This window comes from Paraburkholderia sp. UCT2, assembly GCF_014397665.1.
GTDB lineage: Bacteria > Pseudomonadota > Gammaproteobacteria > Burkholderiales > Burkholderiaceae > Paraburkholderia > Paraburkholderia tuberum.
In genome coordinates, this window is record NZ_VZQO01000023.1 from 57,449 (window position 1) to 113,192 (window position 55,744).

Here is a 55,744-nt window from a genome sequence, read left to right on the forward strand (position 1 = left end):
ATCCGGCGCGGGGTTTTCGGCCACGTTCGGAATCTTCGCGACGGCGGCTTTCAAACGCGCGATCGCATCGGTCGGATCGACGCCATTGGCGATCTTCGCGGTCAGCTCGACGCGCCGGAACGGCAGCACGCTGTAGTTCGAGATCGTGTCGGAGAAGATCTTGTTGTTGCCGATGATGGTCGTCACGTTGTCCGGCGTCACGATCGTGGTGCCGAACAGGCCCAACTCCGTGACGGTGCCGGTGACGCCCGCGGCCATGACGAAATCGCCGACCTTGAACGGCCGCAGCACCTGCATGAACACGCCGGCCGCGAAATGCGCGAGCAGGCCGCCCCACGCAGTACCGATCGCGAGGCCGAGGCCGGCGAGCAACGCGGCGAACGACGTCGTCTGCACACCGAAGATTTCCAGGATCGCGAGGACGAGCAGCAGGTTCAGCAACCCGGCGAGAATCGACGCGAGGTAGTGGGCGAGTGTCGGGTCGACCCGGCCGTTGCGTGCGAGCAGCTTGCGCGACAGGTTGGAGATCAGCCCGATGATCCAGCGGCCGACGATCCACAGCACGATTGCGCCGATGACCTTGGTGCCGATGTCGATGCCACGGGTCATGACGAATGCACGTACGGTTTCGATATCCAAGATGTTTCCTCGTTATAGGTTGCCATCAACGGATTGAACGACGGTGGTGCCATGACCCACAACGCGCGGTCTTCGGGAGTTATAGCCGACGGCGCCCGCATGCGCAAGGACCGTTCCTGCCCTGCTCGCGGCGGCAATACAGAGATGAAACATGGCGGGGCGTACGTGAAAAGTCGGTCGGGGCGTGCCGGGCTCACATGCGCAGCCGCGATTCGGAGTACGGTGACGTCTGGATGACAACCGCGTTGTCCGGGTCGCTTTTCACGGCGCGCCGGCGCCTCGATATCCGATGCCACGTGAACGCGATCACGATCGCGAGCGCATACGCGCAAGCACGCTGAAGAAACGACGTCGGCAGGGCGAATTGTCCATAGCGGTTCTGCGCGTCGGCGAACACGACAAACGTCAACAAGCCGTCGAGCACGCATGCGGCCAGCGCGATCACGATGAAAATCGCAGGGCCGCTCAGCGCGGCACCCGACCCGAACCGGTTATACAGTCGACAGGCCATCGATACGATGGCGAACAAGGCGAGGTTCGACAGCAGATCGAACAGAAAGGTGGTCATTATCGGTTCAATGAAAAAGCAATGGGCCGTGGAGTTGCCGGAACGTATGCTCGCGCAAGGTTCAGACATGCTCCGTTGATTCGGCGGCGATCATTGCATATCTTTTCATCTCGATAAATAACCAGAAAAAGCGAGAAAGTCGTATCGCTCTCTCTTTCGTTTGTTTTTTATGCAATCGGAATGTGAAAAGTCCCTCGCAAATTTATAGTACTGCGAGGGATTCCGTGCGCTGCGCCTCAGAAGCGATAAGAAATGCCGATCTGCAACGTCGGATACCATCGATAAGGCGAGACCTGATCGCGCAGTTGCTGCAATCCGGTGTTGATGATCTGCTGACTCATCTCCGGTCCCGCGGCCTGCGACAGCGCCGGCGACAGTGTGTACGAGGTCTTCGGAATGCCGTAGGCGACACCGAGATCCACCACGAGCCCCCAGCCTTTGGCTCCCGGGTGCAAGCCATAGCCGATGCCAAGGTAGGGCATCGCGGTCGGGTATCGGGCGGTCGCCGTCGCGTATTCGCCAGGAAAGGCCGGCGAGGCTTTGCCCTCGAATACGTACATGCCGTTGGTCGGAGCCGAGTTGCCGCTGACTTCGTTGTCGGTCAGACGCAGGCCCGCTGTCACGCGAAAGCCGGTGCCGGCCCACGGAAAGAAATCGCCGTAGAGACCGCCCTGACGCAGCCGTATGTCGTCTTCGTAGCGATTGCCGCCAACCTCGAAGTTGTGCGACAAATTGATCGCGTTGAAGTCCGCGTGCACGCCGAACCACGACGTGACGCTCCACGCCGCGCCAACCCCGATGCCCAGCGTGCCGCCTTGCAGATAGACCTCCTGCGCATGCGACGTTTCGATCAGACACGGCAAGGCCACTACCCAGATTACCTTTCCAGCTTTCATGGGTACCCCTGAGCGGCGGGCAGCCCGATCATTGCGGGACGCGCTCGCCGTTTTGTCGTTTCTTCTTTGTTGCTCTGTTTGTCGCGAACGCTCTAAGGCGTCGTGAAGCGATCATGCGAGCAGAGGGCGTAGACGGTCTGTGAGGTGGCGAACCATACAGTCAAATGAATGGGGTCGGAGTGCGCGAAGATGTCGCCGCGTCGCCATTCAGTTCGAGCGACGGCAGATGTCAATCGCGGGGCCTTGGCGAGGAGCGCCGCCTCGCTTTGGGTGTGGCCGGTCGGTAAGGAAGCTTAGGGAACTGCGCATCGCCGATGACGCTTGCCCACGCCTTCATCCAGCAGGTGGCGAGTGTCTTTTCAGCTTCTGACTCAGCGCGCATAAGGCGGTTCGTGGCAAGACGCAAACGAGCCAACGCATATTCCTTGCGTGTGGATTCCCGCCGCAAAAGCGAATGATTCTTCTGCATGGCCGGCCACCGGAAAGTCAGCGAGAAGCGTGGCAAGTTAAATCGGGCCGCATTGCATCGTACCCGACGAGCGACCGCGCGGCGCAAGCGACGGACTGCTGTCGAGTAAGGATTCGCTCCAGATTGGTGCGTCGTCGATCAATGGGGCGTTGCGTCGCAACACCTGCCACTGTGGTGAAAACGACAACTCAACCTTGTTTAATTTTGACAAGTCGCGCCGTGCGTTTATCCGTGCGACGATGAAATCGTCAATGTTCCTGACATGAAGATCCAGTTACGGGGGCTCCATGAGTAGCATTCCGCTTATCTGGGCAGCGGTGCCGCACAACAGCGACGGTGTTGTCTTTCAGATCCGGCTTGGCCGCGGAGTTCAGCGTTTTCATGTGTCGCGGCGCGTGCTCGAGGATGTGTTCGAGCTCCAACGAAAAGCGTCCGACGCGCGCCAACTCGAATTCTTCTATGTGCACGAGCAACGCATCCTCGCGCGCGCCAGCGCAAAGCGTGCGACGGCCTGCTCGGCCACCGTTTCACTGCGGGCCGCCGATTTCGGCGTGTCGAACGACAGCGAGCGCTGGGCGACGCCGAGCGGCGTCGCGCACGGCCTCATCTAGGCGAACCGATGTTTGACGCGCCGTCGCGATCAACGGGCGGCCGTGCGTCGATGCCACGCGTCAGCGTGCCTTGAGCTGCGCCTCGAGCACTTCGACCGTACCGGGGATGACCGTCGCGCGCGGATGAGAATTGGCAGCCGTGGCCGGGTCGGCCGCGCCGAACTTCGACGACACCAGATAGATCCGGTGCTGCTGTTCATCGAGCGCCATCGTTTTCGCGCCTTCCAGCGTTGGCATGTTCTGCGCGACCGTGTAATGGTCCGCATCGTCTTCATGCACGATCGTCAGCGTGCCGTCCGCGCCGTTCGAACTGAACGCGAGCTTCAAGGCCGGATCGAAAGCCGCCGCGTCGGGGTGACCCCCTATCAGCACCTCGGCCACGCGACGGCCCGACGTCGTATCGACGATCAGCATGCGGTGATTGGCGCAAACCGAAAACAGGCGCTCGCTCGCCGCATCGATCGCGAGCCCGGTCGGCGACTCGCACCGTGCGAGTGGCCAATGCGCCAGCACCGTCGCGGACCGACCGTCCATCTCGACGATCTCGGCGCGATCTTCCACATTGACGAACACGTGCCCGTGGCTGTCCGCCGCGAGCGCCTCCGGCTTGCCGCCCACGCTCATCGTGGCGACCACCTTGCGCGTCGCGACGTCGATTGCGCTGACGCTGCCGTCGTGGCCATTGCTCACGAAGATGCGCCGCAAGGCCGGCACGTAGAGGATGCCGTCCGGGTCGGGGCCCGCGGCCTTGATGTTGTCGACGACCTTGAGTGTGTCGAGATCGACGACGCTCACCGTATTGGCGCGGCCGTTGGTGACGAAGCCGAGCTTGAGGTCCTCCACGAACGCGAAGCCGTGCACGCCGTCGGTGTTGGCGATCTCGCCGACCGGTTTGCCGGTGCGCGTATCGATCACCTGCACGTGCGTGTCGCGGCTGATGAAGAGGTGCTGGCGAACAGCGTCGTACGCCACGTAATCCCAACGCTCGCCGCCTTCGAGGCCATAGCGTTTCGCGATTTCGAATTGATCGGCGTTGGCGCCCGTCGCCGCATGGACGTTCGATAGCGCGAGCAGGGAAGCGACGCCGCCGGCGATCAGTGTGGACAGGATTTATTTCGGTTTCACGTCGAGTGGATTCAGACAAGTACTGCGTATAGATTGGGAGCATAGACGTCATTCCGTTGAGCGAATGACGTCCCGGGTACGGTGGGGCGTTAGCGGATCATCATTCGTGGTCGTCGAGTTTGAAGTCGACCCACAACTGCTCAGACTGCGTTTCGGTCATGGGGGCTGCATTGGTGGTCGTGGGCGTCGCGCTATAAGGCCGCGTGCCGCTCACGACGTACGCCGGATCATAGGCTGTGCGCGAGACCAGCAGGTTGCCAGCCGCGTAGTTGCTGGCGGAAGTCGAGGGCGTCGTCGTCGTGGCCGGGGTGCTGCTCGTGGTGCCTTGCGACGCGCTCGTGCTCGACGGGTTTTGGGTGCTGCCGCCGCAGCCGTAGATGGCGGAGATCAGAACCGCGATCGGAAGCGCCTTCAGGGTGGTTTGCATTCTGTGTGTTTGAGTAGGGTGGGCGAAATTTTTTGAAGGTTGCAGCCGTATTGCAAGTCGCGAGGCTACAAACCACCCGTGGCACAAACATGAATCGAAAATTACTAAAAAGATAAGAATGCGCTGGCGCGTTGGCGCGATTTCGTTGCGAGATGCCTGGTTTTTTTGGGGCGGCGTTGGAGGGCGGAGGGCAGTGCCTGAACGGAAGGCTACGTTGAGGCGGGCGGGAAGAGGCGGCTCGTTTGCCGCGCGCGTACCTGTTTGCACACGCGGGCAAAGGAAAAAGAAAAGGGCCGACATGCTTTCGCATGTCAGCCCTCGAATCTTTTGGTAGGCCGTACGGGATTCGAACCTGTGACCAACGGATTAAAAGTCCGCTGCTCTACCAGCTGAGCTAACGACCCAAAAGAGAAGCGAAATTATATCGGCGCACCAATGCCCTGTCAACTCGGCAAGACCGTCGCCCAAAATGAAAAGCCCGGGCATCACTACCCGGGCTTTCCAGCGAGAGGCGCGCGTGGCTATCACTTCGGACACTGCGCGTTACTGCCAACTACATCAAAACGTGATCAATCCGACACCACGATCTACTTGATCTGCGACAGCTTGTTCTGCGCAGACTGCGCGACGTCCGAGCCGGCGTATTGCGCGACGATCTGCTCGAGCGTCTTTTTCGCCGCGGCCTTCTGGCCTTGTTCGAGCTGATTGTTCGCGATCGCGAGCAGCGCTTCCGGTGCACGCGGATGCTGCGGATAGTTCTTCACGACACCTTGCCAGACAGTCGTCGAACCCTTGTAGTCGCGCAGTGCATACAGCGCGTTGCCGAGCCAGTATTGCGCGGTCGGCTGATAGGGGCTGTTCGGATATTTGGAGATGAAGCTGCGGAACGATGCCGCCGCGTTCTTGAAGTCGCCGCTGCGGAATTGCTGTGAAGCCGCGTTGAACGCATCGGTTTCACCCGGCTGCACCTCGCCCTGGACGCCGTCCACCGTCTGTTGCTGCGGCTCGAATTTCTTCAGGCGCGTGTCGAGATCGGTGTAGTAGTCCTTCTGCTGCTTTTGCAGCGTCGTGAGCTGGTTCGCCATGTCCTCGTTCTGTCCGCGCAGCGTCGCGACCTGCTGGTTGAGCTGGTCGAGACGGTTGGACTGATCGAGGATCGTGCGTTGCGCCGCCGATAGCTGGCTCGACAGACTATCGGTCTTCGAGCGCAGATCGAGAATGGCCTGGCGGGCCTGATCGTCGTCGAACATGCCCGCATGGGCGGGCACGGCCGTGAGGGCCGTGCCCGCGACGCAGGCCGCTGCGGCAAACCGCAGCCAGGAGAAACGATGCGTCATTCGGCTCACCACCCGTTGACTTACTGTTGATACGCGAGGTCGGCGCGGCGGTTCTGTGCCCACGACGCTTCGTCATGACCCGTTGCCAGCGGCTTTTCCTTGCCGAGGCTCACGGCCTCCATTTGCGAATCCGACACGCCCATCAGCGACAGCGAACGACGCACGGCTTCAGCACGCTTCTGGCCGAGTGCGAGGTTGTATTCGCTGGTGCCGCGCTCGTCGGTGTTGCCCTGGATCAGCACGTGACGCTGCGGGTGGCTCTTCAGATATTGCGCGTGTTGTTGCAGCAGCGGTTGATAGTCATCCTTCACCGAGTAGCTGTCGAAGTCGAAGTAGATGCTGCGCTTCGCGAGCGGGCTGTTCGGATCGTTCAGCGGGTCGACGTTGACCGTCGCGACGTCGTTCGGGTTCGGTTGGGCCGAGCCTGCGCCCTTGTTGGCGTTTTCGTCGAGCTTGACGCCCGAGTGACATGCGGCCAGTGCACCGACCATCACGACGGCGAATGCGAAACGAAGTTTGGACATCATTTGATTACTCTCCTTGTGTTATTGCATCAACGTTATTGCATAAACGGGCCCCAGGACGGCTCGCGTACGCTGCCCCCCTGAACGGACAGGACCTGCCGAGTGCGACCGTCGGTCGATACTGCGGCCAACACGCCACGGCCGTTCACCTGAGTGGCGTAAAGAATGTACTGACCGTTCGCCGCGAAGCTCGGCGATTCGTCATGTGTCGTGTCCGTCAGGCCCGTGGCGGATCCGCCTTGCAGGTCCTGGATGTACAGCTTGAATGCACCGCCGACGCGCGAGATGTAGGCAAGCTCCTTGCCGTCAGGACTCACACGCGGGCTGGTGTTGTAGCTGCCCGTAAACGTGACGCGTTGCGCGCCGCCCGCGCTTTCACCTTGCGCCGGCATCTTGTAGATCTGCGGTGCGCCGCCGCGGTCGCTCGTGAAATAGATCCACTGACCGTCAGGAGAGTAGGTCGGCTCGGTGTCGATCGAGCTGCCTTGCGTCAGACGACGCAGACCGCTGCCGTCCGCGTTGACCGCGAAAATCTGCGTATTGCCGGTACGCGACAGCGCGACGGCGAGCGTGCGGCCATCCGGCGACCACGCCGGCGCACTGTTGTTGCCCTTCTGGTCCGATACGACGATGCGCCGGCCCGTGGGCAGGTCGTGGATATAGACGATCGGTTTCTTCTTCTCGAACGACACGTAAGCGACCTTGGTGCCGTCGGGCGACCAGGCCGGCGAGATGATCGGCTCGGGGCTCGACAGCGCGATGTGCGCGTCCTGACCGTCCGAATCCGAGATCTGCAGCTGGTAGCGGTTGCCCGACTTGATCACGTACGACAGGCGCGTGGCGAACACGCCGCGATTGCCCATCAGCTTGGCGTAAATGTAGTCCGCGACCTTGTGCGCGCTCATGCGCAGACCGCTTTCCGGGCTCACCAGCACGAGGCCGCCGAGGCTTTCGCCCTTGACCGTGTCGTACAGCTTGAAGCGCACTTCGTACTGGCCGTTCGGCAGGCGGTTCACGCTGCCCGCGACGAACGCGTTGGCGCCCTTCGCCTTCCATGCGCCGAGGTCGACGGAATCGGTCTCGGACACCGGCGTCGAGCCTGCGTCGATATTCGTGAATTTGCCGCTGCGTTGCAGATCCTGACGCACGATCGTGCTGACCTGCTGCGGGGAGTTCGCTTCATTGGCGAAATTCGCCGTTGCGATCGGAAACTGAGTGGATCCGACGCCCGTCACGAGGACGTTGAGTTGTGCGTTGGCGGCGCCGCCGACGGCGATCAGGCACGTTGCCACGAGGGTTCGCAGGCCTAGCTTGGTCATCAAACTCATGCTGTATGGGTTCCTCAAAACGGTTTTACTTAGTACTCGAAGACAGCAGACAGACCGGAAAACGGCTATTTCGTTCCCGCGCAACGCCGCGCCGGGTGGGGCGCGGCGTTGGCCGCCGGTCGGCTGTCAGCCTGCACATCAAGCCGCCGGACGCAGCGTGATAGTGAAGTAGTCCGGCGTCTTGCCATTGACGTCCCGAGGCATCGGATCGGAGGCTTTCACCGCCCGCAACGCGGCGGCGTCCCACGCGGCGTTGCCGCTGCTGTGGGTAATGTTTGCGCCCAGCTGATTGCCGTCCGGCGAACAACGCACGGCGATCACGGTCTCGAGACCTTCCGTTTCGCCGCCCCAGTTCACATGCTGAAGCACCAGCCGTCGTACCTTGTCCGCGTAACCCGGCGATGCCGCCGTGCCGCCCGAGCCGCTACCCGTTCCGCTCTTGCCCAGTCCGTTGCTGCTCGAACTGCTGCCGCCCACGCCGCCAGCCAGACCCTGCATCTGCGCAAGCCGCGCGCGACGTTCGTTGTCGAGCTGCTTTTTCGCCTGCGCGGCCGCATCGGCTTGCGCCTTGGCCTTCGCCGCTTTCTCCGCCGCAGCCTTCTTCTGCGCTTCTGCCTGAGCCTGCTTTTGCTGCTGCTCCTGCTGTTCTTTCAGTTGCTGTTGCTTCTGCTGCTCGGCGAGCTGCTGTTGCTTGAGCTTCTCGGCCTGCTGCTGTTGCTGCTGTTGCGCCTGCTGCTGCTTGAGCTTCGCGGCCTTCTGCGCCGCGAGCTGGGCCGCCTGTTCGGCCGCCAGCTGTTGCTGCCGCTTCGCTTCCGCTTCCTGCTGCTCTTTCAGCTTCAACTGGCGCTGCTGTTCGGCCAGTTGGGCCGCGCGAGCCGCTTCCTGCTGCTGGCGCTTCTTTTCCTGCAGCGCGATGTCGGCCTGTTCGTCGCGCACGGGCGGAGCAGGGGCGACCGGCGTGGGCGGCGGCGTGACGACGGGACGCGGAATCGCCGAATCCGGCACCTCTGTCCACAGTTCCGCCTGCTCGCCCTCGGGCGTGCTGTTCTGCCATTGGATGCCGCGATACAGGAAGAATCCGAGCAGCGCATGCATCACCAGCGCGAACAGAAAAGCTCGCCCGGTGCCGCGTTCACGCGGCGGCTGAAGCGGGTATTCGGAGTTCTTGCGGATCATTGCGATTTGACGAGCAATCCAACGCGCTTGACGCCCCGAGCCTTCAGATCGGACATCACGTTCATCACGACTTCGTATTTCACGGTTTTGTCGGCGGCGATCACGACGGGCTGATCGGGGTGCGATTGTGCCCGATCGGCGATGAAACCGTTGAGGCCGGCCTTCGTCATGTCTTCCTGCTGCTGCGTGCCGGAGTCGTCCTTGTACTTGACGCTCATATTGCCGTCCGCGCGGATGTTGACGATGACGGGCGGCGTCTGCTGTTGGGGCGCCGCGCCGCCGACGGTCGGCAGATTGACGATCGACGGCGCGACGAGCGGCGCCGTGACCATGAAGATCACTAGCAGCACGAGCATCACGTCGATGTACGGCACGACGTTGATGTCGGCCATTGCGCGACGCGAGCGCGAGCCGCGCATGCTGGAGGAACGGGAGCCTGCCATCATGGCCTCCTCAGTGTGCCTGGCGCTGCAGGATGTTCGAGAACTCTTCGATGAAGGTTTCGAAACGGATCGCCAGACGGTCGATGTCGTGCGCGTAGCGGTTGTAGGCGACCACGGCCGGAATTGCGGCGAACAGGCCGATCGCGGTGGCGGTCAGGGCCTCGGCGATGCCCGGCGCGACGTTCGCGAGCGTGGCCTGCTGCACGTTGGCGAGGCCGCGGAACGCATTCATGATCCCCCACACCGTGCCGAACAGACCGATATACGGGCTGACCGAACCGACCGACGCGAGGAACGCCAGATTCGCTTCGAGAACGTCCATTTCGCGTTGGAACGCCGCGCGCATCGCGCGCCGGGCGCCGTCGAGAATCGCGCCCGAATCGTTCAGGCGCTTCTCTTTGCCCTTCAGGAATTCCCGCATGCCGGACTCGAAAATCCGCTCGAGCGCGCCGATCCTGTGACGGTTGTTCGCGGCGCTCTGATACAGCGCCTGCAGGTCGCCGCCCGACCAGAAATCACGCTCGAAGCGTTCAGTTTGCGCGCGCGCCCGGCGAATCGCAAACCACTTGCGGAAGATGAAAGTCCAGGAGAGTAGCGACAGCAACAGCAGCAGAGCCATGACGGCCTGGGCCAGCAGGCTCGCGTTGAGTACGAGTGAAACGATCGACAGATCTTGTGTAGTGTTCATAAAGGTTCGTTTTAACGTCCCGGGAAGGGCGCGTCCGGCTGCAAGGCCGCTTCAAGCTTGCCGTTGGCAAAACGGAAGCTTCGGCGATATCGAAGCCGAACCATGCTTTGTGTTACCTGACCGGTATGAGTTCACTGGCCCCGTAACAACGAGGCTCAGGGATCGTCCGTTGACATGCCGCCGTCGTTCAGTCAGCGCTCTCGCTAGTGCCCGGCCCGTGCCGCAGCGCGGCGAGAACCGACGGCGGGATCGCGGCTGGCCGCAGCGTCGCGCGGTCCACACAGCCAATCCGGACCGAACCGGTGGCAAGCAGCGTGCCTTCGCGCCATGCTTCCTGCACGAAGTCTACCGAAGCTCGGCCAAGACGCTCGATCCGGCTGATAATTTTCACGATGTCGTCGAGTCGGGCCGGAGCCCGGTAATCGACCGCGGTACTGCGCACGATGAAAATCGCGTCGTTTTCTTCCGCAAGCCGGTGCTGGTCGACGCCGCACGCGCGCAGCCATTCGGTGCGAGCGCGTTCGAAAAACTTCAGGTAATTGGCGTAAAACACGATGCCGCCGGCGTCGGTATCTTCGTAGTACACGCGGATCGGCCACGTATAGCCGATTTCCGTGCCTGGCTGGCTGGTCGACATATTCATGCGGCGCATTCTACCGGAACGCACAACCCGGGGTCTGTTTCGAAGTGTGAGTTGCTTGCGGCGGGCGTCGGCGGCGATGGGAGCCGGCTTTGCCGGCCGGGCCGGGACTGGCGGAGCGGGCTATCGACGTGCAGCAGAAGAAAGCCAGCACGATGATGGGCGGCGGCGCGACCAATAGTAGCGGCGTCCGCGGCCGCCCGCCTTCAAACTCAGCCGCGATGCACTGACAGACCGGCGAACGACTGCGCGACCGGCATCAGCTCGATCGTGTTGATGTTGACGTGGGCTGGGCGCGTGGCGATCCAGTAGATGGAATCGGCGATGTCTTCGGCCGTCAGCGGCTGCACGTTTTCGTAGACCTTGGCGGCCTTGTCGTCGTCGCCGCGATATCGCACGTTCGAGAATTCGGTGCCGCCGCACAGACCCGGCTCGATGTCGGTCACGCGCAGCGCGGTGCCGGCGAGGTCGGCGCGCAGGTTCAGGCTGAACTGGCGCACGAACGCCTTGGTCGCGCCGTACACGTTGCCGCCCGCGTACGGCCAGCGGCCCGCCACCGAACCCAGATTGAAGATATGCCCGCGGTTGCGCTCGACCATGCCGGGCAACAGCGCATGCGTGACCTGCGCGAGGCCCGTGCAATTGGTCTCGATCATGGTGTTCCATTCATCGAGACTTGCCTTGTGAGCCGGCTCGGTGCCGAGCGCGAGGCCGGCGTTGTTGACGAGCACGTCGATCGCGGCGAAGTCCGCCGGCAGCGAGGCAGGCACGGCTTCGACGGCGGCGCGATCGCGCACGTCGAGCTCGTACGGCAGCAGCGCGTCGCCGAGTTCGTCGGCGAGTGCTTGCAGACGGTCCTTGCGGCGTGCAGTGGCGACGACACGATGGCCGCCCTTGACGAACGAGCGGGCGATGGCGGCGCCGAATCCGGCCGACGCTCCTGTGACAAACACGATCATTGCAGTTCCCTGGTCGGTAAGAGACAAAGGCCCAAAGCCTACTTCCAATGGCACGCTGCGGCAAGGATGCACGAGCCGGATCGGCGGCTGCCGCGGCGGCGCGCAACGGGTGCGCGGCGCGGCCGGCGCGCTTTCCTCAGATGGTTGCGCAGCGGGGCCGCCAAACCGTCCGGAGGCCCCGCCAGCGGCCGCCGGAGCACCCGCAAGTCGGTTGCCTATTCGGGCCTCTTCCAATACACTAACGCGCTCGACCCTGCGTGACTGGCGATAGAACCGAGTCGTCCGACTCAGCCGATTCAACCAATCGGGTTCAAGGTGGAACAACCCACCGTGAAGCGCAGGGTGCCGTTTTGCCGTTCGCCTGGGCAGCCGTGAACCGCGCGCATTAATCTGCGCTGACGGTGGCTGGCTCGCCTCGCGTGTGCGGCGACTCTCCACTCGCCACGTCAGGGCAAGCCTCGCCGCCCAAAGCGCTGCGTACCCCGCTGTGTACCCTCTACGCAGGATTCGGCGCACGATCCGGTCAACCTGAAAACACTCAACGGAACCCGTATGTTTGACAGAGCCCAAAGCACCATCGCCAACGTCGATCCTGAACTCTGGAAGGTCATCGAGCAGGAAAACCGCCGTCAGGAAGAGCACATCGAACTGATCGCGTCGGAAAACTACACGAGCCCGGCCGTGATGGCCGCGCAAGGCTCGCAACTCACGAACAAGTACGCCGAAGGGTATCCGGGCAAGCGCTATTACGGCGGCTGTGAATACGTCGACGTTGCCGAGCAGCTGGCGATCGACCGCGTGAAGCAGCTGTTCGGCGCCGAAGCCGCGAACGTGCAGCCGAACTCGGGCTCGCAGGCGAACCAGGGCGTGTTCTTCGCGATGCTCAAGCCGGGCGACACGATCATGGGCATGAGCCTCGCGCACGGCGGCCACCTCACGCACGGCTCGCCGGTCAACATGTCGGGCAAGTGGTTCAACGTGGTCAGCTACGGCTTGAACGAAGCCGAAGACATCGACTACGACGCCGCCGAGAAGCTCGCGCAAGAACACAAGCCGAAGCTGATCGTAGCGGGCGCGTCCGCGTTCGCGCTGCGCATCGATTTCGAACGCATGTCGAAGATCGCGAAGTCGGTCGGCGCGTACTTCATGGTCGACATGGCGCACTACGCTGGTCTCGTCGCCGCGGGCGTTTATCCGAACCCGGTGCCGCACGCCGATTTCGTCACCACCACCACGCACAAGAGCCTGCGCGGCCCGCGCGGCGGCGTGATCCTGATGAAGGCCGAGTTCGAGAAGCCGATCAACTCGGCGATTTTCCCGGGCATCCAGGGCGGTCCGTTGATGCACGTGATCGCCGCGAAGGCCGTCGCGTTCAAGGAAGCGCTTTCGCCGGAATTCAAGGCGTATCAGCAGCAGGTCGTCGAGAACGCGCGCGTGCTTGCTGAAACGCTGGTCAAGCGCGGTCTGCGCATCGTGTCGGGTCGCACCGAAAGCCACGTGATGCTGGTCGACCTGCGCGCGAAGAAGATCACCGGCAAGGCTGCGGAAGCGGCACTCGGCGCGGCACACATCACGGTCAACAAGAACGCGATCCCGAACGATCCGGAAAAGCCGTTCGTGACCTCGGGTATCCGCCTCGGTTCTCCGGCCATGACCACGCGCGGCTTCGGCGTGAAGGAAGCCGAGCAGGTCGGCAACCTGATCGCCGACGTGCTGGACAACCCGGAAGATGCCGCGACGATCGAGCGCGTGAAGGTTCAGGTCGCCGATCTGACCAAGCGCTTTCCGGTTTACGGCTAAACCATGCATTGCCCCTTCTGCCGCCATGCCGATACGCAAGTCGTCGACTCGCGCGTATCCGAAGACGGCGCGACGATCCGCCGGCGCCGCCGCTGCCCGGCCTGCGACAAGCGTTTCACGACGTATGAGCGGGTCGAGCTGGCGTTGCCGTCGGTCGTCAAGAAGGACGGTACGCGCACGGAATTCGATCGCCGCAAGATCGTCGCGAGCATGCAACTGGCGCTGCGCAAGCGCCCGGTTGCGGTGGACGCGATCGAAGCGGCTGTCGCCCGTATCGAGTATCAGTTGCTCGGCAGCGGCGAGCGCGAGGTGCGTAGCGAGCGCCTCGGCGAACTCGTGATGAACGAGTTGCGCGCGCTCGACACGATCGCTTACGTCCGTTTCGCTTCCGTGTACCGGCGCTTCGAGGACGTCTCCGAATTCGAGGACGTGATCGAGGAATTCCGCCGCGCCTCTTCCCCGCCCAAGCCTTCCCGCAAGCGCTGAGCGCACGCGTGTCGCAGCTGAGCTGCGGTCATTCGCATCCATCGCCTCGCGCATTTCGCGCTTTTTTTCACGCATCGCTTCTCCCGCCTCCGTGATCGATCGTCACGTGCATTGTTGCGCGCGCTAACGTCTGAATGCCACCTGGCCATTCGGACGATGGTCGGCGCGCTCGCAAATCGCTAGATTGGCTGCATCGGTTCGTAACGCTCAGGGATGCAGATGAAATTCAAGGGGATTTACCGGCCATCGCGCGCCGGTTTCACACTCGTCGAAACGCTGGCGGTGATAGCGCTCGTGATGCTGATGGCCGTGATGGCGGTGCCGTCGTTCGCCGCATGGCATATGCGCGATCAGGTCGACGCGCGCTCGAAGGCGCTGCTGTCCACGTTCGCCTACGCGCGCAGCGAGGCGCTGCGGCGCGGTGCGCGCATCACGGTGTGCCGCGTCGATGCAGCGCGCGTCTGTCTCGCGTCGGGCCAAGCCTGCGCCGGCGGCATCGCCGACTGGGCCTGCGGCTGGGCCGTATTCGCCGAACGTGGCGGCAAGCCGTCGTTGTTGCGCGCGCAGCCGGCGCTCGCGGCGGTGAGCATCACCGGCGTGCAGACGGATATGACGTTCACGCCGCCGGCTGGGCAACTGATCGGCGCGTTTCGAAGTTTTGATATCGCACCGCGAAGCCCATCGAAATCGATGCAGGGGAACTCGTGGCGGCGCTGCATCAGTGTCGCGGCAGGAGGTCGCGCGCGGATCTCGGAGGGCGCGTGCGGAGCGACGTCATGAGACAGCCCGCATTCAACACCGGTTTGCGTGTACACGCATCGACATGTAATGGCAGCTCGTTGATCGAGGTGATGCTGGCGGTCGCGTTGGTCGCGGTGAGCGCGCTGGGTTTGATCGCGGTTCAGGTGTGGACCGCACGCGAAGCGCGCGCGATGACGCTGCGCGAGAGCGCCGCGTGGATAGCCGACTCGATTGCCGAAACGACGCGCACGCCTTCCACGGGCGATGTCGCGCTCAATCAATGGCGCACCTGGGCGAGCGTTCTGCTGCCGCACGGCGACGCATCGATTGGCGAGAGCGGCGCGGTCGCGGCGGCGCGCGTGACGTGGGCGTCCGTGCGGGACCGGCCCGCTTTGGGCGATGCGAGCGCCCAGCCGGCGGAGCCTTGCGGCGGCGTCGATGCACCGGCTGGATCGTCGTGTGTCGCGTTGGCGTTCGCGAAATGAAGCGGCCGCATTGCCCACTCGGTCATACGCTCATCGAATTCCTGATCGCGATGGCGCTCGGGTTGCTCGTAATCGCGGGCGCCGTGTCCCTTTACACGGCGCAGCGCAATGCGTTCGTGCAGGCGAGCAACGCGACCCGAATCCGCGAAGCGGGCTTGACCGCGCTAATGCTGATCGGCCAGCAATTGCAGATGGCCGGCTTCGTCCCTGCCAATGTCATTGGCTACAACGCGGCGCCTGCGTTATTCGGCTGCTCGGGCGGTCGTCCGACCGGCGCCGACGACAGCCTCGCTTGCACCACCTTGAGCACCGGCTCGGATGGCGTCGCGATCCGTTACGTCGCAGACGTCGTATCGACATGGCCATCGTCGAGCGGTCAGGTCACCGACTGTGTCGGACAGGCCGTCAAAAGCAGCGACGCGGTCCTTGGCGATGAGGGCGCGCCGGTGGTGAATCGCTACTTCGCCAACGTCAGCGGCTCGACCGGCGAGCCGGAGCTTTACTGCGTGGGCAGCGGCAACGCGGGGTCCGCGCAGCCGCTGATCGAAGGCGTCGAGCGCGTGCGGTTGCGCTACTGGCTGGACGGCGCGGCGGATGCGGTGAATGCGTCGGCCGTGGCGGCGGATCAATGGGCGAACGTCGTTGCGGTCGATGTCTGCGTGCTGGTGCGCGGCGCGCCGCAAGGACAGCGTTCGAAGTACATCGACTGCGATGGCGTGAGTACACTCGGTACCGACCTGCGGCCTCGACAGGTGTTTTCCCGCCGCGTTGCGCTGCGGAATCGCGCGGAGGTGTCGTCGTGATGGATCGCGGCACAGCAACGCAACGCGGCCGTGCGTACGACATATGCGGCGGGCCAGGCGGAACAGCGAAACACTTAGGTAGGCGAAATTGTCAGGGCGGTGCCCGACGGGCACATCAACGCGGCGTCGTGCTAGCCATCGTGCTGTTGATCTCGGCCATGATGCTCGCCACGTCCGCGATATGGTTCGAAACATCGCTAGCGGCCGCTCGCGCGGCGACCAATGTGCGCGACTATCTGCAGGCTTTCCACGCGGCGGATTCGGCGCTGAGCTGGTGCGAGCGCAACGTGCTATCGGCAAGTGGCGACGCGCGCGATGCACCGCTCACATCCGGCGAGCCGACTCAATGGAGGCTTGAAACCGCGTTCGACGCAGGCGCCATCACGCCTGTGGCGCAATGGCCGGGATCATCGCGCGCGCCGCAATGCCTGATCGAGCCTTGGCGTCTCGCGAGTCGACCCAACGCCAGCGCTTATCTGCTGACCGCACGCGGCTTCGGGCGGAGCAGCGAGTCGCAGATCTGGTTGCAGATGGAGGTCGTGACAGAAGATGGCGCGATCGAACGTCATTGGCGGCGCGTTGCAGCAAGACCATTCTGAGGAACGCACCGACTGGACACGTATGAAAAGGCCGAACACATCCGCATTCACGCTGCTCGAACTCGTGATCGCGCTCGCGATTGCCGCCACGCTCGCCGCGTTTGCGATCCCTTCGTATCGCAGCCACATTGCGCGCACGCATCGCATCGATGCGGCGTCGGCGTTATATCGGGCTGCGCAATTCGTCGAGGCCGCGGCGAGCGATGGCGTGCCGGCCTTGCCAGCGGGTATCGATCAGGCGCCGCAGTTCGGCGCCCCGGTGTATCGAGTGCGCGTGCTGCCCGCGGACGACACGAACGGCGGCTATTCGATCGAAGCGGCGCCCGCGGAAGCGGGCCCGATGCGCGACGATCCGTGCGGCACGTTCACGCTAGATGCGACGGGTCAGCGAGGCAATAGAAACGATGCAAGCGGCGCGACGCCCACGAGCAGCGAATGCTGGAATACCAGTTAGCGGGTGAGTGAAGTCCGACACACGCAACCTTGCGAGCGGGAGGTCCGATTGATTGCTGCCACTCGCAGCGGCCACGACCTCAATAGCCGCTTCGCAACGAATCGTCCTGTGCAGCCGGCGACTGCGCCGTAGCGGAAGCCGCCGCGGCCGCCCGCGCCGCCGCCGACTCGTTCTTCATCTGTTGCCAGATCCGGAACGCTTCCCACGCGCCGAGCGCAAGGCTGCCCCACTTGAGCACGGGCTTCGCGCTCGCGACGACCCTCGCGCGCAGCGGTTTGGCGAGCAACAGCGAAGCGATCGAGCTGATGAACGGGTACTGCTTGAGCAACGCGCCGATCGTGCCCGCGTTGAGCACGCTCGCCTTTGGCCCTTTACCGACGCGCACGCCGCCAAAGCCGGGGATCACGAACCTGAGCCAGCTGAAATGCGCGACGGCCTGGCGCAGTTCGAAGGTGGCCTGTGCAAGCTCGACGCGCTCGACGTCCGCGCGCACGAGCAGCAATTCCTTGCGCAGCGCCCGCAGATGCGGCGCGCTCAGATCCTTCGACGGATGGCGCTTGTTACGAAAGGCGGTATCAGGACGGGAAGGGCTCATGGCGTGTCGGCGGCAGTGAGGGTGAGGCGATGGATCGGATGCAGACGAACTTTCCCATCAGTCGCGGCTGCGAAACGCTTCGCGATCCTTTTCAAACTCCGCGATGGTCGCTTCGAATACCATCGGCGCGTTGCGCAAACCGCTGCGCGCCTTCAGCGCACAGGCGAGCCCGGCAATCGCGTAGACCGCGGTGATGCCGGCAAGCGCCTGCCATCGGTAGGTGTCCCAGAAGGCAATGGCGACGAGTGCGGTCAACGCGATCAAGGCCATCGTGGCGAGCATCATCGCGGCAAGACCGAGAAACAGCACGCCGAGCAGGCGGTCTTTTTCCTCGGCGAGTTCGATGCCTACCAGTTCGAGCCGCGTCTGCAGGATCGCAAACACGGAACTGAGAATACGGCGCAACGGGCTGCGTTCTGCGCGCTGCGAGTGTGTTTCGGTCGTCATGGCTGTGGGCGCTGCGCGTGAGGGCCTGGCCGGCGCGCGCGCGCCAGCAGAAGGGGACCGGCGAGGCTCGAGCCGGTCCGCCCGTGTCGCCGGTGCGCCGGACATGCCTGCTCCGGCGGCCTCACCGGCCTTTACTTGCGATTGATCAGCAGACCGACCACCACGCCGATGCCCGCGGCGATGCCGATCGACGCCCACGGATGCTCATGCACGTAGTCGTCGGTGGCGCGGGCGGCCTTCTTGCCTTTTTCGACGACCACGACCTGAACGTCGGCTGCCTTTTCTTTCGCCTGCTTCAGGCGCGTCAGCGCGGTTTCGCGCAGTTCCGACGCGCGTTCGCCGGTAGCGCTCGCGGCCTGTTTCAGCAGGTCTTCAGCGTCCGCGAGGACGGTTTTGATATCCGACATCAATCTCTCCTTGTTGACTTCCGACATTGACAGCTCCCTTTGTCTCACGCTACGCGTAAATCGTAACCAAAGAAACGGTCGCTGGCGAGCATAGTGCCGGTTGCATGCCGCCGCTGCACGATTCGTTCCCGCCAGCGCGTGGCGTCAAGACACCCGTTTGAGGGCACTCTGCTCCAGACCGGTATCTGGATTGAGTTGATCTGTCCCGCAAAGTTTCCGTCAAACGGGAGAAAATTACAAAAACACATAAAGTACTGACGCGATGTTGGTTCGCCATGTACCACCGCGGCCTTATGCTTTATCGTGACTGGCCGCCGCGGGCACACGCCCGCGACCTTATCCGGATACCTTCCGAAGACCTACAGGAGATGCACTATGAGTCTACGTCTTGGCGACATTGCGCCGGATTTCGAACAGGAGTCGAGCATTGGCCGCATCAGGTTTCACGAGTGGCTCGGCAATAGCTGGGGCGTGCTGTTCTCGCATCCGGCCGACTTCACGCCGGTCTGCACGACCGAGCTGGGCCTGACCGCGAAGCTCGCGGGCGAGTTCGAAAAGCGCAACGTGAAGACGATCGCGTTGTCGGTCGACAGCGCGGAGTCGCACAAGGAGTGGATCAAGGACATCAACGAGACGCAGGCCGCCAACGTCGGTTTTCCGATTCTCGCGGACGGCGATCGCAAGGTCTCCGGGCTGTACGACATGATTCACCCGAACGCGAACGAAACGTTCACGGTGCGCTCGCTGTTCGTCATCGATCCGAACCGGAAGGTGCGTCTGATCATCACGTACCCGGCGAGCACCGGCCGCAACTTCGACGAAGTGCTGCGCGTGATCGATTCGCTGCAACTGACCGACAGTCACTCGGTCGCGACGCCGGGCAACTGGAAGCAGGGCGATGACGTCGTGATCGTGCCGTCGCTGAAGGACGAGGAAGTCATCAAGCAGAAATTCCCGAAGGGCTACAAGGCGTTGCGTCCGTACCTGCGCCTGACGCCGCAGCCGAACCGGTAAGCGGCGCGGCATGAACCAAAAAGCCGGTTCGAAGGAACCGGCTTTTTTGCATTATCGATACACCAGCATCGGAATCAGAAGAACGCCTGAATACCGGTCTGCGCACGGCCGAGGATCAGTGCATGAACGTCGTGGGTGCCTTCGTAGGTGTTGACGACCTCGAGGTTCACCAGATGACGCGCGACGCCGAACTCGTCCGAAATGCCGTTGCCGCCGAGCATGTCGCGCGCGAGGCGGGCGATGTCGAGCGCTTTGCCGCACGAATTGCGCTTCATGATCGAGGTGATTTCGACCGCGGCCGTGCCTTCGTCCTTCATGCGGCCGAGGCGCAGTACGCCTTGCAGCCCGAGCGTGATCTCGGTCTGCATGTCGGCGAGCTTCTTCTGGATCAGTTGGTTCGCGGCGAGCGGCCGGCCAAATTGCTTGCGATCGAGCACATACTGACGCGCGATGTGCCAGCACGCTTCGGCCGCGCCGAGCGCGCCCCAGGCGATGCCGTAGCGCGCCGAGTTCAGACACGTGAACGGACCGCGCAGGCCGCTGACACCCGGCATGATGTTCTCTTCCGGCACGAACGCTTCGTCGAGCACGATTTCGCCGGTGATCGACGCGCGCAGACCCACCTTGCCGTGGATCGCCGGTGCCGACAGACCCTTCCAGCCCTTCTCGAGAATGAAGCCGCGGATGTTGTCCTTGCCGTCTTCCTCGAGCTTCGCCCATACGACGAAGACGTCGGCGATCGGCGAATTGGTGATCCACATCTTCGAGCCCGACAACGAGTAGCCGCCTTCGACCTTCTTCGCGCGCGTGACCATGCTGCCCGGATCGGAGCCGTGGTTCGGCTCGGTCAGGCCGAAGCAGCCGATCCACTCGCCGCGCGCGAGCTTCGGCAGATATTTTTCCTTCTGCGCGTCCGAGCCGAATTCGTAGATCGGCACCATCACCAGTGACGACTGCACCGACATCATCGAGCGATAGCCGGAGTCGACGCGTTCCACTTCACGCGCGATCAGCCCGTACGCGACATAGTTCAGACCGGGGCCGCCGTACTGTTCGGGAATGGTCGGACCGAGCAGGCCAAGCTCGCCCATTTCGCGAAAGATCCCGATATCGGTCTTTTCGTGGCGGAACGCCTCCAGCACGCGCGGCAGCAGCTTGTCCTGCGAGTAAGCCGCAGCGGCATCGCGCACCATACGTTCGTCTTCGGTGAGCTGCTGATCCAGCAGCAACGGGTCTTCCCAGTGAAACTGCGCGGCTACGGCCATGACGTATCTCCTGATTTCTCGCTCAGAACCAGCTTGACTAGAGTTCCGCTTTGCGAAACAATGTTTTGCAAATGACGCCCGAGTGTATCACCCTATGACGCCGCCATCCACTTTCTCCGCTCCGCTCGACGAACGCAAATTCGTCGTCGCCCTTGCTCGCGGGCTGGACCTGTTGCGCGCGTTCCGGCCAGGCGAGACGATGCTCGGCAATCGAGATTTCGTCGAACGCACGGGTCTGCCGAAGGCGACCGTGAACCGGCTCGCCTACACGCTGACCGTGCTCGGCTATCTGCGGCTGGACGAGAGACACGGCAAATATGCGCTCGACGCGGGCGTGCTGTCGCTCGGTTTCGCGCTGCTGTCGAGCACCGACATGCTCGAACTGGCACGCCCGCACCTGCGCAGCCTGGCGCGCGAGGTCGGCGCGGCGGTCTCGCTCGGGTGCCGGGACGGGCTCGACATGGTGTATCTGGAGACGATTCGCAGCGAAACCGCATTGACGCTCGGCCTGGCATCCGGCTCGAAACTGTCGATGCTGACGAGCTCGATGGGCCGCGCCTATCTCGCCGTGCAGCCGCCCGACGCGCGTACCGCGTTACTCGCGGAACTGAAAAAAGCGGCTGGCAGAGTGGGGGCGATGCTCGTCGCCGAAGCCGAACAGGAGATCGCCGCGTTCGCGACCGAGCGATGCTGCTACTCGTTTCGTGCGTGGCATGACGACGTGAACGCAGTCGCGGTGCCGTTTCGCGAGCCGCGCGAAAACCGCTGGCTCGTGCTCAGCTGCAGCGGGCCGGCGTCGTCGATGGGGGAGGAAGTGTTTCGCGAGAATGTCGCGCCGCGCCTGAAGGCGCTCGCGGCGCGGCTGGGGGAGCCGGGTTGAGGGAATGTCGGGGCGCCCCGGCTAACCGGGCCCACACCGTGTCACGCCGCCCGGTCGTGATAATGCGCGTTGAATAATGGCCCTTGCACGAACCGCACGTCGTACTGCTGTAGCGCGGAGAATTGCGCCTCATCCATCACGCGATTGAAAATCAGCGGCACCCGCAGCCGGCCCGCGTAGCCGACGAGCGGCTTTACGGTCGCGTCGCGCAATGCGGCCGCCGCGTCCATCTTGATGAAGTCGAGCCGCGCGGTTTCGGATACCGACAGGATCTGCCCCGCGTTCGACAGATTGCCCGCCACCTTGAACCCGTAGTGCTGATAGCTGCGCGTCAGATAGCCCAGGAACGTCTTGTGTGCGACCGCCGCCGCCGGCAACTCGATCACGATGCGCGTCGGACTCAAATTGAACGAGGTCAGCACGCTCGAAAAATGCCGGCCGTGGTCGTACTTCACGCTCTTCAACAGCCTCTCGTGCACCCGCAGAAACAGCAACCCATGCCGCTGCGGGCCGAAGAAGTTGATTGCGTGCAGCGCGCGCGACATGCGGTCTAGCGCGACCAGCTGCTGATCGTCGGCGATGTTGTCGAACGGATCGAACACCTCGAATGGCGGCGCGTCGAGCCGGTGCGTGACCGCCTGAAAGCCGAGTTCATCACCGAAGCGGTCGACCCCTTCCGCGCCGCATGACAGCGACTGCGCAAGCCCGTGCACGCTGATGTCGAAGATCGGCTCGTAGGCACTCGTGAGCTCGATGCCATCGAAATGTGCGAGCGCGATGCCGGCGCGCCCGCCTTGTCCCATTGCCAGATGCTCGCCGAGAAACGGGTGATGAGCGGCGCGGGCGATCAGATCGGGGATGGTCGGCGAAATCATGAAGGCAAATGAAAGGCGACGATGAACGCGCACCGGGCGCGTGGCAGCGCGACGCGATGGCCGCATTCATTGATGGTAGCAGTACGCGCCCTGCGCAGATTAACAAAATGCTCATATCGTTATTGGCCTCACGCTTATCGGCTGGGGCTGAGCGCGGAATGACGAGGTTCGCGGGCGTGTTTCCAAGGGTATACGTTAGTTTCACTATTCGTAATTAGTTTTACTATTCGTAAAAGGCGATTTTAGCCAGCCTGAGGGGACGACTCAATGCTGATCGCGTTGAACTGGTCGAATGCCGCGCTGTTTCATGCGGCGGCGCTGCCGGTGCTGTGCTCGGCGCTGCTGGTGGTCGTGCTCGCCGGTGCGACGCGGCAACCCAACCGCGCGGCCGAAGCGGAGCCGGCCTGAGCCTGACTGCAAAGATCACCTATCAACCGGGAAAGAATCGGGCAACTCGCGGAGAACCTTGTATGGATACCTCAACACGTACGCCGGCCGACGAACGCCTGCGTCCTGAAATCGAGCCCGGCTATCAGTCGGGTTTCGCGAATGAATTCGCGACCGAGGCATTGCCGGGCGCGCTGCCGACCGGCCGCAATTCGCCGCAACGCGCGGCCTATGGTTTGTATGCCGAACAGATTTCGGGCACGGCGTTTACAGCGCCACGCGGTCACAACCGTCGCTCGTGGCTGTACCGGATTCGTCCGGCAGCCATGCACAAGCCGTTCACGTCGATGCCGTCGGAGCGGCTCGTCGCGAACTTCGCCGAGGTGCCGCCGACGCCGCCGAACCAGCTGCGCTGGGACCCCCTGCCGATGCCCAGCGAACCGACCGATTTCATCGACGGCTGGGTCACGATGGCGGGCAACGGCTCGGCCGAAGCGATGAGCGGTTGCGCGATCCATCTGTACGCGGCGAACCGCTCGATGCACGATCGCTTCTTCTACAGCGCCGACGGCGAACTGCTGATCGTGCCGCAACAGGGGCGCCTGCATATCGCGACCGAAATGGGCCGAGTCGATGTCGAGCCGTTCGAGATCGCGGTGATTCCGCGCGGCGTGCGCTTCGCGGTCAGCCTGCCGGACGGCAGCGCGCGCGGGTATATCTGCGAGAACTTCGGCGCGCTGCTGCGTCTGCCGGAACTGGGGCCGATCGGCTCCAACGGTCTCGCGAATCCGCGCGATTTCCTGACGCCGCACGCCGCATACGAAGACCGCGAAGGCGCATTCGAACTCGTCGCGAAGATGAACGGCAAGCTGTGGCGCGCGGACATCGGCCATTCGCCGCTCGACGTGGTCGCATGGCACGGCAACTATGCGCCGTACAAATACGACCTGCGCCGCTTCAACACGATCGGCTCGATCAGCTTCGACCATCCGGATCCGTCGATCTTCCTCGTGCTGCAATCGCAAAGCGACACGCCGGGCGTCGATACGATCGACTTCGTGATCTTCCCGCCGCGCTGGCTCGCCGCCGAAGATACGTTCCGGCCGCCCTGGTTCCATCGCAACGTCGCGAGCGAGTTCATGGGCCTCGTGCATGGCGTCTACGACGCGAAGGCCGAGGGCTTCGTGCCCGGCGGCGCGAGCCTGCACAACTGCATGACGGGCCACGGCCCGGACGCGGACACGTTCGAGAAGGCGTCGCATCTCGATACCTCGGTGCCGAAGAAGGTCGACGACACGATGGCCTTCATGTTCGAGACCCGCACGCTGATCAAGCCGACGCGCTTCGCGCTCGAAACCGCGCAACTGCAGGCGCATTACTACGAGTGCTGGCAAGGCCTCAAGAAACACTTCAATCCGGAGCAACGATGAACGCGGTGAACGATCTCCAGGCGACGCTCGATGCGTCGCGCAAGAGCTGGATCGAGTCGGCCAACGACCCGGCTGGCGACTTCCCGATCCAGAACCTGCCGTTCGGCATTTTCAGCGACCGTGGCAACGACGCGCGTCGCGTGGGCGTCGCGATCGGCGATCAGATCGTCGATCTCGCCGGATTGCAGGCCGCGGGTCTGCTGAACGTGGCGGCGCACAACGTGTTCGCGCGCGATGCGCTGAACGATTTCATCGCACTTGGCCGCGACGTGTGGCGCAGCGTGCGTATCCAACTGAGCCAACTGCTCGCACGCGACACCGCGACGCTGCGCGACGATGCCGCGTTGCGCGCGAAGGTGCTCGTGCGCGCGGCCGATGCGCGTCTGCATCTGCCGGTGCAGATTCCGGGCTACACGGATTTCTATTCATCGAAGGAACACGCGACCAATGTCGGCGCGATGTTCCGCGATCCGAAGAATGCGCTGCTGCCGAACTGGTCGGAGATGCCGATCGGCTACAACGGACGGGCATCGTCGGTGGTCGTGAGCGGGACGCCGGTGCGTCGTCCGAATGGTCAGCTGAAGTTGCCCGACCAGGAGCGTCCGGTGTTCGGCGCGAGCCGCAAGCTCGATATCGAACTGGAGACGGGTTTCATCATCGGCGGCGGCAATGCGCTGGGCGAGCCGATCGCGTGCGAGGATGCGGAGGCGCACATTTTCGGCATGGTGCTGCTGAACGACTGGAGCGCGCGCGACATCCAGCAATGGGAATACGTGCCGCTCGGCCCATTCAATGCGAAGACCTTCGCGACGACGATCTCACCGTGGGTCGTCACGCTCGATGCGCTCGAACCCTTCCGCGTCGCGCAGCCGGTGCAGGAGCCAGAGCCGCTCGCCTATCTGCGGCATCGAGGAAAGCATGCGTTCGACATTCACCTCGAAGTGACATTGCGCGCGCAACCCGCGCGGCAAGCGAGCACGATCGCGCGGACCAACTTCAAATACATGTACTGGACGATGGCGCAGCAGCTCGCGCATCACACGGTGGCGGGCTGCAATACGCGGGTGGGCGACCTGATGGGCTCGGGGACGATCAGCGGGCCGACCGAGGATTCGTACGGCAGCCTGCTGGAGCTGACGTGGAACGGCAAGAAGCCGCTGGCGTTGAAGGAGGGCGGCACGCGCACGTTCATCGAGGACGGCGATGAGTTGACGCTCGTCGGCTGGTGCCAGGGCGACGGGTATCGCGTGGGGTTCGGCGCGTGTGCCGCAGAGATTCTGCCGGCGCGAGGGTGAGCGTGCGGCAGTCACGATGAGCGAGGGCAGGCGCGGTATGCCGGCCCTCGTCGTTTGTGCGAGACCTTGGGCGTACGGGTCGAAATGAATCGGCGCGTCGTCCGCTTCACCCACCCAGCAACCCGAATACGGCCACCCCATTCGTCGTGCCGACATACACCTTGCCGTTTGCGATCAATGGTGTGATGAACTTGTTGCCCGTGCCGAACTGATCGCGCGTGCCCATCTGGTTGCTGTTGTACAGCTCGTTGAGCGTGCTCGGGTCGAACGCATGCAAGGCCGCGACGGTGCCGTTTTCGGCGGCCCACACGATGCCGTTCGTGGTGCCGTTCGCCGAGATGCTCGGCGTCGTCCCGGGATAGGCGAACGTCATCGCGCTTTGCGCGGTCGGTGTGATCGACAGCTTCGCGTTGGTCACGGTGAACGCCTTCAGATGATCGCCGACCGAGCCGAAATACACGCGCCCGTTGAAATAGGCGGGCATGCCGAACTCGCCGCCGGCCAACTGCGCGGGAATCTCCTGATAGATGTTGTCGGCCGCCGGGTTGAACTTGCCCATCGAGTCGCGATTCAGCACGTAGATGGTGCTGTCCTTGCCCGCGCCGAGCGTCAGATGCTGTAGGGTGCCACTCGCGTCGGTCAGGTCCGGCAGCACCAGTGCGCCGCCGGAGCCGAGGTCGATGTCGTCGTTGGCCTCCTGCACGACGTTCGTCATCGCGAAGTAGTCCGTCACCGACAGGCCTCCCGCCGTGCCGAGCTTCAGGAACGTATTGCCGAAATCCTTGTTGGCGGGGAAGCCGCTCGACGTCATCGTCGTATCGAACGTGCCGTTGGCATCGAGCAGATAGATCGACGAGCCGTCCGACGCCGGTCCCGCGCCGCTCATCCAGATCGCGCCGCCGATGCCGTTAGGCGCCAGGTTGAGCACGGTGGTCTGCTGCAACGTGTCGGCGCCGTAGCCCATGATCCAGCCCGTATAGCCGCCGTGGTCGCAGTGCGAGGTCCATGACGTGTAGACCGTATTGCCGAGCAACAGCAGCCCCGCGCGCTCCGCGTACAACGACGTGGTGAACGGCAAGACGCCGTTCGTATTACCCGCGCCGCTGCCCGGGTAAGAGGCGGCGACTTCGGTGGGACCGTTCAGCAGCTCGGCGCCGGTCGCGAGGTCGAGCGCGTGAATGCGATGATGGTAGCCGCCGGCCGCGTCCTTCGACATCGCGACCATGTAGATCGTGCCGTGCGTGCCGCGCGAACGGTCGATCACCGGTGTCGAGGTGATGCCGATGGTGTTCACGATCTGGGTGCAGCCGAGGTCGTCGCTCGGGGTTTCGCCGGTGCCGAGTGTGCGCACCTGCCACAGGGTCGCGCCGGTGTCGGCATCGAATGCGTACATGCTGTCGTTCTCGGTCGCGACGTACAGCACGTTGTGCGTGCCGCCCGCGATCGCCAGCGCAGCGACGTATAGCGGCTGCGCGTCGACCTTGCCGTCGACGCTAAAGAAGCCGACCTTGCCGAACGTCGAAGCCGCCACGTTGGCGGGCGTCAGCGTGGTTTCGCCGAGGTTCTGGCCGGTGCGCGCGATGTCGTCGTGATAGGTGAGCACGTCGTGCACGGCTGCCGCCGATGTGCCGCCCATCGGGGTGCCCGAGCCGCTGCCCGAGCCGCCGGTGCTACCGGTGGTGGTGCCGCCGCTCGTGGTGCCACCGCTGGTGGTGCTGCCGCCGCTCGCTGCGGCCGGGGCCGATGCGCCGGACGCGCCGCTGCCGCCGACGCCTACGCTCGCGCCCGTCGGGGCACTGCTGTCTCCGCCTCCGCCGCCTCCACAGTTCGCCGCGACGATCGCGGCTACCGCGATCGCCGTGCCCAACAGGCTGGCACGGAGCAACAGGCGCATCGAGACCATGGCGGACTCCCCCGTTGCTTGCGGCGGCGCCACGAAATATGGGCCGTTCGTCGAGTGTCCGCGCAACGTGGGGTGAGATTATCACCCTGCGTATAGATCGTAAAAGCCAGCAATTAGCGTCTATTCGTCAACTCGGCGCCCGCAGCGCGATCCGCCGACGCTCCCGCCGCGCCGCCGCCAGAAACGCGAGCGCCGGGCACACCAGCACGCCGACCACGGCATCATGGCCGACCGTTTTCATCAACACGCCGACGATCACCTGGCGGCCACCGAAGCGCCCCGCGATCCAGCCGGCGAGCGGCACCACGGCGAGACCGCCGCCCGCCTGCGCGGCGGTCAACAGACCGACCAGGTCGGTGCCGTAACCGGCTTGAGCGAGCGCGAGAGCGGTGAGGGGAAGTGTGGCGCCGCTGCCGAGTCCGACGACAGCGACGCTCAGGATCAGCGCGAGGAAATCGCGGGTGAAGATGACTTTCATCGGCGGGGATGCTACTACGCGTGTGGGTCGCGCGCGTCTTTGCCGCGTCGCGGCCGTATGGTCAGGCCGCGCAGACGGATTTGCGTGAGGCGCTTGTCGTCATCGACGCCGATCGCGAGCGCTGACGCAATACTGTACCGGTGAGACACGGACGACTTCGAGCCGGCCAGCTCACCCCGCCACCGCCACCCGCCGCTCGATCGACACCGACCACAACGTCAACAACAGCGCGCCGAGCGCGGTCGCGACGCCGACCCACGGCAGCGTCGTCAGCGGCGCGCCGGCGCCGATCGCCATGCCGCCGAGCCATGCGCCGGTCGCGTTGCCGAGGTTGAACGCCCCCTGATTCAGCGTCGACGCCAGATTCGGCGCGTGGCTCGCCCGATCGACGATCAGCATCTGCAGCGGCGGCACGATCGCGAATGCGAGCACCCCCCACACGAACACGGTCAGCATCGCCGGAGTGCGCGCGTGCATCGTGCCCGCGAACACGCACAGGATCACGACGATCGCCATCAGGAACGCGACCAGCGAGGGCATCAGCCGCCAGTCCGCGAGCTTGCCGCCGAGCGTGCTGCCGACCGTCAGGCCGAGGCCGAACAAGAGCAGCACCAGGGTGACCGCGTGCGGCGTGAAGCCGGTCACGTCTTCGAGAATCGGCGTGATGTAGGTGAAGGTCGAAAACAGGCTTGCCGACGCGAACACGCTGATACCGAGCACCATCAGCACCTGCGGGTTCTTCAGCACGCTGAATTCGCGCACGAGGCTCGCCTTGTGCATCTCGATCTTCGCGGGCAGGCACACCGCGAGCGCGGCCGCCGCCAGCACGCCGATGCCGGTCACGGCCCAGAAAGTAGCGCGCCAGCCGACCGCCTGGCCGAGCGCGGTGCCGAGCGGCACGCCGAGCACGTTGGCGAGCGTGAGGCCGGTGAACATCAGCGCGATTGCCTGCGCGCGGCGATTCGGCGCGACGAGCCCGGCCGCGACCACCGAGCCGATGCCGAAAAACGCGCCGTGGCAGAACGCGGTGACGATGCGCGCGGCCATCAGCACCGCGTAGCCGGGCGCGATCGCGCACAGCAGATTGCCGACGATGAACACGCCGATCAGGCTCATCAGGGCCTTTTTGCGCGGCATGTTGGCAACCGCGATCGCGACGATCGGCGCGCCGATCGTGACGCCGAGCGCATACGCGGACACCAGCATGCCAGCCGCCGGAATCGACACGGACAGATCGCGCGCGACATCGGGCAACAGGCCCATGATGACGAACTCGGTGGTACCGATTCCAAACGCGGCAACGGCAAGGGCAAGCAGAGGCAATGGCATGGCGATGATGGGGTGTGACGCGTGAAGCGGCGCGAACAACGGGCGCCGGGCGGGCGATTCCGAAGGCGGAAACGCTGTCGCCGGGATAGGGAAAAACAGTAGGGGATTCTACCTAAGTCAAATCTGGCTTGCAGGCTGTCCGGAAAGTGTTGTTTTTTGTGGAACGCGGCGGCGGAGCCCGAGCCGCCGGGCGGCGTTCAGCGCCGCGCGAGGTTGCGCCCGAGTGCCGCGCAGCCCGCATCCGTCAGCGCTTCGACCACGTTGCTGCGATCGTCGGGCTTGAAGTCGGCGATCCAGATCACGCGGCAATGTGCGGACGTGTCCGCCACGACCTGCAGCGTCGCATGATGATGCTCGAAGCGCCCGCCGCCCACCGAGTAGGCGAGCCGCATGTGGGCATCGTCGACGGCAATCACGCGTTCCTCGACCACGGTGCCGTCGGCGAAGGTGACCCAGCGCAGGTCGCCTTCCATGCGCGCCGCGATCAGCACGCCCGCGAATACGCGGGCGACCCCGGCGGGATCGCGCAGCGCGGCCCATGCATCGGCCGCGGTGGTTGCCACGGCGATTTCCCGGTAGATCGTCGCCATCGCACTTCCTCCTGTTCGTTTCGGTAAACCAGGTCTCGTGCGCGCGGGGGTGTCGCAACCGGCGATTGCAAACCTGTCACCGATCGCGCGTTGCCGACTTATCCGCGATCCGCGTCGAACGCGTCGCCATGACGGCCCGCGCCGGACGCAAAGCGCGCCGCGCCCGCCACGCCTTCGGCGAAGACCGCCGCGTAGCCGCCCGCGCCTTCGCGCCGCAATGCCTCGGCGAGATCGTCCAGCGTGCTGTTCTCGAGCGCGGAGCGACGATCGGCGAGCAGCGCCGCCTGCGGAAACGCGGCGAGCTCCGCGGCCAGTTGCTCGGCGGCCGCGCGCGCTTCGCCCTTCGGCACCACGCGGTTGGCGAGCCCGAACGAAAGCGCCTCGCGCGCATCGACCGCGCGGCCGGTCAGGATCAGATCGAGCGCACGCGACAGACCGATCAGTCGCGGCAGCCGGATCGTGCCGCCGTCGATCAGCGGAATGCCGACACGCCGGCAGAACACGCCGAGCACCGCATCTTCCTCGACGACGCGCAGGTCGCACATCGCGGCAAGCTCGAGCCCACCCGCCACCGCATAGCCGGCGATCGCGGCGATCACCGGCTTGCTGAAATGCATGCGCGTCGGTCCCATTGGACCGGGGCCGCTGCCGTCCGCATGCAACTCGTTGCGGCGCGCGTCGTCGGCAAACGCGCTGAGGTCCGCGCCCGCGCAAAACGTGCCGCCCGCGCCGAACAGCACGGCCGCGCGCCACGCGGGCTCCGCCTCGAAGCGGCTGAACGCGGCGCTCAACGCATCGGCCACCTGGCGATCGACCGCGTTGCGCTGCGCGGGCCTCTCCAGCACGATCGTAGCGACGCCGTTGCCGTCATTCGACTCGATTCGCACATGGTTATTGAAATATTGGTTGGCTATCATCGTTATGTACTTAAGGGTACCTGAAGGTCGCTGCTGGCCTGTTGATCCGGCAGTGTTGCAGCACGCTCATGCAGCGTAATTAATCCGGTGAGTTGTCATGTTTCCATCACATCCGGCTCGTAGCGTTAGCGCTCTATTGATGCGCTGGCGTCCTGTCGCCAGCTTGCCGAGCCTACCTTTGTCCTTGCCTTTGCCCAATTCATCGCCGGCCTCCGCGCCAGCCTGCGCCGGAACGGTGTGGGTCGTGCCGTTGCAGGACCACTCGTGGTACGACCATGTGCGCCTGAAGCGCGTCTTCGTCGCCGACGGCACACGTCACCAGGTCGTGCTCGTCGATCTGCGCAAGCTGCTCGTGTGCGCGGATCGCGACAACACCGATTACGTGCTGAAGCCAGTCGCCGAATGGCACTCGGGTAAGGTCCGCGGCATTCGCGAGTTTCTCGATCCCGACAGCCCGCGCATTCCGCAGATGCCGTACGTGACGATCTCCACGCGTCGCGCGCCGGGATTGCTCGGCTGGGTCGGCATCGAGCGCGAGGGGGTGGTGGCGTTTCGCAACGGCCAGCATCGCGCGCGCTATCTGGCCGAGGCGGGCGCGCGCTGGTGTCCGGTCGAAGTGCACGAGCGCGAGGCGGGATTGCTGCGTGAGCTGTGCGGCGCGGCCGATGATGCCCGCACCGCGATTCGCGCGACCCAATCGGGCAGCGACAGCGACGTCTAACTTTCGTGGTCCGCGGCAATTCGCGTACGCCACGGTTATCACGGCTACCCCGCCTGCACGACGTTGCGCGGCGTGCCCGCCTGCCACGCCGCGATGTTCGCGAGCGTGGTCTGCGCGATCTCGGTCATCGCCTCGCGTGTGAAGAACGCCTGGTGCGCGGTGACGATCACGTTCGGAAACATCAACAGACGCGCGAGCACGTCGTCCTGTAGCGGCAGATTCGAATGATCCTCGAAGAAGATGCCGCCTTCTTCCTCGTACACGTCGAGCCCGAGATGGCCGAGCTGGCCGTCCTTCAACGCGCCGATCAGTGCGTTCGCCTCGACGAGCCCGCCGCGCCCGGTGTTGATCAGCATCGCGCCGCGCTTCATCTTCGCCAGCGCGGCGCGGTCGATCAGGTGATAGGTGTCGGGCAACAGCGGGCAATGCAGACTGACGACGTCCGATTCGGCGAGCAAGGTATCGAGCGGCACGTAGCGCGCGCCGAGGGCGAGCAGTTCGTCGGCCGGCGGCCCCGGATCGTAGGCGAGCACCTGCATGCCGAAGCCCGCCATGATGCGCGCGAATACCCGGCCGATGATGCCCGCGCCGATCACGCCGACCGTCTTGCCATGCAGGTCGAAGCCGAGCAGCCCATGCAGCGAGAAGTCGCCTTCGCGCGTGCGCGCGACCGCACGCGGCAGGCGCCGGTTCAGCGCGAGAATCAGCCCGGCCGCATGTTCGGCGACCGCGTACGGCGAGTAGGCCGGCACGCGTGCGACCGGCATGCCGAGCCGCTCGGCCGCCGCGAGGTCGACGTGATTGAAGCCCGCCGAGCGCAGCGCGATCATGCGCGTGCCGCCCGCATGAAGCCGTTCGAGCGTGGCGGCGTCGACGCTGTCGTTGACGAATGGGCAGACCACGTCGTAGCCATGCGCGAGGATCGCGGTCTCGCTGTCGAGAGGGGATTCCTGGAAATGCAGTTCATAGCCATGCGCGGCATTGGCCTCGGTGAATGTATCGACGTCGTATTGACGACTGCTGAACAGGATCGTGCGCATATCGGGCTCCGAAGAAGCTGTTTCTCGATGTTAGGCGACTTCGCGAATGAAAGAGTAGGGTGATGTGGTGAACGCGGGTACCGCTCGCGCATGACGGCTGGCTACCTTGGCCAAAAAACTTGCGCGATCGTGCGGTTCGGTGAATGATCGGACGAACGGCCTCGAGCGGCGTGCCTGCCGCGAGGCCGTTCGTTCCTTTGCGCTTCACATTCATATACCGATCATGCCGACTTCAACCTCCACTACCGTTGCTTCGTCCGTCCCCTGTCCAATTGTCGAATCACTCGACGCCATCCTTCCCGAAGAACCGCTGCTGATGATGGGCGCCGGCCCCGTGCCGATTCCCGCCGCGGTCGCGAAGGCCAATGCGATCGTGATCAACCATCTGGGCGGCACGATGGCGAAGGTGGTGAACCAGGTGAAAACGATGGCGCGCTACGTGTTCCAAACGCAGTCGAAGTGGGTGCTCGGCGTCGCGGGACCGGGATCGGGCGCGATGGAGATGGCGATCTCCAATCTCGCGTGGGAAGGCACGCGCATGCTGTGCATCAAGAACGGCTTCTTCAGCGACCGCATGGGCGAAATGGGCCGGCGCGTCGGCGCGCGCGTGAGCATGCTCGAAGTCGCGGACCGCACGGTCGCGAGTCTCGACCAGATCGCCGACGCGCTGCGCCGCGAGCGTCCCGAGGTCGTCACGGTCGTGCAGGGCGAGACCTCGAACACCGTGTGGAATCATCATCTGAAAGACATCGCCGCGCTTGCGAAGGAAGCGGGCGCGCTCGTGATCGTCGACGCCGTCTGCACGCTGAGCACGATGCCGCTCGAAATGGATACCTGGGGCATCGACGCGGTGATCACCGGCGGTCAGAAGGGCTTGTCATCGATTCCGGGCGTGTCGCTGATTGCGTTTTCAGACGCGGCCTGGGCGCGCGTCAAAGGCCGCACGGCGCCCAATACGCACTGGTGCCTCGATGCGTCGCTGGCGGAAAACTTCTGGCACAACGCCGGGTATCACTACACGGCGCCGGTGTCGGGCGTGCTCGCGCTGCACGAGGCGCTGCGGCTCGTCTGCGCGGAGACGCTGGAGAAGCGCTTCGCGCGCCATCTGAAATGCTCGCTCGCGTTGCAACAAGGCGTCACCGCGATGGGCCTGCAACTGTATGCGCCGGAGAATTGCCGCCTGAATTCGGTGGTCGGCATCGACGTGCCGGACGGCCTCAGTCCCGCCGACGTCTGCGCGCATATCTCGCGGCAGCATCAGGTGGAAATCTCCGGCTCGTTCGGTCTGCCGATCGTGCGTATCGGCCAGATGGGCGAACAGTGCCGCGAGCACAACCTGTTTCGCACCGTGCATGCGCTGGGCCGCACGATGGTCGATCTCGGCGTCAACGTCGATCTGCCGGCGGGTGTCGCGGCGCTCGAGCGCGGCTTGAGCGAAGGTAAATAAGCATTTTCCGATGCGCTACGAATAGCATTCGCAGCGCGTATCTTTTGTGCGATCCAGCACTTTATAGTCCCATTAGAAAGTTTTTTCCCGCCATTATTGCGTTGCAATAAATTAATGCTTCGCAACCTTTTTACATAACAATGGCGAAATCTCCGAAACCCTTACGGAATAAGGCTCTGCGCCTTTCTAAAGGGTTTTCTTCCTTTCTTACTTTCTATTGTTCTCTGTGCGCCGGCGCACGTATCGAGATCAGGCCGAAACGTAAAGTAGGTCAAGGCAAGAGCAGCGCAATGCTCACGCTGCGGTAAATCGCAAGACCATGATTCGACACACGGCGCGTGCCAGGACGTGCCTGCCGCGCTCATGCATGCATGCCGCCGGAACCAAGCTTTAACGCCAAAGCGCCCCCGCGAGGCGACAAAAAAGGATTTCTATCCGATTCGATAATTCGATCGCGTGGAGTCTCGAAGACTGTCTTCGAGGGTCCACGCACGTACGAAGCAAGGATATCGACACTATGGCGAGCGCATACGACTCAGGTCAATCGGCAGGGGTTATCGTTGGAGCAGAGTTGAACGGACTGGGGGTGGCGCGATCGCTCGCGCAGGCCCGCGTTCCGGTTATCGCAGTCGATACGAGGACCCGCGCGGCGACGTGGTGCCGACACGTTCATGCGCATCAGGTAAAGAGTTTTGTCGGGAAAATATTCGTTGATGAAATGATCGAACTCGGCAAGCGGTTCGATCGTCTGCCAGTTCTGATTCTGACCGACGAAGACGCGGTGCATGCGGTGTCGGAAAATCGGGCGGCTTTGTCGCACTGGTATCGGTTCCGCTTGCCGGCCGACGACACCGTCAAGATGTTGTCGAGCAAGGCGCGCTTTCACGAATTCGCGCAGCGGCATGGCTTTCCGGTGCCGCGCTCGGTCGTGCTCGACAAGCTTGCCGACATCGAAAGGCTGGCCGAATTGCGCTACCCGTGCGTGCTGAAACCGGACGACAAGCGCAACGTGCTGCGCGGCGAGAAAGAACGCGCGGTGCGCGTCGACATGCTGCAGCATGCACGCGATCGCGCTATCGCGATGCTCGCGACGCCGGGTGGCATCATCGCGCAGGAGTGGATCGAGGGGCCTGACAGCAACATCCACTTCACGCTGTTCTATCGCGGCGCCGACGGCAACATGGTCAGCATGTTCACCGGCCGCAAGGTGTTGAGCTCGCCGCCGGGTGTCGGCAATACCGCGATCTGCGTGGCCGCGCCCGAAGCGCGCGCGACGCTCGAACCGCTGACGCGGCGCTTCGCCGAGCTGGCCGGTTTCGACGGCATGGGCAGTATCGAGTACAAGTGGGACGACAACTACAACGAGTTCGTGATGGTCGAGCCCACGGTCGGCCGCACGGACTGGCAGGAGGAGATCGCGACGCTGTGCGGCGTCAACATTCCGCTTGCCGCGTACCGGCATGAACTCGGCCTGCCATTGCCCGTCGAGCGCCTGAGCCGGCAACCGGTCGCGTGGCGCGCGACGTTTTCCGACCGGCCGCCGCCCGAATTGCTGAGCGAGCGCACGAAAATTTTCGATGGCTATTTCCGCTGGAACGACCCGTTCCCAGCGTTGCAGCACTATGTCGTGATGAATCCGCTGCGACGCATGAAGCGCAGCTGGAAAAAAGCGATCAGGGCGCCCGAGTCGCGTCAGGCCAAAGCCTGACGCTGGCAACGAATGCCGTTCCCCTGGAGACCAGCATGTCTTTGACCGATACCATCATCATTGGCGCGGGGCCCTACGGGTCATCTCTTGCCGCGCATCTGAAGGCCGCCGGCGTGGATCACCAGATCCTCGGGGAACCGATGGGAGCGTGGCGCAACTACATGCCGCCCGGCATGCTGCTGCGCTCCGAGGCTTTCGCGTCGAGCCTGCACGCGCCGCGCAGCGGCTTTACCGTCGAAGACTACTGCCGCCTGACAGGGCTGCCTTACCAACCGCTCGGCATGGCGCTGCCGCTCGAAACCTTCGTCGAGTACGGGCTGTGGTTCCAGGCGAATCTGGTCGGCGAAATCCAGCCGGTCGACGTGCTCGCATTGCGCCGCGTCGGCGATCAGTTCCGGCTGTCGCTCAGCGACGGCCGCTCGCTCGCCGCGCGCAGAGTCGTGATCGCGCTCGGCCTGAAGGGCTTCGCGCAAACCCCGCCGGCGCTGCGGGACTTGCCGGCGCGATATGCGTCGCATTCGGAGCTGTATGGGACCCTCGAGTGGGCGCGCGGCAAGGACATTGCGATCGTCGGCGGCGGGCAGTCGGCGCTCGGGCTGTCCGCGCTGCTCAACGAGCTCGGCGCGCGCGCCCATGTGCTGATGCGCGAGAGCAGCGTGGTGTGGCACGAGCGGCCGCAGGGCGGTCGCAACATCCTGTCGCGCATCAAGGGGCCCGACGCGGGACTGGGGCGCGGCTGGCGCTCGCTGTTCCTGTCCGAGTTTCCCGGCGTGTTCCACATGCTCGACCCGCGACGCCGCAAGCAGATCATGGAGCACACGTACGGCGCGTCCGGCGCGTGGTGGCTGCACGATCGCGTGGTCGGCAAGGTGCAGATCTCGCATCGCACCGTGGTGCGCTCCGCGGCGATCGAAAACGACCGCGTCGTACTGAACGTGCTGAGCGATGGCAAGCAAGCGCGGGTGAGCGCCGATCACGTGATCGCCGCGACCGGTTTCAAAACCGACATGCGGCAGCACGCGTTCCTGTCCCAAGATCTGGCCGACGCGATTTCGAATCAGGGCGGCTTGCCCGACCTGACGTCGCACTACGAAACGCGCGTGCGCGGCCTCTATGTGATCGGACCCGCGTGCGCGCACAGCTTCGGGCCCGTGATGCGCTTCGTCTATGGAACCAAGCACGCGTCGCCGACCGTGGCGCGGCACATCATCGGTTCGTTGAAAGCGGGTGCGCGGCAACGCACGTGGCCCGTCGCCCATGCACCCATGCCGGAGCGCTCAGGTGAATAAAACCCAAGCAACGGGCGCGCCTGCGCGCTCGCACCTGTCCGACAGCTACCGCGGGCGCCGCATGAAGCGCTACAAGATGCTCGTGAAGGAGATGCTCGCGGGCTTCGTCTTGATTTCGGGTCTCGCGTGGTTCACGCGCAAGGTGCTGTGGCGCGATCGCGTGGCCGTGCTGCTTTATCACGATCCCGATCCGGACACGCTCGACCGTCACCTGACTTATCTCCGCAAGCTGTGCGAGTTCGTGCCGTTGACCGACGTCAGCGCGCCCGGCCGCGGCCGGCCACGCGTGGCGATCACGCTCGACGACGGCCACGCGGGCAACGCGAAGCTGTTGCCGGTGTTCATCAAGCACAACGTGCGCCCGACGATCTTCCTGTGCAGCCGCATCGTCGGACGGCCGCGCAGTCACTGGTGGCTGCATCCGGGCTCGCTGCGCGTCGGCCATGAACGTCTGAAGCGGATGACGAACGACGAGCGCCTCGCCGCGCTGGCGGCCCAAGGCTACCAGCAGGACGGCGATGACCGGCCGACCGGCCTGTCGATCGAAGCGATGCAGGCGATGCGCGAGCACATCGACTTCCAGGCGCATACGCGCTTCCATCCGATCCTCACGCATTGCAGCGACGCTGAAAGCGAGGCCGAAATCCGCGATAGCCGCCATGAGATCGCGGCGCTGCTGCAACAACCGTGCGAGCACTTCGCGTATCCGAACGGCAATTACGGCGAACGCGAAGTGGCGTTCGTGCGGGCCGCGGGCTTCAAAACCGCGCGCACCTGCGACATCGGCTGGAACGATCAGCACACCGATCCGTACCGGCTGCGCACGATCATCATCGACGATGCGGCATCGACGCTGCGCTTCGCGGCGCAATTGAGCGGCATTGCGCTGTTTCTGCGCTATCTGCGCGAGGGTGGAGGCTGGCGCGGCAAGTTTCCGCAGTTTTGAACAGAGGGAGCGCCTGGACGAAGCGATTCGTCCGGGCAACGCCGTCCGGCTGTTTCGCGAGACGGCACGAGGGGCATACGACAGGAGGGGACATGCAGCGCTGCAGGGTACTGGTGATCAACGATTACGCGCACATGGGCGGCGCGGAAGTGGTCTATCAACAATCGGCCGAGCTGTTGGGCACGCTGCCCGGCGTCGAGGTCGAGCGTTTCGACGATAGCCAGTTTTCCGCGCGCTCGACGATGCTGTCGCGCTCCTGGAACACGACCGCCGCGCGCGCGCTCGAAAAGGCGCTGCATCGTTTCCGGCCGCATCGGCTGATGGTGCACAACTACCACAACGTGCTGTCGCCTTCGATTCTCAGCGTGATCGCGCGGCACGAGCGTCAGTTCGGTTATCGCGCGTATCACACCTGCCACGACTATCACCTCGTCTACTACAACCCGTCGCTGCAGTACTTCGACAAGGATAAGCGTCCGATCATTCTGCCGCTCGATGTGCTGCGCACGCGCGCGGTCTTCACGTTGCGGCCGACGCCGAAGGGCCTCGTGCACGATCTGATGACGAAGGCGTGGTGGCACGCGGTGCGCGCGGCCTATCAGCCCGCGCGCGTGTTCGACAGGATCTTGTGTCCGAGCCTGTTCATGCAGCAGGCGCTGCATCGCGTCGGCATCGAGAATACGGTCATCGTGCACAATCCGTCGGCGGTGCCGAGCGCGATGCCAATCGTTACGGTGCGTGACAAGGAGCGCTTCAACATCGCGTTCGTCGGACGGATCTCGCCGGAGAAAGGCCTGCTGCAATTTCTGACGCTCTGCGAGGCGACGGGCTTCGAGCGCATCAATTGCATCGGCGTGTACGGCGACGGCCCGGACCGCGCGGCGATCGAGCAGCGCTACGCGTCGCTGATCGCACAGCGCAAGCTGATTCTGTTCGGCACGATGCCGCAGCAGCAGTTGTTTCCCGCCATGCGCGAGTTCGCCGATGCGGTGGTCGTGCCGTCGGTGGGCGCGGAGAACGCGCCGCTCGTCGTGATCGAGGCGGCGATGCTCGGTCTGCCGGTGCTGGTTCGCGATGGCGGCAGCATGGCGGTGACCGCGGAATCGGTCGGCAACAAGATCAAGTTCAAGTTCGATCCGGGCAGTCTGAAACAGGCGCTCGGCGAACTCGCCATTCATCTGGCCGATGAGCACAGAAAGTACGACGTCGAAGAATATCTGCCCGAGCATTACGCGCGTCGTCTGGCTGAAATCATGCACATCGGCGAAAGTTCGACGCACGTCGCGTCGTCGCGCCGTCGCGCGCGCTATGCGGATAATCCGCGTCCGGCGCCCTGAAAATAGTCGGCGCTGATTGTGGCAAACGGCGTGTATATCCATGCCGTTATCGTCGCTTTAAACGCGTGTTTTTTATCGCGTGATTTGTCTGAAGCAATCCTGTAGCAATCGGCTTTTGTGTGCGCTGCCGAACGTTGTAAGGACGGGCTCTCTGAATATTATGATCGCCAAGGAAAGGCATTTTATCGAGCGCTGAAGCGCGTGGCTCGAAAGAGTAAACGAAGCCGCGGTGACGGCGCGGAGTTGGCGATGACCGGCTCAATGGGTCGGCGAAAAAGCCAGACTCATCAGAACAAAAGCATGTGCATGTCGTGAGCGTTTGCGTGGAAAAACGGCGGACGAGACGCGGCTAATCGGGGAATCTTCGCGACCGGGCCCGGCAGTCAGTTCAAACCAAACAGGAATGTGGCCGCAAGCGGCCACATCGGCGATACGGGGGGTCCAGACGGTGATGCGCTACAGCTCAGCGCACGCTGTACGGATCGGCGGTCTCGGGAGACGCGTAGGTCTGGTCTGAATTCCACAAATCGCTGCCGTAGGGGTCCGCTGAGTTCTTGCCGCGGACAGGCTGTGCAACGCTTGTACGTTTCTGCTTCGGAAGGCTGTTTTTCGTTTGGGTGTACACGTTGGGCGCGACATAGCGGTTCTTTTTAGCGTACGCGAAATCCGACGAGGAGCCGTAGAGCGTGGTGGAACTGGCCGCATGAGGCGTCATCGCGTCGAGTTGCGAGTGTTTGGCGACATAACTCGGCGCATAAGCCGAAGAGGCGGCGGACACGATGCTCTGGGCGTAACCCACCTGGGCGCTCAGCAATACGGGCATTACGGCGGCAAGAAGCTTTTTCATTTCGGGATCCGTAAGAAAGCATGTGATGCGATGTTAGGGAAAAGAGCCGACCTCGCATAGGCGCTGTTACACACAAAGGTAGCCGATGTGGCGTAAATCAGCTACCCCCGTCCGATCGAGGCGGTCAGCTCGCTGGACACGGGCGTGACTGGATGCGGCGACGTGCCGGTCCCGGCGCCGAGAACAAGTGGCAAACCGTCGAGACTTTGGGAGAACTCGCATGAACCAAGGCAGTGCACCATTCGATAGCCGGAACAACAACAGCGAACATGCGCCGGCAGGCTTCGCGAATTATCTGGATGCGCTGTACGACAATCGCAAGCTGATTGCCATCACGACGGCCATCGCGGTCGCGCTCGGCATCGCCTATTCGGTGTTCTCCCAACCCGTGTATCGCGCGGACATTCTGGTGCAGGTCGAGGAGAACGCGGGTACCTCGTCCAGGAGCGTGATCGGCGACGTGTCCGCGATGTTCGACGTGAAGACCGCGACGTCAGGCGAGGCACAGGTGATCGGCTCGCGCATGGTGGTGGGCCGCGCGGTCGACAAGCTCAATCTCGACATCGAAGCGGCGCCGCGCTACTTCCCGCTGTTCGGCCGCTGGCTCGCCCGTCATTCCGATCACCTGTCGACGCCGGGACCGCACGGCTACGTGTACGGCAACGAGCGCATCACGGTGTCGAAATTCGACGTCCCCGAAGAGCTATTCGACCGTCCGTTCGTGCTGAAGATGGGCGAGGGATCGAGCTACGAGTTGCAATACGGCAAGCTGAAGCTCGAAGGCACGGTCGGCCAACCGCTGAGCGCGACGACCAACTACGGGCCGCTCACGCTCGTCGTCGACCGGATCGAGGCGAAGCCCGGCGCGACCTTCGAAGTGCGGCGCCAATCCGCGCTGACGACGACCGAAAAGCTGCGCAAGGAACTGACGATCTCGGAAAAAGGCAAGGAATCGGACATCCTCGGCGTGTCGCTCGAAGGCAGCGATCCGAAGAAGATCAGCGCGATTCTCGCGACCATCGCTGGCGAATACGTGAGCCAGAACCTGAAGCGCAAATCCGAGGAAGCGGAGCGTTCGATCCGTTTCCTCGAAATACAGCTTCCGGAAATGCGCCAGCAGCTTTCCGCTTCGGAAACGCGCTTCAACGACTTCCGCGCGAAGCATGGCACCGTCGATCTCGGCGAGGAAGCGACCAACCTGCTGCAACTGTCGGTTCAGGCGCAGACGCGGCTCGCGGAACTTCAACAGAAGCGCAATGAACTGCTGACGCGCTTCACCGACCAGCATCCGGCCGTGCAGTCGGTCAACGCGCAGTTGCATGCGGCGCAACAGGAAGCGAAAGATCTCGCGAGCCGGACGCAATCGCTGCCGCCGCTCGAGCAGAACGTGCTGCGCCTGCAGCGCGACGTGCAGGTCGGCACCGAGCTCGATACGTCGCTGCGCAATACGCTCGAACAGCTGAAGCTGATCAAGGCGGGCAAGTCCGGCAACGTGCGCATCGTCGACGGCGCCGTCGCGCCCGATACGCCGGTGCGGCCCAAGCCGCTGCTGATCATCATCGGCGCGCTGATGCTGGGCGTGTTCGTCGGCTCGGTGATCGCGCTCGTGCGTCAACGTCTGTTCGACGCGATCGACGATCCGTACGAAGTCGAGCTGCGCACCGGTTTGCCGGTCTACGCGAGCGTGCCGTTCAGCCGTCAGGAAGAGCGGTTCGCGCACAGCCGTCGCCGTCCGGAATCGAAGGCGCTCGTGCTTGCGGGCGAAGCGGTGATCGATCCGGCCATCGAAAGTCTGCGTGGCTTTCGCACCGCGCTCGAATTCACGATGACCAAGGCGCGCAACCATATCGTGCTGATCACGGGCCCGACGCCGGGCATCGGCAAGTCGTTCGTGTCGCTGAATCTCGCCGCGGTAATCGGTGCGACCGGCAAGCGCGTCCTGCTGATCGACGGCGACCTGCGTCGCGGCTTCCTGCATCGGCATCTCGGCGGCGATCGCGGTCCTGGCCTCACCGATCTGATCCAGGGCGCGTACCGTCCCGAAGAGCTGATTCGCGCGACCCGTTTCCAGGGTGTCGACTTCATCGCGAGCGGCCGCCAGGTGGCGAGCCCGAGCGACGTGCTGTCGAACACACGGCTCGACGCGGTGCTGCGCCAGGTCGCGACCGGCTACGACGTCGTGCTGCTCGACGGACCGCCGGTGCTGCTCGCCGCGGATGCGGTCCGGCTCGCCTGCGTGGCAGGTACGACGTTCTTCGTCGCGCGTCAGGGTGTCACGGGCATCGGCGAGCTGCGCGAGTCGGTCCGCCAGATGCAGAAGGTCGGCCTGCCGGTGCGCGGCGTGATCATGAACGGACTGCGGATGCGGCCGGGACGCTACAGCTACGGCTACGGACGCTATCGCTACGCGGCCTACATCTACAAACCGTACGACAGATAAGCCCGGGCGCCTGGTTCGCGACGCGCCCGCGGTGCGGGGCGTAGCGCCCGACTGGACCGATCAGAACAGCAACATGGCAATGCGAAGGGATCTTACGGCCGCGCCTGCCGAGCGCATACCGTACAGGCAAGGGACTACCCGGATGAAACAGCTATTTGTCACGCCTTTTCTGCCTCAGAAAAACGCGCCGCAAGCTGGCCACCGTTTGGCCTACGACTACCTGATCAAACTGAGCGCGGAATCGGAGCTCGACGTGCTGATCGTGTCGCGCGTGCCGGTCGACGAAAAAGCCATCGAGTTTCGCGCGAACGTGCGCAACGTGTACATCCAGTACGTGAGCCGGTTCGACCTGATTCCGTCGTTCCTCGCGAATCCGCTGACTTTTTCACCGCGCCTGTTCTCGCGGTATAAGCCCGCGATCGGCAAGTTCCTCTGCGAGCTCGTCGACCGGAACCGATACGACACCGTGCGGCTCGAGTTCTCGCAATGCTTTGCGTATGCCCAGAATCTGCGCGAGCGTTTCTACGACCGCGTGAAGATCGTGATGTGCGCGCATGACTTGCAGATCCAGGTCATATTGCGCGTCAAGTCCATCGAAGGATGGCTGTTCACCCGGCAGACCTTCATGCTCGAGCAGCGTCTGCTGAAGCTGGCCGACAAGGTGCTCGTGCTGTCCAGCAAGGACGCGCAGCTGATCAACGGCCTGTACCCCGGGGTCGGCGCGTTGCAGGTCGTGCCGATCTCACTGCCGGCGTTTCTGAAGGAAGTGCGGCGCTCGAAAGACACGGTCGAGAAAGGCAACATCCTGTTCTGGGGGGCGATGCAACGCCGTGAGAACGAAGAGGCGCTGCTCAATTTCATCGACACGATTTTTCTGCCGCTGCGCCGGCGTGGTCTGCTACTGAAGCTGTTCGTGGTCGGCTCCGATCCGAGCGACCGCGTAAAGCGCCTGAATAGCGACGATATTTGCGTGACCGGCTTCGTCGAAAATCCGGGCAAGTACTTCGAGTCCGCCGATATCGGCGTGGTGCCGCTGCTGTCGGGCGCCGGCGTCAAGCTCAAGACGCTCGAAATGCTCGCGGCGAAACTGCCGGTCGTCTCGACGCCGCTCGGCGCGGAAGGCGTCGAGCACGACGGCACCTTGCTCAACGTCTGCGAAATCGATGAGTTCCAGGACGTGATCGAGCGCATCTACCGCGGTGATCCGGTCAACGTCAACGCCTCCGTGGCGTATCAGGCCTGACGCCATGATCGCAACCATCGCCTATCTGCTGGCCGTCGTGCTGTGTGCCTCGCGCGGCGTGCTCGAGTATCTGATCGGCAAGGACGCCGCCTATCTGATCCAGGTCGGCGGTATCGTCGGGCTGCTCGTGTGGTACATCTCGCCGACGGCGATCGCCGCTTACTTCCGCGACGAAGGACGCCTGTCGTTCGGCTTCCTCGTGGGCATGCTGTTCTCGACCGGGCTGTCGATCGTCGCGACGCTCGCGCTCACCGGTGAGTTCGGGCCGTCCTATCTGTTCGTCTTCATCTTCACGCTGTTCATCTACTTCTACGCGATCTCGAACTATCAGAGGCGCTTCGTGCAGCCGCGCGTCGCCTATGCGGGGCTCGTGCTGATCGCGCTGATCGAGGCGGGTGTCGCGCTCGCGCAGCAGCAGAACGTCTTCCCGATCGATCTGCCCGGCGCGACGTACGGCTTCGACAATCTGCGTGCGCCGTCGCTGACCGGCAGCTATCTGCACTACCCGCTGTTCGTCGCGATTGCCGCGTCGCTGTGCGGCGTCGACTATCTGGTGCGCAAGAACGTGCTGTCGGGCCTCGCGTGCGCGGTGCTCAGCTTCGCGATTTTCTCGGCGCTGTCGCGCAGCGGCATGCTGATCATTCTCGGCACGTTCGGGCTCGCGTTCGTGCAAGCGCCGATCCAGTTCATCACGAGAAACGCGAAACTGATCGTTGCCACCGTGTTCGCGACGATGGCAATCATGATTTTCGGCGTCGCCGTGAGCAGTCAGAACGATAGTGTCGTCAACGTCGGCACCGAACGGATCATAGGCGCGACCGATCTGCAATCGGACGGCAACGACGGCCGCACCGAAGCATGGGAAAAGGCCAAGTCGCTCGTATTGCCGGTCAACGTGATCGCCGGCACGTACTTTGGGCTCGTCACGAACTCGGCACCCGAGCCGGTGAAACAGGAGTTCGGCGTCGTCGAATCGAGCGTGCTGCAGCAGATTCTGAATATCGGCCTGATGGGCGCGATCTTCTATTACGGCGTGCTGATATCGGTGACGAAACTCGCGAGCGGCGCGAGCCGGATTTCGTTGTGCATGTGGGCCGCTTTATTTCAAACGCTCTTCTATCAATCGATCGAAGTGATTCCGTTTGTCTTCATCCTGATGACATTGCCGGTGTTCGATTACGTGGGCGGACCGCGTCCAAACAGCACGTAGCGAACCAGAAGGCAGTGCGCTCCAGATCGTCTGCATCGCGCGGACGAGCAGTGGGTAGTCGGTAGTGCGCGCGAACAGCGCGAAGCAAGGTGCAAGAACCAGAAAGCCGTGTTTGGGGGTAATTCCACGAACACCAGATGTAAAGCAGGAGGTGGGGATGAACCTGAAGGGAATGTTTAGCGTGGTGATCGTCAATTACAACACGCCAAAACTGGTCGGAAATTGCGTGCGCTCCGTACTAGAACTTTCGATTGCGGATAAGGAGGACATCGTCGTGGTGGACAACGCTTCACCCGACAATTCGTTTTCCTATCTGAGGGAGACGCTTCCGACGGGAGTGAGGCTCGTCAAAACGTCGATCAATCGCGGCTTCGGAGCCGGCGTCAATTTCGGCATGGTCGGTTGTCTGCGCGAACTCGTGCTCGTGCTGAACCCGGACACCTATTTCGTCGATACATCGCTCGAAAACGCGGTGCAGTTGTTCAGAACGGAGAAGGATGTCGGCCTCGTCGGTCTCGATCTGATCTATCCGGATGGCGAGCGGCAGTTTTCCGCGCGGCGCTTTTATTCGGTGCTCGACATACTCGGCCGGCGTTCGCCGCTCGGGCGGCTCGGCGCGTTCAAGCGCCGCATCGACAACCACATGATGCGCGAAGCGTGGGCCGCGGGCACGCCGTTCGAGGCCGACTGGGTGCTGGGCACGGGCTTTATCGTGCGGCGCGCGTTATTCGGCGAACTCGGCGGCATGGACGAACACTTCTTTCTCTATATGGAGGACGTCGATTTTTGCGCGCGCATCTGGCAGGCGGGCTACCGCGTGCTGTGCGTGCCGGGCGCGCGACTCACGCACGAGCATCAGCGTGCGTCGGCAGCGGGCTTCCTGAGCAAGGCGGGGCGCCGGCATATGAACAGCTTGTGGCGTTTCAGCCGCAAGTATCGTGTGCCGCTGTTCAGACCGCCAGGCGTGCAGGGCCTGAGTCGCAGCGCGAAGGCGCGTGCGGTGCCGGTCCCCATGACCGTGAGCGCGCGTCCGGCGGCCGCCGAGCAGGGGCAAAGCATCACGGTGGACTGATGCCTGTCGATGTCTCGACGTGAAAAAAGAATGGAGTAACGCAATGGGGGAAGGCTAGATGAAAACCCGGCGACAGGCGCTCAAGACGTTCCTGCTCGGCGGCCTGGCCGGGGCCAGTGCAAGCACAGCCGATCTGGGCATCGCGCGCGCGACGGGGCACGCGCTGCGCGAGCGCGGCGCGTTCGCGAGTATGGGCAACGGCGCGGGCGACGGCGTCGGCGGCATCCTGCGCGTCGCCGCGTCCGTGCCCGAGCGTGCCGCATCGGAACCGGTTGCGCCGAGCTATCTGAAGACGCTCAGCGACATCGTCGCGGGACTCGAGGTCAGCGTCGCGCGCTTCGTCGATCCGCACCGGCTGGCGGCGATCCAGCGCGGCGCGTCCGGTTACGACTGCGGCGCTGAACTCAGGGAAGCGTTCGCGAGCGGTGCGCGCGGGTTGTATCTGCCGCGCGGCATCTGGCGTTACACCGGCGACCTGACCACCGCGAACGGCTCGAGACTGCGCGGCGACGGCGGCGGCGAATACGTGGTGATCACCGACATCGCGATGGGGGCGACCGTGCTGGAGAGACAGGACTCGGGCGGCCCGAGGTCGGCGGCGCTGACGCTGGGCGACTCGGCGTTCGTCGAGCATGTGCAGGTGCGGCCCGCGCATTACGACAAGGTCATCTACTACCTCGCCAACTATCCGGCGCACACCGGCAACACGGCGATCGGCATCCACTTCGGTACGTCGGCCGGGGCGAGTCGTTGCACGGCGATCGGTTTTTCGCGCGCGGGCTACGAACTCGGCGTCACCTCGACGCTCGAGCGCTGCTATGCGTACATGTGCGAGCGCGGCTTCTACGCGACCGAGCACACCGACGGCTCGCTGATCAATTGCATCGGCATGTTCTGCCATACGGCCGGCGCCGATATCGTCGACAACTTCTGGCAGGTGATCGGCGGACGCTGGGAATGGAACGCGCGACACGGCGTGATTCTCGGCGCGGAGTCGCTGATCGTCGGCGCGGTGTTCGATCGCAATGGCTGTGCCGGCGTCTATATGAAGAGCGGCAACTGGGGCAAGGTGGTGAACGGCAATTACTTCTCGCGCAACGGTTGCGGCGGCGACGGCAAGATCGGCCGCTGGAAATTCTCGACGCGCGGCCATCCGTCGTACCTCGATGTGCCGCCCGGTCAGAGTTGCCACATCCAGATCGATTACCAGCAGGGGGCGACGATCGTCGGCAATCGCTACCGTCCCGGCCAGGACGACGAGAACGCCGGCTGCGACGGCCCGCAGTTCGTGTACGGCAGTTCGACCGCGCCGGGCAGCACACCGCTCGACGGCATCACGATTCAGGGCAATTTCGGCGATCGCGCGGGTGACACGATCGTCGGTTACGCCAAGGCGTATCCGGGCGGCGGCGCGATCGCGGGCGGCAAGGACGCGAGCCTCGTGCATGCGCTGAATCTCGGCGTCGGCTACGAACGCGGCGGCGTCGCGGCGGCGCTGCATTGCGGAAACCAGACCGTGTCGCAGGAGACGACGCGCATCGCGGTCAACGTGCTGCGCTCGACCTCGGGCCGCGTGGTGTTGCGCGCGGCCACACGCGGCCATGCTCTACTCGCCGAAATCCTGTTCGCAACCGACGCATCCGACGCCAACTACAAGACCGTGGTAAGCAATCTGATCGGCAATGCGGTGAAGAGCGCGGTGTTGAACGCAAATGGCGAAGACGATCGCTACAACAAGATCGATATCGCACTAAGTGAACCTGCTTTCGTGTCGTATTCTGTTTTTTCGACCTGAGTTTTAACCGCCTACTGCAAACAGGACGATTGTGTCGACGAGAAACGTCATCATCGCGCTGTATTCGGTGTACGCACTGAACTACGTGCTGCCGCTCGTTACGTTGCCGTATCTGTCGCACGTACTTGGGCCGGCCGGGTTGGGCGTGATCGGTTACGCGCAATCGATTTCGCAGATTCTTCTCGTCATCGTCGACTTCGGCTTCGGCCTGTCGAGCGCGCGCAAGGTGGCGGTGCACATCGATAACCCGGAGGTCGTGAACCGCATCTACTGGTCGACCACGATCGGCCGCGCGATTCTCGCGCTGCTGTGCTCGCTGGTGCTGGTCGGCTGGGCCTTCGCCGCGCACATGTCGCCGCAGGAGCGCGGTGCGACGCTGCTGGGCTCGCTCGTGATCTGGGGCGGCGTGCTGACGCCCGGCTGCTTCTACGAAGGCACACAGCGCCTGCCGGTGCTCGCGGGCACGCTGCTCGCGACGCGCGTGGGTCTGCTGATTCCGCTGTTCCTGTTCGTGAGGACTCGCGACGACGTGATGCTCGCGGCCGCTTTGCAATATGCGCCGACCTTCGTGTGCGGCGTGATCCTGATGGGCGCGCTGATCTGGAAGCGCGAGATCCTGCTGACCGTGCGGGTCAGTTGGGCCGACGTGATGGCCGAGGCGAAAGAGGCGTATCACATCTTTCTCGGTTCGGCGCTGACGTCCGTGTACATGTACGCGAACGTGATCATGCTGCGCATGATCAGCGGCCCGGGCGCGGTCGGCTATTACGTGGCGGCCGAGCGACTCACCAACGCGCTACGCGCGTGCACGGCGCCGGCCATCCAGGCGTTCTTTCCGAAGATCTGCGTCGCTTACGAGCGCAACGACATCGCCTATATCCACAAGGTCAACCGCGGCTTCATGGTCGCGTTCGCGGCGTCGGCGGTGCTGATTCTGGTCGGCTTTACGGTGCTCGGCGAATGGTTCGTCGGACGTTTTCTCGGCGAGGCGTTCGGCGAGACGTTCCGCATTTTGCGCATTCTCGTGTTCGTGCCGGCGATCGTCGGCATGACGACGACCCAGGTGATGCTGACGATCATCGCGTCGGGCAATCAGTCGTTGCTGAAGCGGATCTATATCTACGGCGCGCTGTTCCATCTGGTGCAGGCACCGATCAGCATCTACTTCTGGGGCGGTGTCGGCACCGCGTGCTCGGTGGCCGCCACCGAGCTGTTCATGCTGATCGGCGTGTACAACGTGTCGAGCCGAATCAATCACGGCCAGATCGCGGTGCGCGCGCAGACGACGATCAAGCAGGAGATGGCGGCGGAGAGAGATTAGCCGCGAGGATGGACAGCGGGATCGAATGGCCGCGGCGCGCGTCGTGAAGACTTCGCGCGTCGCGGCCTTTGCGTCAGCGCCGCGCGTTCGTTGCGCGCGTTCACTGCGAGGGCTTACTGCGCGGTAGACAGACTGGTTACTTTCGCGTTGCGCAGATACAGCACCGTCGACAGCACGACCGCCGCGGCAGCCGCGATCGCGGCAAACAGGAACACCGAGCCGTAACCGAACTCGCCGGCGATATACCCCGCCAGCGGCCCGGTAATGCCGAGCGACAGATCGAGAAACACCGAGTACGCGGACAGCGCCGCGCCGCGGCTCGCCGGCGGCACGAGCCCGACCGCCTCGACGCCGAGCGCCGGAAACACCAGCGCGAAGCCAAAGCCGGTCAGCGCGGCGCCCGCGAGCGCGATATGCGGCTCGGGCGCGAGCCACAGCATCAACAGACCCGCGCATTCGAACGAGAACGACGCGATTGCGACACGAAAGCCGCCGTAGGTCTTGATCGTGTTCGCGAACAGCAGGCGCGCGCCGATGAACAGCGTGCCGAACAGCGTCAGCGACAGCGCCGCATTCGGCCAGTGCTTCGCCGCATAGAACAGCGTGATGAAGGTCGCGATCGAACCGAAGCCGGCCGAGCCGAGCGCGAGACCCATACCGTGCGGCAGCACGCGCGTCAACACGCTGCGATACGACATCCGCTCGCCGTGCACGACCGGCACCGGCGCGATCAGACGCGCGAGGTAATAGCCGAGCCCCGCGAGCGCGATCACCAGAATGCCGAGCGCGATAAAGCCGATCGAGCGCGAGATCATCACGCCGAGCGGTGCGCCGATCGCGAGTGCCCCGTAGGTCGCGATGCCGTTCCACGAAATCACGCGGGCGTTGTTGGAGGTGCCGACCCGGCCGATTCCCCACAGGATCGCGCCGGTGCCGCACAGGCTCTCGCCGAAACCGAGCACGAGCCGGCTGCACACGAGCAGTGCGAGGCTCAGTCCCGGCCAGCGACCGGTCAGCGCGGCGAGCAACAGCAGCACGCCGCTCGCGCCGCAGCCGAGCAGACCGATCGACACCGTGCGCTTCGGCCCGAGCGTATCGGCCGAGCGGCCCGCGAGCGGCCGCGACGCGAGCGTCGCGAGGTACTGCACGCTGATCGCCGCGCCGGCCAGCACCGCGCTGTAGCCGAGGTCGCCGTGCACATAACCGGGCAGCACCGCGAGCGGAATACCGATCGCGAGGTAGCAAAGAAAGGTGAAAAAGACGACCGGAATGATCTGCAGGGTCGTTGCAAATTCGCTGTGGGCGGACGCGGAGTCGGTGGACATCGGGAAAACCAGACTTGAATTCGGCGGGAAGGCGTGATTCTCCCATGGAACCGATTCCCTTGCAGAGTTTGCTTAAAAAATGGGACGAATCAAGGGCGGGTCATATCGCGCGAACAATATGTCCCCCATGCGATTCAGGCTATGGGTTAGGTTTATTGACGGTGATAGCTTTCAAGCCATCGACGCGGCGTGTCCGCGCGAACACGCAACAGACGAGAGCACCGAGACATGACCGAGCCGATTCGTTTCTATCACCGCAACGCGATCCGCGAAATCGAGGACGCGCCCGTCACCCGCACGGTGCTGCAGTATCTGCGCGAGGACGCGCATTGCACCGGCACCAAGGAGGGCTGCGCCGAAGGCGACTGCGGCGCCTGCACGGTCGTGATCGGCGAGCGCAATCCGGCGGGCGGCGTCGAGTTCAAGGCGGTCAACGCCTGCATCCAGTTCGTGCCGACCCTCGACGGCCGCGCGCTCTTCACGGTCGAAGACCTGCGCCAGCCGGACGGCTCGCTGCATCCGGTGCAGCAGGCGATGGTCGACTGCCACGGCTCGCAGTGCGGCTTCTGCACGCCGGGCTTCATCATGTCGATGTGGGCGCTCTACGAGAAGCACGGCCACGAGCATGGCTGCGCGAACCGCACGGTGCCGTCGCGCGAGGCGATCGGCAATGCGCTGACCGGCAACCTGTGCCGCTGCACCGGCTACCGGCCGATCGTCGACGCGGCCGAGCGCATGTTCGACGCGCCCGCGCCGCGAGCGCCAGTCGACGTAAAGGCGCTCGCCGACACGCTCGCGACGCTCGAACGCCGCGACACGTTTCAGTACGAGCACGCGGGCCAGCGCTTCGCCGCGCCGCGCACGGTCGCGGCGCTCGCGCGGATCAAACAGCAGGAACCGGCCGCGCGCCTGCTCGCGGGCAGCACCGACATCGGCCTGTGGGTCACCAAGCAGATGCGCGAGCTCGGCGACCTCGTCTACGTCGGACAGATCGCCGAGCTGCAAAAGCTCGAAACCAATGACGACTGGATCGAGATCGGCGCCGGCGTCAGCGTCGAAAAAGCGTATGCCGAGATCGCGAAGCAATACCCGGAGCTGACCGAAATGTGGCAGCGCTTCGCGTCGCTGCCGATCCGCAACGCCGGCACGCTCGGCGGCAACATCGCGAACGGCTCGCCGATCGGCGATTCGATGCCGGGGCTGATCGCGCTCGGCGCGCGCGTGATCGTGCGGGGCGGCGACATCGAGCGCGAGATGCCGCTCGAAGACCTGTACCTCGCGTATCAGAAGAAGGACATGGCCGGGCACGAGTTCGTCGTCGGCCTGAAGGTGCCCGCGCGCGGCGGTGCGCGCGCGAACCTGCGCTTTCGTACCTACAAGCTGTCGAAGCGCTTCGATTCGGATATCTCGGCCGTCTGCGCGGCGTTCTCGTTCATCGCCGACGGCGACGCGATCCGCGATCCGCGCATCGCGTTCGGCGGCATGGCCGCGACGCCGAAGCGCGCGCTCCAGGCCGAAGCCGTGCTGCGCGACGCCGAATGGCACGAGGCGACCGCGCAGGCCGCGATGCTCGCGCTCGGCACTGACTACGCGCCGCTCACCGACATGCGCGCGAGCAGCGACTACCGCCTCGAAGCGGCGAAGAACACGCTGTACCGCTTCTGGCTCGAAACGCGCGCGCGGCAGCCGCTGCCGAAGAGCGCGCTCGACGTGCGCGCGGTCGCGCCGGCCGGCGCGAGCGCCTGAGCGCCGCGCGTTCAAGGATACGGAGAACACAACCATGAACCAGCAAGCCGAACCGTTCCTGAAAGAGGTTCAGGAACTCGACGACTTCACCCAGGTGCACGTGTCGCGTCCGCACGAGTCCGCGCATCTGCACGTAAGCGGCCGCGCGACCTACACCGACGACATTCCCGAGCTGGCCGGCACGCTGCACGCGGCGCTGGGGTTGTCGTCGAAGGCGCACGCGAAGATCGTCTCGATCGCGCTCGACAAGGTGCGCGCGACGCCCGGCGTCGTCGCGGTCTTCACCGCCGACGACATCCCCGGCGTCAACGACGTCGGCCCGATCGTTCATGGCGACGATCCGATCCTCGCCGACGGCGTCGTGCAATACGTCGGCCAGCCGATGCTGATCGTGGTCGCGACGTCGCACGAGGCGGCGCGTCTCGGCGCACGGCGCGCCGAGGTGGTCTACGAGGAACTGCCGGCGGTGCTGAGCGCGCAGCAGGCGCGCGCCGCGAACCGGTTCGTGCTGCCGCCGATGAAGCTCGCGCGCGGCGACGCCGGCACGAAGATCGCGCGTGCCGCGCATCGCGAAGCCGGTGAGATGTGGCTCGGCGGCCAGGAGCAGTTCTATCTGGAAGGGCAGATCTCGTACGCGGTGCCGAAGGACGACGACGGCATGCACGTCTACTGCTCGACCCAGCATCCGACCGAAATGCAGCACCTCGTCGCGCACACGTTGGGCGTTGCATCGCATAACGTATTGATCGAATGCCGGCGCATGGGTGGCGGTTTCGGCGGCAAGGAATCGCAGTCGGCGCTGTTCGCGTGCTGCGCCGCGCTCGCCGCGTGGAAGCTGCTGTGCCCGGTCAAGCTGCGCCCGGATCGCGACGACGACATGATGGTGACCGGCAAGCGTCACGATTTCCACTACACCTACGAAGTCGGCTACGACGCAGAGGGCGTGATCGAAGGCGTCGCGGTCGACATGACCTCGCGCTGCGGCTTTTCCGCCGACCTGTCGGGCCCGGTGATGACGCGCGCGCTGTGCCACTTCGACAACGCGTACTGGCTGTCGGACGTCTCGATCGACGGCTTCTGCGGCAAGACCAACACGCAGTCGAACACGGCGTTTCGCGGCTTCGGCGGCCCGCAGGGCGCGTTCGCGATCGAGTACATCCTCGACAACGTCGCGCGCTCGTGCGGCATCGATGCGCTCGACGTGCGCCGCCGCAATCTCTACGGCAAAACCGAGCGCAACCAGACGCCGTACGGCCAGGTGGTCGAAGACAACGTGATTCACGAGCTGATCGACGAGCTCGAAGCGACCAGCGACTATCGCGCGCGCCGCAAGGAGATCGACGCATTCAACGCGAACAACGAGATCCTGAAGAAGGGCCTGGCACTCACGCCGGTCAAGTTCGGCATCGCGTTCAACGTCACGCACTTCAACCAGGCCGGCGCGCTCGTGCATATCTACACCGACGGCTCGGTGCTCGTGAACCACGGCGGTACCGAAATGGGCCAGGGGCTGAACACGAAGGTCGCGCAGGTCGTCGCGCATGAACTCGGCGTCGGCTTCAACCGGATTCGGGTGACCGCGACCGATACCAGCAAGGTCGCCAATACGTCTGCGACGGCCGCGTCGACCGGGTCCGACCTGAACGGCAAAGCCGCGCAGGACGCCGCGCGCCAGTTGCGCGAGCGGCTCGCCGCGTTCGCGGCCGGGCGCTTCGGCGCGGGCAGCGTGAATCCGCGAGACGTGCGCTTCGCGCATGATCGCGTGATGGTCGGCGAGGTCGCCGTGCGGTTCGAGGAAGTGGTCGCGAAGGCTTATCTCGCGCGCATCCAGTTGTGGTCCGACGGCTTCTACGCGACACCGAAGCTCTACTGGGATCAGTCGAAGCTGCAAGGACGGCCGTTCTACTACTACTCGTATGGCGCGGCGGTATCGGAAGTCGTGATCGACACGCTGACCGGCGAAATGCGCGTGCTGCGCGCCGATGCGCTGCACGACGTCGGCGCCTCGCTGAATCCGGCGCTCGACGTCGGCCAGGTGGAAGGCGCGTTCATTCAGGGCATGGGCTGGCTCACCACCGAGGAGCTGTGGTGGGACGCGGGCGGCAAGCTGATGACGCACGCGCCTTCGACGTACAAGATCCCGACCGTCAACGACGTGCCGCCGGTTTTTAATGTCAGGCTGTTCAGGAACCGCAACGCGGAGGACAGCATCCATCGTTCGAAGGCGACCGGCGAGCCGCCGCTGCTGCTGCCGTTCTCGGTGTTTTTCGCGGTGCGCGACGCGGTGTCGGCGGTCGGCGGCCATCAGGTCAATCCGCCGCTCAATGCGCCCGCGACCAGCGAGGAAATCCTAAAGGCGGTCGGCGCGGTGCGGGCCGCGACGGCGGCCGCGCGGCAGGCGTGATGGCGACTGGCAAACGAGTTGGGAGCGCAATATGGAAGCACGCCTGAATCATTGTCCGGACGGGACCGGGTCCGAGCTTGCACCGCGGCCGGCGCCGATGCACATCGTGCTGTTCGGCGCGGGACACGTCGGCCATGCGCTCGCGCATCTGCTTGGCAGCCTGCCGTGCGTGGTCCACTGGGTCGACGAACGCGACGAGCTGTTCCCCGACGAAACGCCGCCGAACGTGCAGGTCGAAGCGACCGACACGCCCGAGGCGATCGTCGATGCGGCGCCGCCCGGCGCGTGGTTTCTGGTGATGACGCACAACCATGCGCTCGATTTTTCGCTGGCCTCGCGCATCATGCGACGGCGTGATTTCAGCTACTTCGGCATGATCGGCTCGAACACGAAGCGCGTGAAGTTCGAGCGGCGACTGCTCGAACGAGGCGTGGAGTTGGAGCGGCTCGCGGAGATGACCTGCCCGATCGGCGTCGAAGGGATCGTCGACAAGGCGCCCGCCGCGATCGCGATTGCGGTGTGCGCGCAACTGCTGCGACTGAGGACACGGCAGGCCGCGACGGTTCATGCTTTGGGGCAGGTCGCGAGCCACGTCCGCGCATCGGAGCAGATCACGGTTTAGGCCATACGGCGCAACGGGGGCTTGCGCGCGACCAGCTCACCCGACACCTCGGACATCAACGTCCTCAGCCAGCCGATATCGCTCGGCCGATCCGGCTGCGGATGCCACAACTGATAGCAGCGGATGCGCGGAAACGCGATCGGCACGTCGACGACCGCGAGCGGCAACATGCTCGCGTAGTGCATCGCGAAACGCCGCGTCGTCGTGAAGATCAGATCCGA

54 protein-coding genes, 1 tRNA gene, 1 pseudogene and 1 riboswitch (2 of these 57 cut by a window edge) are annotated in these 55,744 nt (G+C 64.2%); of the genes and pseudogenes, 28 read left to right on the plus strand and 28 right to left on the minus strand.

The features are described 5' to 3' along the window. From F6X39_RS20035 to F6X39_RS20045, 3 genes are all read right to left on the minus strand, one after another. A protein-coding gene (locus F6X39_RS20035) for a mechanosensitive ion channel family protein (RefSeq protein ID WP_184034400.1) crosses the window boundary here: on the minus strand, positions 1–639 show its 5' portion. It extends 180 nt beyond the left edge of the window; 639 of the gene's 819 nt are visible here — the first part of the coding sequence; its start codon is at positions 637–639; the stop codon falls past the left edge of the window. A 193-nt stretch (positions 640–832) separates the two neighbouring features. After that, positions 833–1,207 carry a hypothetical protein gene (locus tag F6X39_RS20040; RefSeq protein WP_187617845.1) on the minus strand — a complete coding sequence of 125 codons (375 nt, stop codon included), beginning with the start codon at positions 1,205–1,207 and terminating at the stop codon, positions 833–835. A gap of 236 nt (positions 1,208–1,443) precedes the next feature. Further along, positions 1,444–2,103, minus strand: coding sequence for a hypothetical protein (locus F6X39_RS20045; RefSeq protein ID WP_187617846.1), 660 nt, complete (start codon positions 2,101–2,103; stop codon positions 1,444–1,446). 756 nt (positions 2,104–2,859) lie between these two features. Between F6X39_RS20045 and F6X39_RS20050 the strand changes: the two genes are divergently transcribed. Continuing rightward, positions 2,860–3,183 (plus strand): hypothetical protein, encoded by a 324-nt coding sequence (locus tag F6X39_RS20050; protein WP_187617847.1) that lies wholly within the window; start codon positions 2,860–2,862, stop codon positions 3,181–3,183. A 60-nt stretch (positions 3,184–3,243) separates the two neighbouring features. On the opposite strand, the gene F6X39_RS20055 is transcribed toward F6X39_RS20050, so the two are convergent. The 11 genes from F6X39_RS20055 to ydfG form a co-directional block, all read right to left on the minus strand. Next, a complete protein-coding gene (locus F6X39_RS20055) occupies positions 3,244–4,155 on the minus strand; it encodes a YncE family protein (protein ID WP_187617848.1) in 912 nt (303 codons plus the stop codon). Positions 4,156–4,408: 253 nt separating this feature from the next. Then, entirely contained in the window at positions 4,409–4,735 is a 327-nt protein-coding gene (locus tag F6X39_RS20060; protein WP_187617849.1) for a hypothetical protein, read from the minus strand. Positions 4,736–5,063: 328 nt separating this feature from the next. After that, a tRNA-Lys gene (locus F6X39_RS20065) sits at positions 5,064–5,139 on the minus strand. A 183-nt stretch (positions 5,140–5,322) separates the two neighbouring features. Beyond that, positions 5,323–6,072, minus strand: coding sequence for a tol-pal system protein YbgF (gene ybgF / locus F6X39_RS20070; RefSeq protein WP_184034372.1), 750 nt, complete (start codon positions 6,070–6,072; stop codon positions 5,323–5,325). A 20-nt stretch (positions 6,073–6,092) separates the two neighbouring features. Further along, positions 6,093–6,599, minus strand: a complete 507-nt coding sequence (gene pal / locus F6X39_RS20075) for a peptidoglycan-associated lipoprotein Pal (protein ID WP_018419502.1) — start codon at positions 6,597–6,599, stop codon at positions 6,093–6,095. Between the two features lie 32 nt (positions 6,600–6,631). After that, positions 6,632–7,924 carry a Tol-Pal system beta propeller repeat protein TolB gene (gene tolB, locus F6X39_RS20080; RefSeq protein ID WP_184034369.1) on the minus strand — a complete coding sequence of 431 codons (1,293 nt, stop codon included), beginning with the start codon at positions 7,922–7,924 and terminating at the stop codon, positions 6,632–6,634. Between the two features lie 138 nt (positions 7,925–8,062). After that, positions 8,063–9,100 (minus strand): cell envelope integrity protein TolA, encoded by a 1,038-nt coding sequence (gene tolA / locus F6X39_RS20085; RefSeq protein WP_187617850.1) that lies wholly within the window; start codon positions 9,098–9,100, stop codon positions 8,063–8,065. After that, positions 9,097–9,543, minus strand: a complete 447-nt coding sequence (gene tolR / locus F6X39_RS20090) for a protein TolR (RefSeq protein ID WP_184034364.1) — start codon at positions 9,541–9,543, stop codon at positions 9,097–9,099. The genes tolA and tolR overlap by 4 nt, the downstream gene beginning before the upstream one ends. Positions 9,544–9,553: 10 nt before the next feature. Further along, entirely contained in the window at positions 9,554–10,231 is a 678-nt protein-coding gene (gene tolQ / locus F6X39_RS20095) for a protein TolQ (protein WP_090803171.1), read from the minus strand. A gap of 187 nt (positions 10,232–10,418) precedes the next feature. Then, complete coding sequence (gene ybgC / locus F6X39_RS20100; RefSeq protein WP_184055415.1) at positions 10,419–10,883, minus strand: tol-pal system-associated acyl-CoA thioesterase; 465 nt, start codon at positions 10,881–10,883, stop codon at positions 10,419–10,421. A 200-nt stretch (positions 10,884–11,083) separates the two neighbouring features. Further along, complete coding sequence (gene ydfG / locus F6X39_RS20105; RefSeq protein WP_090803174.1) at positions 11,084–11,830, minus strand: bifunctional NADP-dependent 3-hydroxy acid dehydrogenase/3-hydroxypropionate dehydrogenase YdfG; 747 nt, start codon at positions 11,828–11,830, stop codon at positions 11,084–11,086. Between the two features lie 247 nt (positions 11,831–12,077). Continuing rightward, positions 12,078–12,204: riboswitch (ZMP/ZTP riboswitch) on the plus strand. Between the two features lie 178 nt (positions 12,205–12,382). Here ydfG and glyA point away from each other — a divergent pair. From glyA to F6X39_RS20140, 7 genes are all read left to right on the plus strand, one after another. Then, a complete protein-coding gene (gene glyA / locus F6X39_RS20110; protein WP_090803175.1) occupies positions 12,383–13,630 on the plus strand; it encodes a serine hydroxymethyltransferase in 1,248 nt (415 codons plus the stop codon). Between the two features lie 3 nt (positions 13,631–13,633). Then, a complete protein-coding gene (gene nrdR, locus F6X39_RS20115) occupies positions 13,634–14,116 on the plus strand; it encodes a transcriptional regulator NrdR (RefSeq protein WP_008919734.1) in 483 nt (160 codons plus the stop codon). Between the two features lie 213 nt (positions 14,117–14,329). Then, positions 14,330–14,896 (plus strand): GspH/FimT family pseudopilin, encoded by a 567-nt coding sequence (locus tag F6X39_RS20120; protein WP_187617851.1) that lies wholly within the window; start codon positions 14,330–14,332, stop codon positions 14,894–14,896. Beyond that, complete coding sequence (locus F6X39_RS20125) at positions 14,893–15,342, plus strand: hypothetical protein (protein WP_187617852.1); 450 nt, start codon at positions 14,893–14,895, stop codon at positions 15,340–15,342. The genes F6X39_RS20120 and F6X39_RS20125 overlap by 4 nt, the downstream gene beginning before the upstream one ends. Then, complete coding sequence (locus F6X39_RS20130) at positions 15,339–16,145, plus strand: PilW family protein (protein ID WP_184067391.1); 807 nt, start codon at positions 15,339–15,341, stop codon at positions 16,143–16,145. Before F6X39_RS20125 ends, F6X39_RS20130 begins: the two co-directional genes overlap by 4 nt. Positions 16,146–16,273: 128 nt before the next feature. Next, positions 16,274–16,744: a pilus assembly protein gene (locus tag F6X39_RS20135; protein ID WP_187617853.1), complete on the plus strand. Its 471-nt coding sequence runs from the start codon at positions 16,274–16,276 to the stop codon at positions 16,742–16,744. Positions 16,745–16,766: 22 nt separating this feature from the next. Then, a complete protein-coding gene (locus tag F6X39_RS20140; protein ID WP_184034346.1) occupies positions 16,767–17,198 on the plus strand; it encodes a type IV pilin protein in 432 nt (143 codons plus the stop codon). A 79-nt stretch (positions 17,199–17,277) separates the two neighbouring features. On the opposite strand, the gene F6X39_RS20145 is transcribed toward F6X39_RS20140, so the two are convergent. The 3 genes from F6X39_RS20145 to F6X39_RS20155 form a co-directional block, all read right to left on the minus strand. Further along, a complete protein-coding gene (locus F6X39_RS20145) occupies positions 17,278–17,793 on the minus strand; it encodes a DUF3318 domain-containing protein (protein ID WP_184034343.1) in 516 nt (171 codons plus the stop codon). A gap of 57 nt (positions 17,794–17,850) precedes the next feature. Beyond that, positions 17,851–18,240 carry a phage holin family protein gene (locus F6X39_RS20150; protein ID WP_018419515.1) on the minus strand — a complete coding sequence of 130 codons (390 nt, stop codon included), beginning with the start codon at positions 18,238–18,240 and terminating at the stop codon, positions 17,851–17,853. A 131-nt stretch (positions 18,241–18,371) separates the two neighbouring features. Continuing rightward, complete coding sequence (locus tag F6X39_RS20155; protein ID WP_026225611.1) at positions 18,372–18,674, minus strand: YqjD family protein; 303 nt, start codon at positions 18,672–18,674, stop codon at positions 18,372–18,374. 348 nt (positions 18,675–19,022) lie between these two features. Here F6X39_RS20155 and F6X39_RS20160 point away from each other — a divergent pair, with 348 nt between their 5' ends. Beyond that, complete coding sequence (locus F6X39_RS20160) at positions 19,023–19,661, plus strand: peroxiredoxin (protein ID WP_184055435.1); 639 nt, start codon at positions 19,023–19,025, stop codon at positions 19,659–19,661. Positions 19,662–19,735: 74 nt separating this feature from the next. Here the strand turns inward: F6X39_RS20160 and F6X39_RS20165 are convergent, their stop codons facing one another. Then, a complete protein-coding gene (locus tag F6X39_RS20165) occupies positions 19,736–20,926 on the minus strand; it encodes an acyl-CoA dehydrogenase (RefSeq protein ID WP_187617854.1) in 1,191 nt (396 codons plus the stop codon). Positions 20,927–21,020: 94 nt separating this feature from the next. Here F6X39_RS20165 and F6X39_RS20170 point away from each other — a divergent pair, with 94 nt between their 5' ends. Then, positions 21,021–21,806: an IclR family transcriptional regulator gene (locus tag F6X39_RS20170; RefSeq protein WP_187617855.1), complete on the plus strand. Its 786-nt coding sequence runs from the start codon at positions 21,021–21,023 to the stop codon at positions 21,804–21,806. A 41-nt stretch (positions 21,807–21,847) separates the two neighbouring features. Here F6X39_RS20170 and F6X39_RS20175 read toward each other — a convergent pair whose 3' ends face one another. Beyond that, positions 21,848–22,681 carry an EAL domain-containing protein gene (locus F6X39_RS20175; RefSeq protein WP_090803193.1) on the minus strand — a complete coding sequence of 278 codons (834 nt, stop codon included), beginning with the start codon at positions 22,679–22,681 and terminating at the stop codon, positions 21,848–21,850. A gap of 267 nt (positions 22,682–22,948) precedes the next feature. Here F6X39_RS20175 and F6X39_RS20180 point away from each other — a divergent pair, with 267 nt between their 5' ends. The 3 genes from F6X39_RS20180 (at position 22,949) to fahA (ending at position 25,793) form a co-directional block, all read left to right on the plus strand. Next, complete coding sequence (locus F6X39_RS20180) at positions 22,949–23,089, plus strand: hypothetical protein (protein WP_187617877.1); 141 nt, start codon at positions 22,949–22,951, stop codon at positions 23,087–23,089. A gap of 62 nt (positions 23,090–23,151) precedes the next feature. Next, the gene (hmgA, locus tag F6X39_RS20185) at positions 23,152–24,498 is read left to right on the plus strand and encodes a homogentisate 1,2-dioxygenase (RefSeq protein ID WP_187617856.1); all 1,347 of its coding nucleotides are present in this window, start codon (positions 23,152–23,154) and stop codon (positions 24,496–24,498) included. Next, on the plus strand, positions 24,495–25,793 hold the full coding sequence (fahA, locus tag F6X39_RS20190; RefSeq protein WP_187617857.1) for a fumarylacetoacetase: 1,299 nt from the start codon (positions 24,495–24,497) through the stop codon (positions 25,791–25,793). The genes hmgA and fahA overlap by 4 nt, the downstream gene beginning before the upstream one ends. A gap of 106 nt (positions 25,794–25,899) precedes the next feature. Here fahA and F6X39_RS20195 read toward each other — a convergent pair whose 3' ends face one another. The 5 genes and pseudogenes from F6X39_RS20195 to F6X39_RS20215 all read right to left on the minus strand — a co-directional run bounded on the left by F6X39_RS20195 (position 25,900) and on the right by F6X39_RS20215 (position 31,010). Continuing rightward, positions 25,900–27,696, minus strand: a complete 1,797-nt coding sequence (locus F6X39_RS20195) for a PQQ-binding-like beta-propeller repeat protein (protein ID WP_187617858.1) — start codon at positions 27,694–27,696, stop codon at positions 25,900–25,902. Positions 27,697–27,874: 178 nt separating this feature from the next. Continuing rightward, positions 27,875–28,174 (minus strand): annotated as a pseudogene (locus tag F6X39_RS37625) (MFS transporter); the annotation flags it as partial. Positions 28,175–28,345: 171 nt separating this feature from the next. Next, the gene (locus F6X39_RS20205) at positions 28,346–29,503 is read right to left on the minus strand and encodes an MFS transporter (protein ID WP_090805596.1); all 1,158 of its coding nucleotides are present in this window, start codon (positions 29,501–29,503) and stop codon (positions 28,346–28,348) included. Between the two features lie 197 nt (positions 29,504–29,700). After that, positions 29,701–30,093, minus strand: a complete 393-nt coding sequence (locus tag F6X39_RS20210; RefSeq protein ID WP_090803201.1) for an SRPBCC family protein — start codon at positions 30,091–30,093, stop codon at positions 29,701–29,703. 98 nt (positions 30,094–30,191) lie between these two features. Further along, complete coding sequence (locus F6X39_RS20215) at positions 30,192–31,010, minus strand: crotonase/enoyl-CoA hydratase family protein (protein WP_187617859.1); 819 nt, start codon at positions 31,008–31,010, stop codon at positions 30,192–30,194. A 139-nt stretch (positions 31,011–31,149) separates the two neighbouring features. Between F6X39_RS20215 and F6X39_RS20220 the strand changes: the two genes are divergently transcribed. After that, positions 31,150–31,731: a plasmid fertility inhibition factor family protein gene (locus F6X39_RS20220; RefSeq protein ID WP_187617860.1), complete on the plus strand. Its 582-nt coding sequence runs from the start codon at positions 31,150–31,152 to the stop codon at positions 31,729–31,731. A gap of 44 nt (positions 31,732–31,775) precedes the next feature. Here F6X39_RS20220 and F6X39_RS20225 read toward each other — a convergent pair whose 3' ends face one another. Beyond that, positions 31,776–32,771, minus strand: a complete 996-nt coding sequence (locus tag F6X39_RS20225) for a 2-hydroxyacid dehydrogenase (RefSeq protein ID WP_018419530.1) — start codon at positions 32,769–32,771, stop codon at positions 31,776–31,778. A 223-nt stretch (positions 32,772–32,994) separates the two neighbouring features. On the opposite strand from F6X39_RS20225, the gene F6X39_RS20230 reads away from it, so the two are divergent. The 5 genes from F6X39_RS20230 (at position 32,995) to F6X39_RS20250 (ending at position 39,498) form a co-directional block, all read left to right on the plus strand. Beyond that, on the plus strand, positions 32,995–34,218 hold the full coding sequence (locus F6X39_RS20230; RefSeq protein ID WP_184062225.1) for a pyridoxal-phosphate-dependent aminotransferase family protein: 1,224 nt from the start codon (positions 32,995–32,997) through the stop codon (positions 34,216–34,218). Positions 34,219–34,936: 718 nt separating this feature from the next. Then, the gene (locus tag F6X39_RS20235) at positions 34,937–35,926 is read left to right on the plus strand and encodes a carboxylate--amine ligase (RefSeq protein WP_262414751.1); all 990 of its coding nucleotides are present in this window, start codon (positions 34,937–34,939) and stop codon (positions 35,924–35,926) included. 35 nt (positions 35,927–35,961) lie between these two features. After that, on the plus strand, positions 35,962–37,215 hold the full coding sequence (locus tag F6X39_RS20240) for an FAD-dependent oxidoreductase (protein WP_187617862.1): 1,254 nt from the start codon (positions 35,962–35,964) through the stop codon (positions 37,213–37,215). A 61-nt stretch (positions 37,216–37,276) separates the two neighbouring features. Continuing rightward, the gene (locus F6X39_RS20245; RefSeq protein WP_187617876.1) at positions 37,277–38,161 is read left to right on the plus strand and encodes a polysaccharide deacetylase family protein; all 885 of its coding nucleotides are present in this window, start codon (positions 37,277–37,279) and stop codon (positions 38,159–38,161) included. Between the two features lie 92 nt (positions 38,162–38,253). Next, positions 38,254–39,498: a glycosyltransferase gene (locus F6X39_RS20250; RefSeq protein WP_187617863.1), complete on the plus strand. Its 1,245-nt coding sequence runs from the start codon at positions 38,254–38,256 to the stop codon at positions 39,496–39,498. Between the two features lie 463 nt (positions 39,499–39,961). Here F6X39_RS20250 and F6X39_RS20255 read toward each other — a convergent pair whose 3' ends face one another. Continuing rightward, a complete protein-coding gene (locus F6X39_RS20255; protein WP_090803213.1) occupies positions 39,962–40,345 on the minus strand; it encodes a hypothetical protein in 384 nt (127 codons plus the stop codon). 220 nt (positions 40,346–40,565) lie between these two features. On the opposite strand from F6X39_RS20255, the gene F6X39_RS20260 reads away from it, so the two are divergent. The 6 genes from F6X39_RS20260 to F6X39_RS20285 all read left to right on the plus strand — a co-directional run bounded on the left by F6X39_RS20260 (position 40,566) and on the right by F6X39_RS20285 (position 49,426). Beyond that, positions 40,566–42,785, plus strand: a complete 2,220-nt coding sequence (locus F6X39_RS20260) for a GNVR domain-containing protein (protein ID WP_187617864.1) — start codon at positions 40,566–40,568, stop codon at positions 42,783–42,785. A gap of 142 nt (positions 42,786–42,927) precedes the next feature. Next, positions 42,928–44,028: a glycosyltransferase gene (locus F6X39_RS20265; protein WP_187617865.1), complete on the plus strand. Its 1,101-nt coding sequence runs from the start codon at positions 42,928–42,930 to the stop codon at positions 44,026–44,028. Positions 44,029–44,032: 4 nt separating this feature from the next. Continuing rightward, complete coding sequence (locus F6X39_RS20270) at positions 44,033–45,238, plus strand: hypothetical protein (protein WP_187617866.1); 1,206 nt, start codon at positions 44,033–44,035, stop codon at positions 45,236–45,238. Between the two features lie 157 nt (positions 45,239–45,395). Continuing rightward, positions 45,396–46,310, plus strand: coding sequence for a glycosyltransferase family 2 protein (locus tag F6X39_RS20275; protein WP_184034281.1), 915 nt, complete (start codon positions 45,396–45,398; stop codon positions 46,308–46,310). 58 nt (positions 46,311–46,368) lie between these two features. Beyond that, on the plus strand, positions 46,369–48,105 hold the full coding sequence (locus tag F6X39_RS20280; RefSeq protein ID WP_187617867.1) for a hypothetical protein: 1,737 nt from the start codon (positions 46,369–46,371) through the stop codon (positions 48,103–48,105). Between the two features lie 31 nt (positions 48,106–48,136). Then, complete coding sequence (locus F6X39_RS20285; protein ID WP_184062216.1) at positions 48,137–49,426, plus strand: oligosaccharide flippase family protein; 1,290 nt, start codon at positions 48,137–48,139, stop codon at positions 49,424–49,426. A gap of 113 nt (positions 49,427–49,539) precedes the next feature. Here F6X39_RS20285 and F6X39_RS20290 read toward each other — a convergent pair whose 3' ends face one another. Beyond that, on the minus strand, positions 49,540–50,751 hold the full coding sequence (locus tag F6X39_RS20290) for an MFS transporter (protein ID WP_187617868.1): 1,212 nt from the start codon (positions 50,749–50,751) through the stop codon (positions 49,540–49,542). A gap of 228 nt (positions 50,752–50,979) precedes the next feature. Between F6X39_RS20290 and xdhA the strand changes: the two genes are divergently transcribed. From xdhA to xdhC, 3 genes are read left to right on the plus strand one after another with little or no spacing between them, the layout of a single operon-like run. Further along, positions 50,980–52,497, plus strand: a complete 1,518-nt coding sequence (xdhA, locus tag F6X39_RS20295) for a xanthine dehydrogenase small subunit (RefSeq protein ID WP_187617869.1) — start codon at positions 50,980–50,982, stop codon at positions 52,495–52,497. Between the two features lie 34 nt (positions 52,498–52,531). Next, entirely contained in the window at positions 52,532–54,901 is a 2,370-nt protein-coding gene (gene xdhB / locus F6X39_RS20300; protein ID WP_187617870.1) for a xanthine dehydrogenase molybdopterin binding subunit, read from the plus strand. Between the two features lie 31 nt (positions 54,902–54,932). Then, on the plus strand, positions 54,933–55,523 hold the full coding sequence (gene xdhC / locus F6X39_RS20305; RefSeq protein WP_187617871.1) for a xanthine dehydrogenase accessory protein XdhC: 591 nt from the start codon (positions 54,933–54,935) through the stop codon (positions 55,521–55,523). Here the strand turns inward: xdhC and F6X39_RS20310 are convergent. Next, positions 55,520–55,744, minus strand: partial view of a LysR substrate-binding domain-containing protein gene (locus tag F6X39_RS20310; protein WP_187617872.1) — the 3' end only. It continues 726 nt past the right edge of the window; only the last 225 of its 951 coding nucleotides appear in the window; its start codon lies beyond the right edge, outside the window; it ends in the stop codon at positions 55,520–55,522. The genes xdhC and F6X39_RS20310 overlap by 4 nt on opposite strands.

Coding starts and splice junctions, on each gene's coding strand:
- ybgF (WP_184034372.1), bottom strand. CDS start 6,072: ATGACGCATCGTTTCTCCTGGCTGCGGTTTGCCGCAGCGGCCTGCGTC.
- F6X39_RS20045 (WP_187617846.1), bottom strand. CDS start 2,103: ATGAAAGCTGGAAAGGTAATCTGGGTAGTGGCCTTGCCGTGTCTGATC.
- xdhA (WP_187617869.1), top strand. CDS start 50,980: ATGACCGAGCCGATTCGTTTCTATCACCGCAACGCGATCCGCGAAATC.
- F6X39_RS20130 (WP_184067391.1), top strand. CDS start 15,339: ATGAAGCGGCCGCATTGCCCACTCGGTCATACGCTCATCGAATTCCTG.
- F6X39_RS20270 (WP_187617866.1), top strand. CDS start 44,033: ATGATCGCAACCATCGCCTATCTGCTGGCCGTCGTGCTGTGTGCCTCG.
- F6X39_RS20150 (WP_018419515.1), bottom strand. CDS start 18,240: ATGACGACCGAAACACACTCGCAGCGCGCAGAACGCAGCCCGTTGCGC.
- F6X39_RS20125 (WP_187617852.1), top strand. CDS start 14,893: ATGAGACAGCCCGCATTCAACACCGGTTTGCGTGTACACGCATCGACA.
- tolQ (WP_090803171.1), bottom strand. CDS start 10,231: ATGAACACTACACAAGATCTGTCGATCGTTTCACTCGTACTCAACGCG.
- F6X39_RS20215 (WP_187617859.1), bottom strand. CDS start 31,010: ATGATAGCCAACCAATATTTCAATAACCATGTGCGAATCGAGTCGAAT.
- F6X39_RS20250 (WP_187617863.1), top strand. CDS start 38,254: ATGCAGCGCTGCAGGGTACTGGTGATCAACGATTACGCGCACATGGGC.
- F6X39_RS20255 (WP_090803213.1), bottom strand. CDS start 40,345: ATGAAAAAGCTTCTTGCCGCCGTAATGCCCGTATTGCTGAGCGCCCAG.
- tolR (WP_184034364.1), bottom strand. CDS start 9,543: ATGGCAGGCTCCCGTTCCTCCAGCATGCGCGGCTCGCGCTCGCGTCGC.
- fahA (WP_187617857.1), top strand. CDS start 24,495: ATGAACGCGGTGAACGATCTCCAGGCGACGCTCGATGCGTCGCGCAAG.
- F6X39_RS20265 (WP_187617865.1), top strand. CDS start 42,928: ATGAAACAGCTATTTGTCACGCCTTTTCTGCCTCAGAAAAACGCGCCG.
- F6X39_RS20050 (WP_187617847.1), top strand. CDS start 2,860: ATGAGTAGCATTCCGCTTATCTGGGCAGCGGTGCCGCACAACAGCGAC.
- F6X39_RS20235 (WP_262414751.1), top strand. CDS start 34,937: ATGATCGAACTCGGCAAGCGGTTCGATCGTCTGCCAGTTCTGATTCTG.
- F6X39_RS20175 (WP_090803193.1), bottom strand. CDS start 22,681: ATGATTTCGCCGACCATCCCCGATCTGATCGCCCGCGCCGCTCATCAC.
- tolA (WP_187617850.1), bottom strand. CDS start 9,100: ATGATCCGCAAGAACTCCGAATACCCGCTTCAGCCGCCGCGTGAACGC.
- F6X39_RS20205 (WP_090805596.1), bottom strand. CDS start 29,503: ATGCCATTGCCTCTGCTTGCCCTTGCCGTTGCCGCGTTTGGAATCGGT.
- F6X39_RS20230 (WP_184062225.1), top strand. CDS start 32,995: ATGCCGACTTCAACCTCCACTACCGTTGCTTCGTCCGTCCCCTGTCCA.
- F6X39_RS20195 (WP_187617858.1), bottom strand. CDS start 27,696: ATGGTCTCGATGCGCCTGTTGCTCCGTGCCAGCCTGTTGGGCACGGCG.
- F6X39_RS20245 (WP_187617876.1), top strand. CDS start 37,277: ATGAAGCGCTACAAGATGCTCGTGAAGGAGATGCTCGCGGGCTTCGTC.
- pal (WP_018419502.1), bottom strand. CDS start 6,599: ATGATGTCCAAACTTCGTTTCGCATTCGCCGTCGTGATGGTCGGTGCA.
- ybgC (WP_184055415.1), bottom strand. CDS start 10,883: ATGCGCCGCATGAATATGTCGACCAGCCAGCCAGGCACGGAAATCGGC.
- F6X39_RS20210 (WP_090803201.1), bottom strand. CDS start 30,093: ATGGCGACGATCTACCGGGAAATCGCCGTGGCAACCACCGCGGCCGAT.
- F6X39_RS20225 (WP_018419530.1), bottom strand. CDS start 32,771: ATGCGCACGATCCTGTTCAGCAGTCGTCAATACGACGTCGATACATTC.
- hmgA (WP_187617856.1), top strand. CDS start 23,152: ATGGATACCTCAACACGTACGCCGGCCGACGAACGCCTGCGTCCTGAA.
- F6X39_RS20180 (WP_187617877.1), top strand. CDS start 22,949: ATGCTGATCGCGTTGAACTGGTCGAATGCCGCGCTGTTTCATGCGGCG.
- F6X39_RS20170 (WP_187617855.1), top strand. CDS start 21,021: ATGACGCCGCCATCCACTTTCTCCGCTCCGCTCGACGAACGCAAATTC.
- F6X39_RS20060 (WP_187617849.1), bottom strand. CDS start 4,735: ATGCAAACCACCCTGAAGGCGCTTCCGATCGCGGTTCTGATCTCCGCC.
- glyA (WP_090803175.1), top strand. CDS start 12,383: ATGTTTGACAGAGCCCAAAGCACCATCGCCAACGTCGATCCTGAACTC.
- F6X39_RS20220 (WP_187617860.1), top strand. CDS start 31,150: ATGCGCTGGCGTCCTGTCGCCAGCTTGCCGAGCCTACCTTTGTCCTTG.
- nrdR (WP_008919734.1), top strand. CDS start 13,634: ATGCATTGCCCCTTCTGCCGCCATGCCGATACGCAAGTCGTCGACTCG.
- F6X39_RS20275 (WP_184034281.1), top strand. CDS start 45,396: ATGAACCTGAAGGGAATGTTTAGCGTGGTGATCGTCAATTACAACACG.
- F6X39_RS20240 (WP_187617862.1), top strand. CDS start 35,962: ATGTCTTTGACCGATACCATCATCATTGGCGCGGGGCCCTACGGGTCA.
- F6X39_RS20120 (WP_187617851.1), top strand. CDS start 14,330: ATGCAGATGAAATTCAAGGGGATTTACCGGCCATCGCGCGCCGGTTTC.
- xdhC (WP_187617871.1), top strand. CDS start 54,933: ATGGAAGCACGCCTGAATCATTGTCCGGACGGGACCGGGTCCGAGCTT.
- F6X39_RS20155 (WP_026225611.1), bottom strand. CDS start 18,674: ATGTCGGAAGTCAACAAGGAGAGATTGATGTCGGATATCAAAACCGTC.
- F6X39_RS20160 (WP_184055435.1), top strand. CDS start 19,023: ATGAGTCTACGTCTTGGCGACATTGCGCCGGATTTCGAACAGGAGTCG.
- ydfG (WP_090803174.1), bottom strand. CDS start 11,830: ATGATCGTGTTTGTCACAGGAGCGTCGGCCGGATTCGGCGCCGCCATC.
- F6X39_RS20040 (WP_187617845.1), bottom strand. CDS start 1,207: ATGACCACCTTTCTGTTCGATCTGCTGTCGAACCTCGCCTTGTTCGCC.
- F6X39_RS20165 (WP_187617854.1), bottom strand. CDS start 20,926: ATGGCCGTAGCCGCGCAGTTTCACTGGGAAGACCCGTTGCTGCTGGAT.
- xdhB (WP_187617870.1), top strand. CDS start 52,532: ATGAACCAGCAAGCCGAACCGTTCCTGAAAGAGGTTCAGGAACTCGAC.
- F6X39_RS20280 (WP_187617867.1), top strand. CDS start 46,369: ATGAAAACCCGGCGACAGGCGCTCAAGACGTTCCTGCTCGGCGGCCTG.
- F6X39_RS20145 (WP_184034343.1), bottom strand. CDS start 17,793: ATGAGCCCTTCCCGTCCTGATACCGCCTTTCGTAACAAGCGCCATCCG.
- F6X39_RS20140 (WP_184034346.1), top strand. CDS start 16,767: ATGAAAAGGCCGAACACATCCGCATTCACGCTGCTCGAACTCGTGATC.
- F6X39_RS20290 (WP_187617868.1), bottom strand. CDS start 50,751: ATGTCCACCGACTCCGCGTCCGCCCACAGCGAATTTGCAACGACCCTG.
- F6X39_RS20260 (WP_187617864.1), top strand. CDS start 40,566: ATGAACCAAGGCAGTGCACCATTCGATAGCCGGAACAACAACAGCGAA.
- tolB (WP_184034369.1), bottom strand. CDS start 7,924: ATGAGTTTGATGACCAAGCTAGGCCTGCGAACCCTCGTGGCAACGTGC.